This window comes from Arthrobacter sp. CG_A4, from assembly GCF_035985125.1.
In the GTDB taxonomy this organism is placed as follows: Bacteria; Actinomycetota; Actinomycetes; order Actinomycetales; family Micrococcaceae; genus Arthrobacter.
This window is the reverse complement of sequence record NZ_JAXCID010000005.1, coordinates 57,672-115,342: the sequence shown is the minus strand read 5'-3', so window position 1 is coordinate 115,342 and position 57,671 is coordinate 57,672. Positions and strand designations below refer to the sequence as shown.

53 protein-coding genes and 1 pseudogene (2 of these 54 cut by a window edge) are annotated in these 57,671 nt (G+C 67.4%); 39 read left to right on the top strand and 15 right to left on the bottom strand.

The features are described from left to right. From RCH07_RS03830 to RCH07_RS03820, 3 genes are all read right to left on the bottom strand, one after another. On the bottom strand, positions 1–1,073 hold the 5' portion of the coding sequence (locus RCH07_RS03830) for a glycosyltransferase family 4 protein (protein ID WP_326966144.1). The gene continues 28 nt to the left of window position 1, outside the view; 1,073 of the gene's 1,101 nt are visible here — the first part of the coding sequence; its start codon is at positions 1,071–1,073; its stop codon lies off the left edge, out of view. Positions 1,074–1,243: 170 nt separating this feature from the next. Further along, positions 1,244–2,092 (bottom strand): type 1 glutamine amidotransferase, encoded by an 849-nt coding sequence (locus RCH07_RS03825; RefSeq protein WP_326966143.1) that lies wholly within the window; start codon positions 2,090–2,092, stop codon positions 1,244–1,246. Continuing rightward, complete coding sequence (locus RCH07_RS03820; protein WP_326966142.1) at positions 2,089–3,393, bottom strand: Mur ligase family protein; 1,305 nt, start codon at positions 3,391–3,393, stop codon at positions 2,089–2,091. Before RCH07_RS03820 ends, RCH07_RS03825 begins: the two co-directional genes overlap by 4 nt. Before the next feature lie 81 nt (positions 3,394–3,474). Between RCH07_RS03820 and pdxT the strand changes: the two genes are divergently transcribed. From pdxT to RCH07_RS03775, 9 genes are all read left to right on the top strand, one after another. Next, positions 3,475–4,176 (top strand): pyridoxal 5'-phosphate synthase glutaminase subunit PdxT, encoded by a 702-nt coding sequence (pdxT, locus tag RCH07_RS03815; protein ID WP_326966141.1) that lies wholly within the window; start codon positions 3,475–3,477, stop codon positions 4,174–4,176. Between the two features lie 3 nt (positions 4,177–4,179). Then, the gene (locus tag RCH07_RS03810) at positions 4,180–4,935 is read left to right on the top strand and encodes a YebC/PmpR family DNA-binding transcriptional regulator (RefSeq protein ID WP_326966140.1); all 756 of its coding nucleotides are present in this window, start codon (positions 4,180–4,182) and stop codon (positions 4,933–4,935) included. Continuing rightward, entirely contained in the window at positions 4,932–5,519 is a 588-nt protein-coding gene (gene ruvC, locus RCH07_RS03805; protein ID WP_326966139.1) for a crossover junction endodeoxyribonuclease RuvC, read from the top strand. The genes RCH07_RS03810 and ruvC overlap by 4 nt, the downstream gene beginning before the upstream one ends. A 91-nt stretch (positions 5,520–5,610) precedes the next feature. After that, on the top strand, positions 5,611–6,261 hold the full coding sequence (gene ruvA / locus RCH07_RS03800; protein ID WP_326966138.1) for a Holliday junction branch migration protein RuvA: 651 nt from the start codon (positions 5,611–5,613) through the stop codon (positions 6,259–6,261). Then, the gene (gene ruvB / locus RCH07_RS03795; RefSeq protein WP_326966137.1) at positions 6,254–7,366 is read left to right on the top strand and encodes a Holliday junction branch migration DNA helicase RuvB; all 1,113 of its coding nucleotides are present in this window, start codon (positions 6,254–6,256) and stop codon (positions 7,364–7,366) included. Before ruvA ends, ruvB begins: the two co-directional genes overlap by 8 nt. Positions 7,367–7,610: 244 nt before the next feature. Further along, positions 7,611–8,048 (top strand): preprotein translocase subunit YajC, encoded by a 438-nt coding sequence (yajC, locus tag RCH07_RS03790; protein ID WP_326966168.1) that lies wholly within the window; start codon positions 7,611–7,613, stop codon positions 8,046–8,048. Between the two features lie 105 nt (positions 8,049–8,153). Continuing rightward, positions 8,154–9,914 carry a protein translocase subunit SecD gene (gene secD / locus RCH07_RS03785; RefSeq protein WP_326966136.1) on the top strand — a complete coding sequence of 587 codons (1,761 nt, stop codon included), beginning with the start codon at positions 8,154–8,156 and terminating at the stop codon, positions 9,912–9,914. Beyond that, the gene (gene secF / locus RCH07_RS03780) at positions 9,915–10,934 is read left to right on the top strand and encodes a protein translocase subunit SecF (protein WP_326966135.1); all 1,020 of its coding nucleotides are present in this window, start codon (positions 9,915–9,917) and stop codon (positions 10,932–10,934) included. A 163-nt stretch (positions 10,935–11,097) separates the two neighbouring features. Next, positions 11,098–13,491, top strand: coding sequence for a RelA/SpoT family protein (locus RCH07_RS03775; protein WP_442784767.1), 2,394 nt, complete (start codon positions 11,098–11,100; stop codon positions 13,489–13,491). A 12-nt stretch (positions 13,492–13,503) separates the two neighbouring features. Here RCH07_RS03775 and RCH07_RS03770 read toward each other — a convergent pair whose 3' ends face one another. From RCH07_RS03770 to RCH07_RS03760, 3 genes are all read right to left on the bottom strand, one after another. Then, complete coding sequence (locus tag RCH07_RS03770; protein WP_326966133.1) at positions 13,504–14,223, bottom strand: hypothetical protein; 720 nt, start codon at positions 14,221–14,223, stop codon at positions 13,504–13,506. 96 nt (positions 14,224–14,319) lie between these two features. Beyond that, positions 14,320–15,993, bottom strand: a complete 1,674-nt coding sequence (locus tag RCH07_RS03765; RefSeq protein WP_442784766.1) for a DUF349 domain-containing protein — start codon at positions 15,991–15,993, stop codon at positions 14,320–14,322. 61 nt (positions 15,994–16,054) lie between these two features. Further along, on the bottom strand, positions 16,055–16,867 hold the full coding sequence (locus RCH07_RS03760; RefSeq protein ID WP_326966132.1) for a peptidylprolyl isomerase: 813 nt from the start codon (positions 16,865–16,867) through the stop codon (positions 16,055–16,057). Between the two features lie 259 nt (positions 16,868–17,126). Here RCH07_RS03760 and hisS point away from each other — a divergent pair, with 259 nt between their 5' ends. The 3 genes from hisS to RCH07_RS03745 all read left to right on the top strand — a co-directional run bounded on the left by hisS (position 17,127) and on the right by RCH07_RS03745 (position 21,298). Beyond that, complete coding sequence (gene hisS, locus RCH07_RS03755; RefSeq protein WP_326966131.1) at positions 17,127–18,482, top strand: histidine--tRNA ligase; 1,356 nt, start codon at positions 17,127–17,129, stop codon at positions 18,480–18,482. A gap of 124 nt (positions 18,483–18,606) precedes the next feature. After that, positions 18,607–20,409: an aspartate--tRNA ligase gene (gene aspS, locus RCH07_RS03750; protein WP_326966130.1), complete on the top strand. Its 1,803-nt coding sequence runs from the start codon at positions 18,607–18,609 to the stop codon at positions 20,407–20,409. A gap of 70 nt (positions 20,410–20,479) precedes the next feature. Next, on the top strand, positions 20,480–21,298 hold the full coding sequence (locus tag RCH07_RS03745; RefSeq protein ID WP_326966129.1) for a GNAT family N-acetyltransferase: 819 nt from the start codon (positions 20,480–20,482) through the stop codon (positions 21,296–21,298). A 10-nt stretch (positions 21,299–21,308) separates the two neighbouring features. On the opposite strand, the gene RCH07_RS03740 is transcribed toward RCH07_RS03745, so the two are convergent. The 6 genes from RCH07_RS03740 to RCH07_RS03715 form a co-directional block, all read right to left on the bottom strand. Beyond that, the gene (locus RCH07_RS03740; RefSeq protein WP_326966128.1) at positions 21,309–21,806 is read right to left on the bottom strand and encodes a hypothetical protein; all 498 of its coding nucleotides are present in this window, start codon (positions 21,804–21,806) and stop codon (positions 21,309–21,311) included. Between the two features lie 52 nt (positions 21,807–21,858). Continuing rightward, on the bottom strand, positions 21,859–22,539 hold the full coding sequence (locus RCH07_RS03735) for a class I SAM-dependent DNA methyltransferase (RefSeq protein WP_326966127.1): 681 nt from the start codon (positions 22,537–22,539) through the stop codon (positions 21,859–21,861). Positions 22,540–22,576: 37 nt separating this feature from the next. Then, positions 22,577–23,155: an AAA family ATPase gene (locus RCH07_RS03730; protein WP_326966126.1), complete on the bottom strand. Its 579-nt coding sequence runs from the start codon at positions 23,153–23,155 to the stop codon at positions 22,577–22,579. A gap of 407 nt (positions 23,156–23,562) precedes the next feature. Beyond that, a complete protein-coding gene (locus RCH07_RS03725) occupies positions 23,563–24,327 on the bottom strand; it encodes a phosphotransferase (RefSeq protein ID WP_326966125.1) in 765 nt (254 codons plus the stop codon). 83 nt (positions 24,328–24,410) lie between these two features. Beyond that, positions 24,411–24,803, bottom strand: a complete 393-nt coding sequence (locus tag RCH07_RS03720; RefSeq protein ID WP_326966124.1) for a hypothetical protein — start codon at positions 24,801–24,803, stop codon at positions 24,411–24,413. A gap of 117 nt (positions 24,804–24,920) precedes the next feature. Continuing rightward, positions 24,921–25,835, bottom strand: coding sequence for an alpha/beta fold hydrolase (locus RCH07_RS03715; RefSeq protein ID WP_326966123.1), 915 nt, complete (start codon positions 25,833–25,835; stop codon positions 24,921–24,923). 197 nt (positions 25,836–26,032) lie between these two features. On the opposite strand from RCH07_RS03715, the pseudogene RCH07_RS03710 reads away from it, so the two are divergent. Continuing rightward, positions 26,033–26,518: pseudogene (locus tag RCH07_RS03710) on the top strand (AAA family ATPase). A gap of 65 nt (positions 26,519–26,583) precedes the next feature. Here RCH07_RS03710 and RCH07_RS03705 read toward each other — a convergent pair. Continuing rightward, the gene (locus tag RCH07_RS03705; RefSeq protein WP_326966122.1) at positions 26,584–27,231 is read right to left on the bottom strand and encodes an acVLRF1 family peptidyl-tRNA hydrolase; all 648 of its coding nucleotides are present in this window, start codon (positions 27,229–27,231) and stop codon (positions 26,584–26,586) included. 95 nt (positions 27,232–27,326) lie between these two features. Between RCH07_RS03705 and RCH07_RS03700 the strand changes: the two genes are divergently transcribed. From RCH07_RS03700 to nusB, 14 genes are all read left to right on the top strand, one after another. After that, positions 27,327–28,814 carry a replication-associated recombination protein A gene (locus tag RCH07_RS03700; RefSeq protein WP_326966121.1) on the top strand — a complete coding sequence of 496 codons (1,488 nt, stop codon included), beginning with the start codon at positions 27,327–27,329 and terminating at the stop codon, positions 28,812–28,814. Between the two features lie 194 nt (positions 28,815–29,008). Further along, positions 29,009–29,635 carry a 30S ribosomal protein S4 gene (rpsD, locus tag RCH07_RS03695; protein WP_326966120.1) on the top strand — a complete coding sequence of 209 codons (627 nt, stop codon included), beginning with the start codon at positions 29,009–29,011 and terminating at the stop codon, positions 29,633–29,635. Positions 29,636–29,779: 144 nt separating this feature from the next. Beyond that, positions 29,780–30,154, top strand: a complete 375-nt coding sequence (locus tag RCH07_RS03690) for a DUF948 domain-containing protein (protein WP_326966166.1) — start codon at positions 29,780–29,782, stop codon at positions 30,152–30,154. 21 nt (positions 30,155–30,175) lie between these two features. Further along, complete coding sequence (locus tag RCH07_RS03685; protein WP_326966119.1) at positions 30,176–30,430, top strand: DUF6167 family protein; 255 nt, start codon at positions 30,176–30,178, stop codon at positions 30,428–30,430. Positions 30,431–30,564: 134 nt separating this feature from the next. Continuing rightward, positions 30,565–33,243, top strand: coding sequence for an alanine--tRNA ligase (gene alaS / locus RCH07_RS03680; RefSeq protein ID WP_326966118.1), 2,679 nt, complete (start codon positions 30,565–30,567; stop codon positions 33,241–33,243). A 2-nt stretch (positions 33,244–33,245) separates the two neighbouring features. Continuing rightward, the gene (gene ruvX / locus RCH07_RS03675) at positions 33,246–33,860 is read left to right on the top strand and encodes a Holliday junction resolvase RuvX (protein WP_326966117.1); all 615 of its coding nucleotides are present in this window, start codon (positions 33,246–33,248) and stop codon (positions 33,858–33,860) included. Then, the gene (gene mltG / locus RCH07_RS03670; protein WP_326966116.1) at positions 33,841–35,436 is read left to right on the top strand and encodes an endolytic transglycosylase MltG; all 1,596 of its coding nucleotides are present in this window, start codon (positions 33,841–33,843) and stop codon (positions 35,434–35,436) included. The genes ruvX and mltG overlap by 20 nt, the downstream gene beginning before the upstream one ends. After that, the gene (locus RCH07_RS03665; protein WP_326966165.1) at positions 35,433–36,386 is read left to right on the top strand and encodes a shikimate dehydrogenase family protein; all 954 of its coding nucleotides are present in this window, start codon (positions 35,433–35,435) and stop codon (positions 36,384–36,386) included. Before mltG ends, RCH07_RS03665 begins: the two co-directional genes overlap by 4 nt. A gap of 26 nt (positions 36,387–36,412) precedes the next feature. Further along, positions 36,413–37,612, top strand: a complete 1,200-nt coding sequence (aroC, locus tag RCH07_RS03660) for a chorismate synthase (RefSeq protein ID WP_326966115.1) — start codon at positions 36,413–36,415, stop codon at positions 37,610–37,612. A gap of 47 nt (positions 37,613–37,659) precedes the next feature. Then, positions 37,660–38,199 (top strand): shikimate kinase, encoded by a 540-nt coding sequence (locus RCH07_RS03655; protein ID WP_326966164.1) that lies wholly within the window; start codon positions 37,660–37,662, stop codon positions 38,197–38,199. 12 nt (positions 38,200–38,211) lie between these two features. Continuing rightward, positions 38,212–39,303 carry a 3-dehydroquinate synthase gene (aroB, locus tag RCH07_RS03650; protein WP_326966114.1) on the top strand — a complete coding sequence of 364 codons (1,092 nt, stop codon included), beginning with the start codon at positions 38,212–38,214 and terminating at the stop codon, positions 39,301–39,303. Then, entirely contained in the window at positions 39,303–39,818 is a 516-nt protein-coding gene (locus RCH07_RS03645) for a tetratricopeptide repeat protein (RefSeq protein ID WP_326966113.1), read from the top strand. The genes aroB and RCH07_RS03645 overlap by 1 nt, the downstream gene beginning before the upstream one ends. Positions 39,819–39,983: 165 nt before the next feature. After that, the gene (gene efp / locus RCH07_RS03640; RefSeq protein ID WP_326966112.1) at positions 39,984–40,547 is read left to right on the top strand and encodes an elongation factor P; all 564 of its coding nucleotides are present in this window, start codon (positions 39,984–39,986) and stop codon (positions 40,545–40,547) included. Continuing rightward, on the top strand, positions 40,547–40,957 hold the full coding sequence (nusB, locus tag RCH07_RS03635; RefSeq protein WP_326966111.1) for a transcription antitermination factor NusB: 411 nt from the start codon (positions 40,547–40,549) through the stop codon (positions 40,955–40,957). Before efp ends, nusB begins: the two co-directional genes overlap by 1 nt. Positions 40,958–41,047: 90 nt before the next feature. On the opposite strand, the gene RCH07_RS03630 is transcribed toward nusB, so the two are convergent. Next, the gene (locus RCH07_RS03630) at positions 41,048–42,310 is read right to left on the bottom strand and encodes a PrsW family intramembrane metalloprotease (RefSeq protein WP_326966110.1); all 1,263 of its coding nucleotides are present in this window, start codon (positions 42,308–42,310) and stop codon (positions 41,048–41,050) included. Between the two features lie 141 nt (positions 42,311–42,451). After that, complete coding sequence (locus RCH07_RS03625) at positions 42,452–44,086, bottom strand: HNH endonuclease signature motif containing protein (RefSeq protein ID WP_326966109.1); 1,635 nt, start codon at positions 44,084–44,086, stop codon at positions 42,452–42,454. 319 nt (positions 44,087–44,405) lie between these two features. On the opposite strand from RCH07_RS03625, the gene pyrR reads away from it, so the two are divergent. The 12 genes from pyrR to metK form a co-directional block, all read left to right on the top strand. Next, entirely contained in the window at positions 44,406–45,005 is a 600-nt protein-coding gene (gene pyrR / locus RCH07_RS03620; protein WP_326966108.1) for a bifunctional pyr operon transcriptional regulator/uracil phosphoribosyltransferase PyrR, read from the top strand. Continuing rightward, complete coding sequence (locus RCH07_RS03615; protein WP_326966107.1) at positions 45,002–46,030, top strand: aspartate carbamoyltransferase catalytic subunit; 1,029 nt, start codon at positions 45,002–45,004, stop codon at positions 46,028–46,030. Before pyrR ends, RCH07_RS03615 begins: the two co-directional genes overlap by 4 nt. Beyond that, positions 46,030–47,397, top strand: coding sequence for a dihydroorotase (locus tag RCH07_RS03610; protein WP_326966106.1), 1,368 nt, complete (start codon positions 46,030–46,032; stop codon positions 47,395–47,397). The genes RCH07_RS03615 and RCH07_RS03610 overlap by 1 nt, the downstream gene beginning before the upstream one ends. Then, complete coding sequence (locus RCH07_RS03605) at positions 47,397–47,915, top strand: PH-like domain-containing protein (RefSeq protein ID WP_326966105.1); 519 nt, start codon at positions 47,397–47,399, stop codon at positions 47,913–47,915. The genes RCH07_RS03610 and RCH07_RS03605 overlap by 1 nt, the downstream gene beginning before the upstream one ends. Positions 47,916–47,970: 55 nt before the next feature. Next, entirely contained in the window at positions 47,971–49,215 is a 1,245-nt protein-coding gene (gene carA / locus RCH07_RS03600; RefSeq protein ID WP_326966163.1) for a glutamine-hydrolyzing carbamoyl-phosphate synthase small subunit, read from the top strand. Further along, on the top strand, positions 49,215–52,556 hold the full coding sequence (gene carB / locus RCH07_RS03595) for a carbamoyl-phosphate synthase large subunit (RefSeq protein ID WP_326966104.1): 3,342 nt from the start codon (positions 49,215–49,217) through the stop codon (positions 52,554–52,556). Before carA ends, carB begins: the two co-directional genes overlap by 1 nt. Next, a complete protein-coding gene (gene pyrF / locus RCH07_RS03590; protein ID WP_326966103.1) occupies positions 52,549–53,430 on the top strand; it encodes an orotidine-5'-phosphate decarboxylase in 882 nt (293 codons plus the stop codon). Before carB ends, pyrF begins: the two co-directional genes overlap by 8 nt. Before the next feature lie 524 nt (positions 53,431–53,954). Next, positions 53,955–54,272, top strand: a complete 318-nt coding sequence (gene mihF, locus RCH07_RS03585; RefSeq protein WP_326966102.1) for an integration host factor, actinobacterial type — start codon at positions 53,955–53,957, stop codon at positions 54,270–54,272. A gap of 41 nt (positions 54,273–54,313) precedes the next feature. Next, on the top strand, positions 54,314–54,886 hold the full coding sequence (gene gmk / locus RCH07_RS03580) for a guanylate kinase (protein ID WP_326966101.1): 573 nt from the start codon (positions 54,314–54,316) through the stop codon (positions 54,884–54,886). Between the two features lie 39 nt (positions 54,887–54,925). Next, positions 54,926–55,186, top strand: a complete 261-nt coding sequence (rpoZ, locus tag RCH07_RS03575) for a DNA-directed RNA polymerase subunit omega (RefSeq protein WP_011692102.1) — start codon at positions 54,926–54,928, stop codon at positions 55,184–55,186. 25 nt (positions 55,187–55,211) lie between these two features. Then, a complete protein-coding gene (locus RCH07_RS03570) occupies positions 55,212–56,588 on the top strand; it encodes a bifunctional phosphopantothenoylcysteine decarboxylase/phosphopantothenate synthase (RefSeq protein ID WP_326966100.1) in 1,377 nt (458 codons plus the stop codon). Between the two features lie 78 nt (positions 56,589–56,666). Continuing rightward, positions 56,667–57,671: the 5' portion of a methionine adenosyltransferase gene (gene metK / locus RCH07_RS03565; protein WP_326966099.1), read on the top strand. It continues 231 nt past the right edge of the window; 1,005 of the gene's 1,236 nt are visible here — the first part of the coding sequence; it begins with the start codon at positions 56,667–56,669; the stop codon falls past the right edge of the window.

Sequence of the window (57,671 nt, the reverse complement as noted above, 5' to 3'; positions counted from 1 at the left end):
GCCACGGACCGCACGAGGTCAGCGACTCGACCGGCCGTGTCAGCCCAGGGCGGCAGAGTTCGACCGGCGGCCCAGGAGCGCTCCCCAAGGCCGGCGAGGCGTTGCGGAGAGGTCAGGAGCAAACGGATGGCATTGCCGAGCGCGGGCGCGTCGCCGGGCGGGACCTTGATAGCCGCTCCGGGCGGCACCGTCTCGGCAGCGGCCCCGCCGGTGGTGCAGACGATCGGCAGGCCGTGGGACATGGCCTCCGCCAACGCCATGCCGTAGCCCTCATAGAGGGAGGGCATGACGAAGAGGTCGCTGGACTGGTAGGCGGCTTCGAGCTTATCTGCCGTCAGGACACCGGCGAAAGTGACCCTGCCAACAAGGCCGTGGGCCTCGACGACGGCGGCCACGCGGGCGTGCTCGCCCGGCACCCGGTCGGTCTCGCCAACGATAGTGACGTGCCAGTCCAGATCAGTCAGCCGGGAAAGTGCCGAGGCGAGGACGCCATAGGCCTTGCGCGGCGAGACCGACCCGACGCAGAGCAGTTCCGCCCCGCGCGTGCGGCCGGAGCCTTCTGCGCGGCGCGCTGGACGTGTCCCGGGACAGGCGGTGGTGATCTTCCCGGCCGGGACGCCGTAGTCGCGAGTCAGGGTCCGGGCCGTCAAGGCGCTGGTGGCAATCACGTGCGCGGCGCGCGCCAGGGCGTGGCGTTCGGTTCCCTCAAGCAGCCGGCGTTGGTCCTCCGCCAGCCCCGGTTCCAGTGCCAGCGGATGGTGAACAAGGGCCACGAGCGGATGGCCGGTCCTTTGCCCCAATGTCTCGAGCAGCGTGTCCGGGAACGCCCCGAACGCGAGTCCGTCCACCATGACCGTGGTCCGGTCCGGAAGCGATGCGAGCCGCTGCCTGGTTTCTTCAACGTCAGTTGAGGTGGGGGAGGGCCACGAGCCTGGCAGCTGAAGGTGCTGTACCCGGATGCCGGAACCCGGCAGGTAGGCCAGGAGGCTGCGGTCGTAGGCGTATCCGCCGGTGGGCGCCGAGAGGTCGCCCGGGATGGCGAAAACCAGTTCGGTATCCGGATCGGCAACCATGGCGGACTCCATTTCGGACAAAGGAGGAGCGGCAGGCCTCAGGACGCGGCCCGCGGGACCCATGCTACCCGGATACCTCGCACAGCGCCTTGGCCGCTGCGTGCAGCCCCCGCTGTGATGTGTGAGCAGCAGCGTGCCTACGCCGCGCCCGTCACTCCCAATCCTGGGCTTCAGCGTGGCCGGCGGGCCGCGTGTTCGCGGGCGAGGGCCGCGTAGGAGTCGTCCGGTGTCCCGGGGGAGAAGGTGCCGTACTTGCGTTCGACGGCGGTCCGGATGAGGAAGTCCGCCAGCGCCGGGTTTTTGGGCAGCAGGGAGCCGTGCAGGTAACTCGCCACGATGTTCCGGTAGCGGGCGCCTTCCTGGCCGTCGTTGCTGTTGTTGCCGGTGCCCTTGGCCGTGGTTCCCAGCGGCGAAACGCCGGGGCCCAGCGTGGTCTGGCCGCTGTGGTTCTCGTAGCCCAGGACGGTGCCGAACTCGGGGGAGGACACGGAGACGTTGCCGATCAACCGCTGGTCCGTGCCGTGGGTCTCCACGTCCAGGATGCCGATTCCCGGCAGGACCGAGCCCGTCCGGGTCCTGAAGAACTTCCCGAAGAGCTGGTACAGGCCGCAGATCACCAGCATGGGCGTGCCCTCTTCCGCCAGTTCCCTGAGGGCAGGCCCCCGGGAGCGCAGATCGTCCTGGATGACCAGCTGGCCGCTATCCTGCCCGCCGCCGCCGACAACCAGATCAACATCCGCCGGGAACGCGTCTCCCACGTTGTACTCGAGCAGTTCCGGGGTATAGCCGTGCCAGCGCAGGCGCTGCGCGAGCACCAGGGCGTTGCCCCAGTCGCCGTAAATGTTCATGTCCCGCGGGTACAGCTGAAGGACACGGATGCTGCCCTTGCCGGGCGCAGCGAAGTCCTCCGGCGGCAACTCGTGGCCGAAGGAGAGCCCGGGCCCGGGCGCACTGGACGCTGTCCGCTTGGATTCGGGCTGCCTGGAATCGGGCTGCTTGGATTCGGGCTGGGGGGTCATGAGACCACCTCCACTGTGGTGATTTTGGCCAGCTCGCGGCGGATAGCCAGCATGGCTGTGTAGGTGCAGAAGATCCGCTTTGGTTTGTCCTTGGCGCCGCGGATGAAAGCGGCCAGCGCGGGTGCGATCTCGGTAATGACCGCACCGATGGCGACGTCGTCGTACTGCAGCCGCAACGCCATGTCGTAGGCGCGGGAGCCGGTCAACCCGTCCACGCCGCCCGCACGGAGGGTATCGAATTCGACGTCCCACAGCCAGGACATGTCCCGGCCGTCCGCGTAGTTGTCATTGATGGCGATCATGGTGGCGTAGCCGGCGGCCGGGAAGGATTTCAGGCCCAGCCGGAAACCGCTGGGGTTCTTGACCAGCACCAGTTCCAGCGGCAGTCCATCGACCACGAGGCTTTCACCGCGGCCGAAGGCCGGCGCCACCTTGGACAGTGCGGTGAGCAGTCCGGCCTGGTCGGTGCCTGTGCCGCGGGCGCCTGAAATCGCCCGGGCCAGGGTCAACGCGGCGGCGGCGTTGAAGATGTTGTAGACGCCGCGCAGGTTCATCGCGGTGGTGACGGTGACGCCGTCATACTCGAAGTCCGCATCGTCCGGACCGACCCGGCGCAGCACGACGTCGGCGGACGGCTTAGCGGGGGACGGCGGCACCGTGCTGCCGGGGGCCGCGCGCATCTCGTCGTCGTTGGGGAAAGTGCCCAGCAGCGAATCATCGAGGCCGAAGTAGAGGACGCCGGGTCCGGCGAGGGTGTCCGTTTTCAGCGTTTCCGCGATTCGGGCGACGCGGGGGTCCTCCCGGTTCAGCACAACAGTTTCCGTGGTTTTGGCGGCAACGTGCTGCAGCAGCTGCGCGGTCTTGTCGATTTCCCCGAAGCGGTCCAGCTGGTCCCGCAGGACGTTCAGCAGGAGGCTGTAGCGCGGCGGCACCTGGTTGACGAAGTGCACGGCGTGCGCCTCATCCAGCTCCAGCACGGCGACGTCGGCGCTCAGCCGGCCCCGCCAGTCCACCTCGCCAAGCAGGGCGGCGGCCACGCCGCGGGTGAAATTGCTGCCGGTGCGGTTGGTGAAGACCGCCAGGCCCTGGCTCTCGAGCAGCTCCACCACCATTTTGGTGGTGGTCGTCTTCCCGTTCGTACCGCTGACGACGGCGACGCCCAGCGGCAGGGAGGACAGGGTCCTGCGCATAAAGCCGGGGTCGATTTTTTCGACGACCAGCCCGGGGAGGGCAGAGCCTCCGCCCCTGAGCCGGGAGACCCGGCGGACGAGCTTGCCGAGCGGAACGCTGAAGTAAAACATGCTTTGTAATATATCCCAGCGGCGGCATGGAAGCCTGCCGGGCCGGGGTGCCGGGGGTGTTCGGGCCACTATGCTGGACCGATGACCAACCCCTCTTCTGCGCTTCCTTCCCGCGCGGGTGCAGGCCTGCGGATCGGCGTGCTGGCACTCCAGGGCGATTTTCGCGAACACCTGCACGCGGTGGAAGCAGCCGGTGCCACCGGCGTCGGCGTCCGGCGTCCCGCCGAGCTCGACGGCCTCGACGGCCTCATCATTCCCGGCGGCGAATCGACCACCATTGACAAGCTCGCCGGGATCTTCGGGCTCCGGGACCCGCTGCGCGAACGCCTCCGTGCCGGGCTGCCGGCCTACGGTTCCTGCGCTGGCATGATCCTGCTCGCGGACGAGATCACCGACCCGGCGAGGGACCTCGCCGGCAACCCGCAGCAGACCTTCGGCGGCCTGGATATTACGGTGCGCCGCAACGCCTTTGGCCGGCAGCGCGAGTCCTTCGAAACGGACCTCGACTTCAAAGGCCTGGAGTTCAGCGCCACGGAGCACGGCGTGGCCCCTGTACATGCGGTTTTCATCCGCGGGCCCTGGGTGGAGCGCGTCGGGGACGGCGTGGAGATCCTCGCCACGGTGGAACCTTCCAGGGCGTCCCACCCCGAGGCCCTGGCCGGGACGGCTAGAATTGTGGCTGTGCGCTCCGGCAAGCTGCTGGCGACCTCCTTCCACCCGGAAGTTACGGGAGAGAAGCGCGTGCACGAACTGTTTATTCGGATGATCAGAGGAGAAGCGTAAAGTATGTCAGGCCACTCCAAATGGGCGACGACCAAGCACAAGAAGGCCATCCTCGACAGCCGCCGGGCCAAGTCGTTCGCCAAGCTGATCAAGAACATCGAAGTGGCCGCCCGGATGGGAGGCCCGGATCTTGCCGGCAACCCGGGCCTGGAACTGGCCGTCACGAAGGCCAAGAAGACCTCGGTTCCCGCTGACAACATCGACCGCGCCATCAAGCGCGGCGCCGGCCTCACCGGCGAAGTGGTGGACTACACCGAGATCATGTACGAGTGCCGCGGGCCGCAGGGCTCCGCGCTGCTGATCGAGTGCCTCACGGACAACAAGAACCGTGCCGCCTCGGAAGTCCGCCTCGCCATCTCCCGCAACGGCGGCACCATCGCCGATCCCGGGTCGGTCAGCTACCTCTTCTCCCGCAAGGGTGTTGTGTCGCTGCCGAAGAACGGCCTGACCGAGGACGATGTCCTGATGGCCGTGCTCGACGCCGGCGCCGAGGAAGTCAAGGACCACGGTGACAGCTTCGAGATCCACTCCGAACCGACCGACCTCCAGGCCCTCCGCGATGCGCTCAAGGACGCCGGCATCGAGTACGAGTCCGACGAAGCCGAGTTCGTGCCCTCCATGGAGGTTCCGCTGGACCTCGAGGGTGCCAAAAAATTCATGAAGCTCGTGGACGCGCTGGAAGAACTCGACGACGTCCAGAACGTCTACAGCAACGCCGACCTCAGCGACGATGTACAGGCTGCACTGGGCGCCGAGTGAGCCTTCGCGTCCTTGGCGTCGATCCGGGCCTCACCCGCTGCGGGATCGGCGTCGTGGACGTCGAGCGGAACCGCCGCGCCACCCTGGTGGCGTTCGGCGTCGTCGGCACCCCTCCCGGGGAAAGCCTGGACCAGCGGCTGCTGGTCATCGCAACCTCGATCGATGAGTGGCTGGACAACTACGAACCGCACGTCCTCGCCGTCGAACGCGTGTTCTCGCAACTTAATGTCAGCACCGTGATGGGGGTCGCGCAGGCATCCGGCGTTGTGATCGCCGCGGCTGCCCGCCGCGGCATCCCGGTGGCGTTGCACACGCCGTCGGAAGTCAAGGCCGCCGTCACCGGCAGCGGAAGGTCCAACAAGGACGCCGTCACCAAACTGGTCACCAAGATCCTGCGGCTCGACGCCCCGCCCCGCCCGGCCGACGCCGCCGACGCCCTGGCGCTTGCCATCACCCACGCGTGGCGTGCCGGCAGCGGGACTTCCAACGAGGGCGCCGTCAGCACCGGACCGGGCAGCCGGGCGCTGACCCCGGCCCAGCGTGCCTGGGCGGACGCCGAGGCCAAAGCGCGGCGTTCACGCTGAATGTCCGGCGGTACCGGCGCCGAGCTTGGTAGGGTATTCGTAGATATGTTCGATAACCGGCTTTTGCCGGCCGTATTTCAGGAGCCCGGCCTTGATCAGTTTTCTCCGCGGAACCGTAGCGCACATCGGTCTTTCCTCCGCCGTGATCGACCTCAATGGTGCCGGCATGAGCGTAAACGCCACTCCGCAGACGCTCAGCAGTCTCCGCATGGGCGAGGAGGGAAAGCTTTACACCTCGCTGATCGTGCGTGAGGACTCCCTGACCCTCTTCGGCTTCGGCAGCGACGACGAACGCGAGGTCTTTGATGTGCTCCTCAGCGTCAGTGGCGTCGGCCCGCGGCTGGCCCTGGCCGTGCTGGCCGTCCACGAACCCGAAGCCATCCGCGTCGCCGCGCACTCCGGCGACGGCAAGGCGTTCACCAAGGTGCCCGGGATCGGGCCCAAGGTCGCGGGCCGGATCGTGCTGGAACTGGCAGGAAAGCTCATTCCGCACGGGACCGCAGGCGCCGCTGCCCCCGCGGCATCGTCCTCCTCGGAAGCTGTCTGGAAGCCGCAGGTGGTCGCCGCCATGACGAGCCTTGGCTGGTCCGAAAAAGATGCGGTCACCAGCATTGACAAGTCCCTCGCCGACTCTCCCGAACTCGCAGGGAAGGGCAACGTGGCCGAAATTCTGCGCGCCACCCTGCGCTGGCTAGGCCAGGACGGCGCCCGCGCCGGGAACAGGGTAGGCACCCGTGGCTGAGCCGTCGCTCGTGGCCGGGGGAGAGGAGCCCGAGGAACGCGTCATTGAGGCCGCCCTCAGGCCCAAGAACCTGCACGACTTCGTCGGCCAGCACCGGGTCCGCAAGCAGCTCTCGCTCGTACTGGAGGCCTCCCGCATGCGCGGCCGCAGCGCGGACCACGTGCTGCTCTCCGGCCCGCCTGGCCTGGGCAAGACCACGCTGTCCATGATCATTGCCGCCGAGATGAACGCCCCGCTGCGGATCAGCAGCGGCCCGGCCATCCAGCACGCCGGAGACCTGGCCGCCATTCTCTCCTCGCTCTCCGAGGGCGAGGTCCTCTTCCTCGACGAGATCCACCGGATGTCCCGGCCGGCCGAGGAAATGCTGTACATGGCGATGGAAGATTTCCGCGTCGACATCATCGTGGGCAAAGGCGCCGGCGCCACCGCCATCCCGCTCGAACTGCCGCCCTTCACCCTGGTGGGTGCCACCACCCGGGCCGGACTCCTACCTGGGCCGCTCCGCGACCGCTTCGGCTTCACCGGGCACCTCGAGTTTTACTCTGTTTCCGAACTGGAACTCGTGCTCCGGCGCTCCGCCGGTCTGCTGGACCTCAAGGTCAACTCCGCCGGTTTCAGCGAGATCGCCGGACGCTCCCGCGGCACACCCCGGATCGCCAACCGTCTTCTGCGGCGCGTGCGCGACTGGGCCCTGGTGCACGGCATCGAGCAGATCGACGCCCGTGCCGCGTCCGCGGCGCTGGACATGTATGAAGTGGACAAGCGCGGCCTCGACCGGCTGGACCGGGCAGTCCTCGAGGCGCTTATCAAGAAATTCGGCGGCGGACCGGTGGGCCTGTCCACGCTCGCGATCGCCGTCGGCGAAGAGACCGAGACGGTGGAAACCGTTGCCGAGCCGTACCTGGTCCGCGAAGGGCTGCTGGGCCGCACCCCGCGCGGCCGGATTGCCCTGGCCCCGGCGTGGACCCACCTCGGATTTGCAGTGCCGCCCGGAATCTTCAGTCAGGACCCGCTTGAGTTGTTCCAGGCCGGGGAACTTGAGCCGGACATCGCGGACGGCCGGAGCGAAGAAGCCGATCCGGAATGGATCCGTAACAGTCAGTAGCACCACCCCGTGGCCTTTTCCCTTTAGACTGGAATGACGCTCGGCACGTTCGGGTCTTTGTTTCTGTGCGCGGCCCCCGTCTGGCCGCCGTTGGCTGGGCATGGTTTTTCCGGCAGTCCTTCCGACAGGTCCACTGCCCGGGGGGCTGTCCGGGGGCGCCGGCCGCCCGGTTGGCCCGGAGCGAAGCAGACGTTGCCGATGACCAGCTATGCAAGTACAGAATGGAATTTTTCCCGTGGATCCAATAAACATCCTGCTGTTCGTCATGCTCGGACTCTTCGTCTTCACGATGTTCCGCCGCAACAAAAAGACCAAGGAGCAGGCAGCCACGCTGCAGTCGCAGTTTGCTCCGGGCGTGGAGGTCATGACGAGCTTCGGCCTGTTTGGCCGCATCGTCGAGATCGACGACGACGAGAACAAGGTCCTGCTGGAACTCTCTCCCGGCAACACCGCGACGGTGCACCGCCAGGCCGTCACCAAGATCGTTGAGCCGGTTGTTGTGGACGAGGAGCCCGCCGTGGTACCCGACGACGCATCCTCGCTGACCATCGAGAAGACGGACGGCTCGGCCCCCGTCATCGAAGCTCCCGTCAACGGAGCTCCCGTCAACGGAACTCCCGTCAACGAAACTCCCGACGAAACCCTGCGCCGCCTCAATGACGAAGGCAAGAAAGGCAGCTAGTCTGCCCTGTGAGCTATCCCGCGCAGCAACTGCTGCGGGCATCCGCCGGTGCGGGTCTCACCGACCGCACCGGCGCTCCTTGCGTCAATAGAAGAAAGATCGACAATGGCACGAACTGGCCCCAAAAACACAGCCCTCAGGGTGCTTGTCTGGCTTGGCGTAATTCTCGCCGTCCTGACTGCAGTCCTGGCGGGCGGCACCATGGCCGGCCAGGCGAGCTGGGCTCCCAAGCTCGCCCTGGACCTTGAAGGCGGCACCCAGATGATCCTGGCGCCCAAGGTTGAGGGCGGTTCGGATATCAACGAAGAGCAGCTCAACCAGGCCGTGTCGATCATCCGCCAGCGCGTGGACGGCTCGGGCGTAGCGGAAGCTGAAATCAGCACGCAGTCCGGCCGGAACGTCGTCGTCAGCCTTCCCGGTACCCCATCGAGGGAAACCCGCTCGCTGATCCAGGCATCCGCGGACATGAACTTCCGGCCAGTCATCCAGGCCGGCCCCGGCGCAGCAGTCCCCGCGGAGTCACTGACCCCGGAAGATAAGCTGCCCAAGCCCGCCGCGGAGCCCGCCAACAGCAGCGATGAGAACTGGATCACCGCCGACGTCTACAAGAAGTTCGAGACGCTCAACTGTGACACCCCCTCGCAGGACAAGCAGGAACGCTCCGACCCGGCCAAGCCGATGGTCACCTGCGAACCGGCGTCCGACAACTCGCCCGCCATCAAGTACATCCTTGGTCCGGTCGAGGTCAAGGGCTCCAACATCAAAGGTTCCACGTTCCAGCTGCAGCGCGGCGCGCAGGGAGCTGTGACCAACGAGTGGGCGGTGAACATCCAGTTCGACGACACGGGAACGGCCAAGTTCAAGGAAGTCACTGAACGCCTCTACCAGTTCTACGTCGCCGCCGGCGGCCAGAGCGGCTCGGACCCGAAGGCCCAGTTCGCCATCGTCCTAGATGACCAGGTCATCTCGGCACCGCGTTCCCTCGCCGTCATCACCGACGGCCGTCCGCAGATCACCGGCGGGTTCACCGAGCAGTCCGCGAAGGCCCTCTCCGACCAGCTCCGTTTCGGTGCCCTGCCGATCAGCTTCGAGATCCAGAGCGAACAGCAGATCTCGGCCACCCTCGGCGGGGAGCAGCTCCGGATGGGCATGCTCGCCGGCCTGATCGGCCTGCTGCTGGTGGTGGTTTACTCGCTGTTCCAGTACCGGGCGCTGGGCTTCGTCACCGTAGCCTCCCTCCTGGTGGCCGGCGCGCTGACCTACCTGGCCATCGCGATCCTGGGCTGGACCGAAAATTACCGGCTCTCACTCGCCGGCGTTGCGGGCATCATTGTGGCCATCGGCCAGACGGCGGACTCGTTCATCGTCTACTTCGAACGAATCCGTGATGAGCTCCGTGAAGGCCGCGGTCTCGTCTCGGCTGTCGAGAACGGCTGGAAGCGTGCCAAGCGCACCGTCCTGGCGTCCAAGGCGGTGAACCTGCTGGCCGCCCTGGTGCTGTACTTCGTGGCAGTGGGCAACGTCCGCGGTTTCGCCTTCACCCTCGGCCTGACCGCGATCGCCGACCTCATCGTCGTCTTTATGTTCACCCACCCCACCCTGCAGATGCTGGCCCGCACCAAGTTCTTCGGTGAAGGCCACCCGCTGTCGGGTCTGGACCCGAAGCGTCTCGGCGTTGTTCCCCTGTACCGGGGTGCAGGCCGGCTCCGCGTGCCGGAGGACCGGCCTGCGGTTGCAGTGCGCGCCAAGAACACCGGCGCCACGGCTGAAGCCGAGCGCCGATTGACCATCGCAGAACGACGGCTCGCGGAACGACAGGAACAGCTCGCTGGTTCCGCCAAGAGCCCGTCCAAGGAGGGCAAGTAAATGGCCAGTTTCGCTAATTTCGGTAACGAGCTTTACAGCGGCAAGCGCTCTTACGCCTTCGTCGCCTCCAAAAAGATCTGGTTCCTGATTGCAGCCGTCGCCGTCGCGCTCTCGATCCTGCTCCCGGTCGTCAAAGGCGGCTTCAACCTGGGCATCGAGTTCCGCGGCGGCTCGGAGTTCACTGTCTCCAACGTCAAGACGACGGATACCGCCGTCGGCGAGAAGTCAGTCGAGGACGTTGTCCCCGGCAGCATCCCCCGCGTCGCAAACGTCGCGGGCAACACCATGCGGATCCAGACGGACAAGCTCACCGACGAGGAGACACTCCGGATCAAAGAGGGCCTGACCACTGCCTACGGTGTTACGGACAACGAGGTGACCTCGACCTTCGTCGGGCCTACGTGGGGGGCCGACGTCACCAAGCAGGCCCTGCTGGGACTCGTCATCTTCGTGGTGCTCGCCGCCATCCTGATGGCGCTGTACTTCCGGACCTGGAAGATGTCACTCTCGGCGATTGTCGGCATGCTGGTGACCATGTTCATCACCGCGGGGGTGTACTCCCTCAGCGACTTCGAGGTGACGCCGTCGGCCATCATCGGCTTCCTGACGGTGCTCAGCTACTCGCTGTACGACACCGTGGTGGTGTTCGACAAGATCCGCGAAAACACCGCAGACCTGCAGGTCTCCACGCGGCTCACCTTTGGTGAGGAAGTCAACCTCGCCGTCAACCAGACCCTGGTCCGCTCCATCAACACCATGATGGTGGCCATCCTTCCGGTGGGGGCCATTCTCTTCATCGGGGCGGGGCTGCTGGGCGCCGGGACACTGCGCGACCTCTCGCTGGCCCTGTTCGTGGGCATCCTGATCGGCACGGCGGCGACGATCTTCATCGCGGCCCCGCTCTATGCCTGGCTGCGCCAGAACGAGCCTGACCTTCTCAAGCAGGCCCATCGGGTGCAGCAGCGCCGCGCAGAGACGGCGGCCAGGAACGCCTCATCGGCGACGTCCGCCACGGCCTAGCCGGCGGCGGTGCCCCTGAACGGGTACCACCTGAACCGGATCCGCGGGCCGGAGAACGTCATCCCTGACGCTCTCCGGCCCGCCGCCGTATCCCCGCCGGTTATCGAAGTATCCTGCTGCGGGAATAGACTTGAATAATTAACGGGTTGTGAGAGGTGCTCCATTGGAAGAACGTTCGACGCCGGTGCCGGCAGCACCAGCGGAAAAGGGTCCCGGCCAGGGTTCACGGACTGGTGTAGTGGTTCCCGGACGCGCCGATTCACCGGTCCCCGTTGACAGCTCGGGAGCCCGGCCCACCTTCCCCGGCCGGCGTGAACGCACCCGGTCCCGGCTCGCCCGGCTGACAGGTCGAGGTGCCCCCGCGTACTCCCCGATCCTGGAGCCGCTGCTACGGACCGTCCGGGTCAACAACCCCAAGGAAGACTTCGACCTCATCCAGCGCGCCTTCGTCGTCGCCGAACGGTGCCACCGCGGCCAGAAGCGCAAGAGCGGCGATCCGTACATCACACACCCGGTGGCCGTAGCCACCATCCTCGCCGAGCTGGGCCTCAGCGGCACCACGCTCGCCGCGGCCCTGCTGCACGACACCGTCGAGGACACCTCATATACGCTAGCCGATCTCAAGGCTGAATTCGGGCCGGAAGTCGCCATGCTGGTGGACGGCGTCACCAAGCTGGACAAAGTCAGTTTCGGCGAGGCCGCCCAGTCCGAAACCGTCCGCAAAATGGTCGTGGCAATGGCCAAGGACATCCGCGTGCTGATGATCAAGCTCGCGGACCGGCTGCACAACGCCCGCACCTGGCGGTTCGTCTCCGCGGAGTCCTCGGCGCGCAAGGCCCGCGAAACCCTCGAGATCTTCGCCCCGCTGGCCCACCGGCTCGGCATGAACACGATCAAGTGGGAACTCGAAGACCTCTCGTTCGCGGCGCTGTACCCGAAGGTTTACGAGGAAATCGTGCGGATGGTAGGGGACCGGACCCCGGAGCGCGAGAAGAACCTTAGCGTTATCCGGAACCAGATCACGGACGATTTGCGCGACGCCAAAGTCAAAGCCACCATCACCGGGCGGCCGAAGCATTACTACTCGATCTACCAGAAGATGATCGTCCGCGACAAAGACTTCGATGACATCAACGACCTGATGGGTGTCCGTGTCCTGGTGGACTCCGTCCGGGACTGTTACGCGGCCCTCGGGGCCATGCACTCCCGCTGGAACCCGCTGCCCGGCCGGTTCAAGGACTACATCGCGATGCCAAAATTCAACATGTACCAGTCGCTGCACACAACGGTGATCGGCCCTGGCGGCAAGCCGGTGGAAATCCAGATACGCACCCACGAGATGCACCGCCGCGCAGAATACGGCGTCGCCGCGCACTGGAAGTACAAGGACCAGCCGAACCGCGCGGCCGCCGGACCCGGAAGCCCGCGTGACGGCGACATGGGCTGGCTGCGGTCCCTCGTCGACTGGCAGCAGGAAACCTCCGACCCCGGCGAGTTCCTCGACTCGCTACGGTTTGAAATCAACGCCCGGGAAGTGTTCGTCTTCACACCCAAGGGCGAGGTCATGGCACTGCCCGCGGGCTCCACACCGGTGGATTTTGCCTACGCGGTCCACACCGAGGTGGGCCACCGGACCATCGGTGCCCGCGTCAACGGCAAGCTCGTTCCGCTCAACAGCGAACTGAACCACGGCGACTGGGTGGAGATCTTCACCTCCAAAGCCGAAGGCGCGGGGCCCAGCCAGGACTGGCAGCACTTCGTCAAGAGCGCCCGCGCCCGCAACAAGATCAGGCAGTGGTTCAGCAAGGAGCGCCGCGAAGAGTCGATCGACCGCGGCAAGGATCTGCTGACCAAGGCCATGCGCAAGCAGAACCTTCCGCTGCAGCGGCTTATGACGCACGATGCCCTCGCCGCGATCGCCGAGGATTTCAAATACATCGACATTTCCGGACTCTACGCGGGGGTGGGTGACGGCCACACCTCCGCCCAGTCCGTGATGGAACGCCTCGTGGAGAGCCTCGGCGGAAAAGGCACTCCGGAAGACCACCTCACCGAGGTTTCCATCCCCACCCAGGTCACGAAGGCGCGGTATTCAGATTCCGGCGTGGTGGTCCGCGGTGTGGACGACGTCTGGGTCAAGCTGGCCCGCTGCTGCACTCCCGTGCCGCCGGATCCGATCCTCGGCTTCGTCACACGAGGCTCGGGCGTCTCCGTGCACCGGACCGACTGCACCAACGTCTCGGGCCTGCTGGAGCAGCCGGACCGGATCGTGGAGGTGGACTGGGCGCCCACCCAATCGAGTGTGTTCCTGGTGGAAATCCAGGTGGAGGCGCTGGACCGCAAATCCCTGCTCTCGGACGTCACCCGGATCCTCTCGGAGAACCACGTCAACATCCTGGCCGCCAGCGTGCATACGTCCACGGATCGTGTGGCAATCTCCAAGTTCGCCTTCGAGATGGGCGACCCCAAGTACCTCAGCCACGTACTCAGCGCCGTCCGCCGCATCGACGGTGTGTTCGACGTCTACCGCACAACCGGGAACCGGCGGCGCAGCTAAGGTGCACGCCAGCTAGGGCGGCTGCCCGGCCTGCGTCAGCCCGTGCTCCGTCAGCCCGTGCCGGACGGACGCGATCTTTGCCAGGGCTGCCCTCTTGTGCGGCATCCTCGGCGTGGCGTCTACGGCGAGGGTGAGCAGCCGCAGTCCCAGGCCAAGCTCCGGGCGGCCCAGAAGGGCGCCCAGCGCCGGCACGGCGCGTTCGGCGTCCACATGCAGCGCGATGTCCACGGCGGTCCGCAGCGGAGTGGAGACCATCAGCCCGCCCAGGCTCACGACGTCGAACGGTCCGAGCCGCACTTCGTGGAAGGAGCAGCCGCGCGTGGTTCTCAGGCCGGAGATTCTCCGGCTGGCATCGACCAGCAGGGCGAGACGGTCCGGCTCCGGAGCGCAGCCAAAAATCCAGGCCGCCGTCATCCTACCGGCCACCACCCGCTGGCGGATTCCCGGCCGGATCAGGACGGCGGCGGCGCGGGCCCGGAGATGCGGGGTGGGCAGGGTCCCGGGCGGCAGGTAGCCGTGCTGGTAGAGCTGCGTCAGCACGCCGTCGGACGCCATGGCCTGCAGCTCAGGCCAGGAGAACAACGCACCGGGGGAGTAGAGCTCGCCGGGCGGCGGATCTGGCGCAGCGGTAAGGGCCGGGCGGACAGCCGTGCCGCGTGGTGGCAAGGTGCCGGGAGCTCGATGGGCGCCAGAAGTGGCGGGAGGGGCGGGGGAACCGGGCGTGAGGGCCATTTAGCCATCGTGCCGCGCCCGGGGCCAACAAAACAGGCCCCGTCCCGGTCATGTGGATAACCGGATCGGAGCCTGCGGATGGTGAAGGAGAGGCTGTCAGGAGAGCTCGCTTGCGGACTTCTCGAGCTGCTCCAGCCATGCCTCGCGGGCTTCGAGTGCTTCCCTGGCGGCCTTGATCCTGCGCTGGTCCCCTGCCGTCTCGGCCTTGGCAAGGTCGTCCCGGAGTCCGGCGATTGCCGATTCCAGCTGGGTCAGCGCGCTGTTGGTGCGGGCCTTTGTCTCCGGGTTGGACCGCTTCCAGTTCTCATCCTCGGCGTGACGGACTGCGTCCTCGACTTTACGAAGCCCTGCCTCGGTCCGGCCCATCTCGGCGCGCGGCACCTTGCCGGCCTCTTCCCAGCGGTCGCGGATGGACTGCAGCGCCTTCTTCGCGGCTGCGAGGTCCTTGACGGGCAGCAGTTCAGCGGCTTCCACCAGCAGTGCTTCTTTCACCACGAGGTTCGCGCCGAATTCCTGGTCGATCTCGTCGTTGGCCGTCTGGCGGTGGGTGAAGAAGACGTCCTGCGCGGCGCGGAAGCGCGCCCAGAGCGCGTCATCGTCCTTGCGGCTGGCGCGGGGTGAGGCCTTCCACTGGTCCATCAGGCGGCGGTACTCGCCGGCCGCGAAGCCCCAGTCGGTCGAGGTGGAGAGGGCTTCCGCCTCGGTGATCAGCTTTTCCTTGGCGGCCTTGGCCACGGAGTTGTTGCTGTCCAGCTGGGAGAAGTAGGCGCGGCGGTGCCGGTCAAATACCGTGCGGGCTGCGCGGAACCGCTTCCAGAGGGCGTCCTCGTTGCTGCGGCCGAGCCGGACCCCGCTTTTCTGTGCGGTCTTCCAGCTTTCGAAGAGCTCATTCATCCGGGCGCTGGAGGTCTTCCACTGGATCTGCGCCGGATCGTGCCCGGCGATCTCCTCGGCCTCGGCCACGATTGCCTCGCGGGCCGCCAGTTCGGCGGCGCGGACAGCGTCATGTTCGGCCTTCTCAGCCTTTTCGAGCTCGTCAATCTGCGTGGCGAGTGCGTCCAGGCGGGTCTCGGCGGAGCGAAGATCGCCCACCATGTTCCGCTCGGCGAGCTGTTCGCGCAGGTGGGTGACGGTCTTCTGCATGTCAGTGCTGGGAGCCTTGGAGCTTACCCGCTGTTCGAGAAGGACGATTTGCGCGACGACGTCGTCGTACTTGCGCGCGAAGTAGCCGAGGGCTTCCTCATCGCTGACATCCGGGTACTGGCCAACGGGGTATTCGGTGCCGTCCACGGTCAGGAACACATGGCCGTCGCCTTCGACGCGGCCCCAGCGGGCGGCTTCGGCGAGCGAGGCAGCCGAGGACACGGGCGCCGGTGGGGCAGCGGCGGCGGCCGGCGCAGGCATTGCCTTGGGCCGGGCGGCGAACGCTGCCGGTGACGGGGCGGGGCGCGCGGGAGCGGCGGGTGCTGGTTGCCCGGCCGGCGGAGCCTCTTCGGTGCCGGGTGCTGCGCCCGTCGCGGGCCTGGCGGGAGCCACCGTCTCGGGAACGGCTTCCGCCACCGGAGCCGCGGGAGCCACCGTCTCGGGAACGGCCTCCGCCACCGGAGCCGCGGGAACCTCTGCCTGGGTGTCTGTGTCTGTGTCTGTGGGAGCGTCTGCCGCCGGTGCCTTCGCCTGTTCTGTGGCCTGTTCTAGGAACCCGGCATCGGCTTCGGTCTCGTGGGCAGCTGCTGCTGACACTGTTTCGTCGGATTTCTGACTGTCTGTCACCGCTAGAAGTCTTTCGCTTGGAGGGAAATACCGGGGCCGCCGCCACGAGGGCAATGGCTGGCTACTTCAGAGAGAACGAGTCTATCGTGACTGGTTCAACGGGTGCGCCGTCTGTGGCGTTATCGCCCGGTTTGAGGCCGGCAGCGGCAATGGTGCCCACCACGTCGAGGCCGGAGGTCACCTTGCCCACCACCGTGTACCCGCCGGCGGCGTCTGCCGGAATAACGGTGTCCTTGTACACGATGAAGAACTGGGTTCCGTTGCCGTAGGCGTTTCCCCCCGTGCGTGCGACGGCGATGGTTCCGGCCGGGTAGCTATTGTCCGCCGGTGTGTTCTCCAGCGGGCCCCAGGTGTACGCAGCGTCACTGCCGCCGTCGCCGCCCTTGGAGCCGCACTGCAGCACCCCGAACGACTCGGCCGTGGTGAGCCGGTGGCAGCTGAGGCCCGCGTAAAAGCCCTGGTCCGCGAGGGACTTGAAGACGGCTGTCGCCTGCGGGGCCTTCGTACCGTCCAGTTCGACGCCGAGCGCGCCGCTGCTGAGCTTGAGCTCGCCGGTGAGGGTCTTGCCGGCCGCGGTCTCCGGCTTGGGGATGTTCTCGCCGTTGCCCGGGCTGGCCGGGGGACTGGCCGACGGCGTGGCGGACGGGGAGGTCAGTCCGGCCTGCGTGGCCGCGTATTCATCCTCCGTGGGGTTGGAGGAGAAAACCGTCAGCTGGAGGACGAGGGCGGCCACGATGGCGGCCGTTCCCGCACCAACCGCGAGGACGTTGTCGCGCTTGCGGCGCTTGTCCTGCTCGCCGCGCAGCTCGCGCTTGGCTTCCATTTGCTGGACGCGCCGCTTGGCGTCGCGAGCGCTCCGTGAACTGGCCGCCAAAGATCCTCCTGGTTGTAGGGCCGACACCGGAACGGGCGCAGGGCGCCGTCGGAGGTTCAGCTGTAAATCTGCCGGCAATCCTGCAGTGCCCGGCCGCATTAGAGAAGCACGCGACGAAAGCATAAACTGACTGCCGCACACAGTTTATGCACGACTGGCCGGTCTGCCGCCTATCTGCTCACCGTTTCGGACAGCCTGTTTCGGAACAGCTTGCGGCGAAATTGCCCCGGCCGGCGTTACCTGAGGAGAGAATTCCACCATGGCACGCACCGCCTCCCTGTCCGGATTCCCCGAGTGGCTTCCCGAGGAACGGCTGGTGGAGCTGCATGTGCTGGACACCCTGCGCCGGATTTTTGAACTCCACGGCTTCTCCTCGATTGAAACCCGTGCCGTGGAAACGCTGGGCCAGCTGCTCCGCAAGGGCGAGGTCGACAAAGAGGTCTACGGGCTGCGCAGGCTCCAGGACGAGGAGGGCGACGGCGGCAACGCCGCGGCACCAGCCTCGGGCGATCCGCACGCCCTGGCCCTGCACTTCGACCTCACCGTGCCGTTCGCCCGCTACGTCGTGGAGAACGCCGGCTACCTTGCCTTCCCGTTCCGCCGCTACCAGATCCAGAAGGTCTGGCGCGGCGAGCGTCCGCAGGAGGGCCGCGCCCGCGAGTTCACCCAGGCGGACATCGACGTCGTGGGCGACGGCGAACTGCCGTTCCGCTACGACGTCGAGATTGCGCTGGTGATCGCCGAGGCCCTCAGCGCCCTGCCGATTCCCGACTTCCTGCTCCGGATCAACAACCGCAAGCTGGCCGAGGGCTTCTATAACGGCATCGGCCTGACCGACACCGCAGGCGTGCTGCGCAGCATCGACAAGCTCGAGAAGATCGGCCCCGCCAAGGTGGCCGAGCTGCTCAAGTCCGAGCTTGGCGCCACCGATGAACAGGCCCGGTCCGCGCTGGAGCTCGCCTCCATCCGGACCGGGGACACCTCGTTTGTGGCGGAGGTCCGGGCGCTGGGTGTCAGCAACGACCTGCTCGAGGAAGGCCTGGCCGAGCTGGAGCAGGTCATTGCGGCCGTGGTCCAGCGTGCCCCCGGCAAGGTCGTGGCGGACCTCAGCATCGCCCGCGGCCTGGACTATTACACCGGCACCGTGGTGGAAACCGTCCTGGTGGGCCACGAGCAGCTCGGCTCCATCTGCTCCGGCGGGCGCTACGACGCGCTGGCCAGCAAGGGCAGCCGCACGTTCCCCGGCGTCGGGCTCTCCATCGGAGTGACCAGGCTCGTCTCGAGGATCCTCAGCCAGAACCTCGCCAGGGCCACACGATCCGTGCCCACCGCGGTGCTGGTGGCGCTCACCACGGACGACAGCTGGGGCGGCGCGCAGGACGTCGCCGCGGCGCTGCGCAGCCGCGGCATCGCCACCGAGGTGGCCGCGAAGGCCGAGAAGTTCGGCAAGCAGATCAAGTTCGCCCACCGGCGCGGCATCCCCTTCGTCTGGTTTACCGACGAGGAAGGCAATCACCAGGTCAAGGACATCCGCTCCGGCGAGCAGGTCGACGCCGATCCAACCAGCTGGGCGCCGTCCGGGGAGGACCTGCACGTCCGCGTCCGCACGGCCTGAACCGGCCGCCACCCGGTGGCGGCCGGGCCGGCGCCACCGGGTAAACTCGAACGGGATCGTTCCCGCAGCGATCCCCTTGAACATGGGTAATGTTTTCCCTCTGTCTTCTTCAGAAAGGCGTGCTGTGCTGCGCACACATGACCTCGGATCCCTCCGCTCCGAGCACATTGGACAAACCGTAACCCTCGCCGGCTGGGTCGGCCGGCGTCGTGACCACGGTGGTGTCGCCTTCGTTGATCTCCGTGACGCATCGGGCGTCGCCCAGGTGGTGGTCCGCGAGGAAGAGATCTTCCACGGACTGCGCAACGAGTACGTGCTGCAGATCACCGGCACCGTCTCCCGGCGACCCGAGGGCAATCAGAACCCGGCGCTGGCCACCGGCGAGGTCGAGGTCATGGCCGAGAAGGTCACCATCCTCAACACCTCCGATCCGCTGCCGTTCCAGATCGACGAGCACGTCGAAGTGGGCGAGGAAGCACGCCTCAAGCACCGCTACCTGGACCTGCGCCGCCCCGGTCCCGCCCGCAACCTGCGCCTGCGCTCCGAGGCCAACCGCGTGGCCCGCGAGCTGCTCCACCGGGACGGTTTCGTCGAGATCGAAACCCCCACGCTCACGCGTTCGACGCCGGAAGGCGCCCGCGACTTCGTGGTCCCCGCCCGCCTGGCGCCGGGTTCCTGGTACGCGCTGCCGCAGTCCCCGCAGCTGTTCAAGCAGCTCCTGCAGGTGGGCGGTTTTGAAAAGTACTACCAGATCGCCCGCTGCTACCGCGATGAGGACTTCCGCGCGGACCGCCAGCCGGAGTTCACCCAGCTCGACATCGAAGCCAGCTTCGTCGAGCAGGATGACATCATCCGGCTCGGCGAGAACATCGTCAAGGCACTGTGGAAGCTGATCGACGTCGAAATCCCGACGCCCATCCAGCGCATCACGTACCACGACGCGATGGCCCGCTACGGCTCGGACAAGCCGGACCTGCGTTTCGGCGTGGAGCTCACCGAGCTCACCGGGTTCTTCAGGGACACCAACTTCGGCGTCTTCAAGGCCCCCTACGTCGGCGCCGTCGTTATGCCGGGCGGGGCCTCCCAGCCGCGCCGCACCCTGGATGGCTGGCAGGAGTTCGCCAAGCAGCGCGGGCACAAGGGACTGGCGTACGTCCTTTTCAAGGACGACGGCGAACTGGCCGGCCCCGTGGCCAAGAACCTCACCGACACTGAGCGGGCCGGACTGGCCGGCGCCGTCGGCGCCAAGCCGGGCGACTGCATCTTCTTCGCCGCGGGCGAGAAGTCCGCCGCCCGCGCCCTGCTGGGCGCCGCCCGCGTGGAGATCGGCCACCGCACCGGCCTGATCAACCCTGCGGACTGGGCCTTCGTGTGGGTTGTCGACGCCCCGATGTTCGAACCGGCTGCAGCGGCGGTCGCTTCCGGTGACGTCGCCGTCGGTGCCGGCCAGTGGACCGCCGTGCACCACGCGTTCACCTCGCCCAAGCCCGAGTTCATGGACAGCTTCGACAAGGATCCCGAATCGGCGCTGTCCTACGCCTACGACATCGTCTGCAACGGCAACGAAATTGGCGGGGGCTCCATCCGTATCCATCAGGCCGACGTCCAGGAACGGGTTTTCGAGCTGATGGGCCTGGCCAAGGAAGATGCCCAGACTAAGTTCGGTTTCCTGCTGGAGGGCTTCAAGTTCGGCGCGCCTCCGCACGGCGGCATCGCCTTCGGCTGGGACCGTGTGGTCGCCCTGATGGCCGGTGTTGAGTCCATCCGCGACGTCATCGCGTTCCCGAAGTCCGGCGGCGGTTTCGACCCGCTGACCCAGGCTCCCGCGCCGATCACGGCGCAGCAGCGCAAGGAAGCCGGCGTCGACTTCAAGCCCGAAGCCAAAGCGGCGGCGCCGAAGACAGAAGACGTCAAAAGAGCCGAGTAGGCCCAGAGGCTGCACACGAGAGGCTCCCCGGGAACCCGGGGAGCCTCTGCTGTTGGAAGGATGGCAGGACATGGCAGATCCGTTGCTACCGGATCTTGGGGCGCTGATGGATGCAGCCTGGCCTGCCGCCGAACGGAAGGAATCCGGCGGCTGGGTGCTCCGCGCCGCCGCCGGCGTGACGCAGCGCGCCAACTCGGTGTGGCCCCGCGAGCCTGGTGCAGACGCGCACCAACAGCTCGCCGCACTGCGGTCGGCACGGCTCTGGTACCGGGGCCGCCGGCTGCCGCTGATCTTCCAGATCGTCGATGGCCCACGCCATGCCGCGTTGAATGCACTCCTCGACCGGGAGGGCTTCACCCGACAGTCCGAAACTCTGGTCCTGGTCCGGGACGCTGGCGGGGATTCGTCGGAGCCCGCTGCCGGCGTCGAACCCGTACCCGCTGCCGGCGTCGAAATCTCCGCCGCTGAAATCAGCACAGCGCCCTCCGCCGAATGGCTGCGGCTCTGGTGGAGCGTAGATGGTCGCGGCGATGAGGCGGCGATGGCCGTCGCCCGGGAAATTCTGGTGGGCTGCCCCTCGCTGTACGCGCTCGTGCGGGACGACGACGGCGACGCTGCCGCCGTCGGACGTCTGGCAGTTCCTCCCGGCGGCACGGGCGGGCTCTATTGCCTGGCGACCCGGCCGGATGCCCGGCGGCAGGGCCACGCGTCCCGTCTCCTGCAGTCCCTGCTGCTCGAAGGATCCCTGCGCGGTTTGAGTGGCTACTGGCTGCTGGTGACGGCGTCCAATCCGGGCGCCCGCGGGCTGTACGCACGCGCCGGATTCCGCGAAGCCGGCCGCTACCTTTACCGGCAGGAACGGCCGAAGCGGCACCTGACCGGCTGCTGAAAAGGCGCCGTCAGTTTGCCCCGGTGTCTGCCGCTTCCCGGGATTCCAGGTGCCGAAGGAGCCGGGCGGTGATGGCAAACGCCAGCAGGAACGAGACAAGAGCATATGCCGTGCCCGCTGCAAGGATGGCCACCGGGTCAGCGCCCCTCCAGAGCAAGGCCCCGGCTGTCAGCAGGACCGACGCCGAGCAGGCACCCCAGGCTGCCGCCCGGGTTTGCTCCTTGACGGACGGGAATGGCGCGTTCCAGGCCTGCACGAACAAGGCCACAGCGGACCCTGCTGCGGGGGCCAAAGACATCATGGCACCGACCGGCAGGCCGGCCAGGAACGGGAAGATCCCGAACCCTCCGGGTCCCATCCTGAGCTCCGGCCGCACAGCCGACTGGACCGCCGAGATCACGCTCAGGACAGCGCCCGCACCCGCGCCGGTCACCGCGCCGGCAAGGATGGCCAGCAGGAAGAGCGGGACCAGCAACGATCCGAGTTTTTGTCCCGCTGTTTTCGGCATGGCCCCACCCTATCGGCCCCGTCACCCGGGTCCCCGGAACTGGCCGGCGGGACTATGCCTCCATGGCTGCCTCCAGGGCTGTCGCCATGGCTGGCCGGTGAGCGAGAAGTACTGCCTGGGGCGCCTTCTCGAGGGCACCGGGCCGGCGTGTCATTTGAGCGATCACGTCGAAACCGGCGACTGTCAGGTAATCGGTGATGACCTCTGGCGTGAAGAGGTGTGCTTCCATCGACACGTCGTGCCCATAGGCGCGCGAGAGGTGGCGACGTCCCTCGCCGACCTGGAAGCCGAGCATTGCATAGCCCCCGGGTGCCAGGACACGGAAGAACTCAGCGAATATCCGGGGCAGGTCCTTGGGGCGTGAATGGATGATCGAGTACCAGGCGAACACGCCACCCAGCTGCCTGTCCGCGTAGGGAAGATCCGACAGTTCGGCGACCTCAAAGCTGAGCTCAGGATAGGTGCGCCGGGCCACGGCAATCATTCCTGCGGACAAGTCAATCCCTGAAATGTCGAGTCCCAGGGACGACAGCAACCAGGTCATGCGGCCCGAACCGCAGCCGGCATCGACCGCTGACCGGATATTTCCCGCGTTCACGTACGCGGCGAACGCTTCAATCATGCCCCGGTCCGCCGGCGCCTCGAAGCCCGCATCAGGCAGCAACCTCGCGTAGCTCTCGGCGACCGTGTCGTACCCTGACCGGACAGTGGCAAGACGATCATCAGCACTCATCTGGAAAGGCTACCGGGCTGCTCCGGCGCCGTAGTTGTCAGGATCGGCACGCGTTGACCGAGCCGAGCAGCGGCCCGGCCAGCCACTTCTCCGCGTCCTGCTGCGAAACCAGCCGGACAACGATGAGGTGCGGGTAGTCATGGATGAGGCGGGGTACTGCGGCGGTGTACTTTCGCCTGATCCGAATGGCCCAGCGCAGGATGTGATCACGATCGGTGAAGACTGTCCAAAGCGGTGCTTCGCGGTTGCCGTTCCACAGCTCTTCGCGTCTCCACCGCCGTCGGATGGTTCGTCGGAGGAGGCGGGGAAAAGTGACGCGTACAAAGGGAAGGTCGAGCCAGACCAACAAGTCTGCGCTCTCCGCGAGCAGCGGTCGCGCGGCGTCATACTGCCATTCGGTGGTCCACGAGTCGGCCTTGACGAGTGAGCGCACGTCAGCGAGAAACTCCGGTCGGGGCGTCCAGCCCGGTCCATGGAAGATCGCATCGATTTCTGTGTGCGAACCTCCTGCTATGGCGGCGATTCGTCCGGCGAGCATTGTCTTTCCCACTCCCGATACCCCTGCCACGAGCACGCGCTTCGGGGGATGTGGAAGCGGGTCTTTATGGGAAAGCATGTGTAGAGCTTAGACAGAAGAGTCCTGGTCGCTGGTCCACGGTCCGTGCGTCAGCTCCTGCGAGCCGCGGACCATGCCACAGGCGCGAACCGACGCGAACGGGCGGGGCGGCCCCTGTTTGGGCCAGCGGTTCGCCAGAGATGACCGGTATGCGGGGGGCACCGGGCTCCGTGGCTCATGTATGACGCTCCTGCCCAGTTAGTTCCACGCGCGCCGGCCGGCACCCGCGGAACTCCGCGGTTCCCTGGGGCTGAAACGGGCTCCGGGGACCAGTAACGGGGCAGGAACGTCGGCACCCGGGAGTAAGGGGTTGCCGTCGCGGAAGAGGCTGGCCCCCCTGCCCAGCGCGACCCTGGCCAGAAGCGCCGGAGCCTTTTCCGGTGACGGGTTGCCCCTGGTCGCGTCAACTATGAAGCTTCGATGCACCCGTCCGGATTCCAGACTGCCTGCGCTGATACTTTGTCGCGATCGCGGCGGTACATGGCGGAGTGGTCGAGGAAATCCGTCCGTCCGGTAGCGGCAGCGCGATAGTCCGTGAAGTCAGCAAGTTCGTCCAGCCTGACCGCCAGGGTCTTGAAGACGTCCCGGTGGTCAAAGGGGAGGCCGTAGGCCGTGATCAGGGCATCAAGGCGGGCAACTCGATCACTCACGCCGGGGGCAGTAGCGCCGCCATTTTCTCCCAACGGCACCAGACGATATGCCAGGTAGGCGAAGTCCCAGATCCTTGGGCCCGGTGAGGCTGTATCGACGTCGATGAGCGCCGCCAGCCGCCCGTCCCGGAACACCATGTTGTACGGCGCGGTGTCGTTGTGGCATACGACCTCCGGCGGTTGATGGGTGGGTATTTGCCACTCCAGATCTGCCAGGGCAAGTCCTACGCCGGCGTCGTGGATACGTCGCAGCAAGGCCCCGGCGTCGTGCAGGATGGACGGTTCCCACACCCAGTCCGGCAGCGGATAGTGCGCGGCGTCACCGGGTATGAACGTGAGGACTTCACGGCCGTGAGCGTCCATACCGAGAACTTCCGGCACTTCGGTGATACCCGCGGCCCGGAGGGTATCGAGGAACGTATGCACGGCGGGCGTCCACGGCCCGGAACTCCGCCGCACTGTCTGGCCCAACCTGGTCACGAGGGTCGAATTGCCGCCGGCAAGGGTCTCTTCGTCATCCATCCGTCCAATCTATCCCTGCCCGGTGGCCCGACGCACAAGCACCGACAGGGGGTCAGGCGCGCGGCGCACCACGCCCGCGCGTGCTACCAGGGCGCCACGACTATCTGGACGTCGTCTTCATACAGAACGATCCCCGGATCATCAGAGCGCAGCATCCGGTACTCGACCCCGTAGCGCCGCAGGAGGTCTTCGTAGAAGTGCAGGTCGGCGGGCAAATTCGTTGCCGTGTTCTTGAACCACGATTGCGCAGTGGGGTTGATCGCACGATCGTAAACCGATGCATCAACGGTCATCGGGTCCAGGTACGCGGCATCAGCCCGATCGTTGGCACGCCGCCACGCGGTCCAATCCGGTGGGCCTAGCCGGCCGCTGTTCGCCAGACCATTCGCGAGGGCGAAGATGCCGGGGAAGAGGCCACGACGGTTGGGGGATACTGCCTGATAACGGACGTGCTTGGGCTGCTCGCATTGTTCCACGACGCCAAGCGTTCCACGGGGAGACCTCGTGCGAAAGCCGGCCGCAGCGCCGGGCCGCAGACGCCGGCCTCTGCCTCGGGATTTCCGGCGCCACGTTTTCCGGCGCCGGCGGACACCTCACCCGGACCACAGGTCATCCAGCAGCGATTGCACGTGCGCGGGCCGCTCGATGTTGGCGAAGTGGCCGCAATGCGGGATGGATACCAGCCGGGCGTGCGGCACGATCTCTGCCAACCGGACCAGGTCAGACGGAGGCGTGAACACATCCCTGTCCCCGCGGGTCGCCAGCACCGGACAGCGGATGCCGCGCCACTGGCGAAAATCGTAGTGCGCCGCGGCCCGGGCAGCAGCGCAGAAGCTGGCCGGCCGGGCGTCATCGCCGAGCCCGCGGATCACGCCCGCGGGAATGACTGCGGGGTCTGCGAAGAATGGGGACATCAGCGCTCCCATCACCGGTGTTGCGCCGACTGAACGGACCAGTGCGGACCCCGCCGGGCCGAGGGCCGCCATGGACCGCATAAGCAGCAGCATGCCGGCAAACGCCGGGAGCCTGGACAGGTTGCGCAGCGGCCTCCGCGCAACCTCGGACATTCCGAATGTGGTGGCCGATATGGCGGCGACGCTGACGGTCTGCTCCGGCCACGCCGCGGCAATGTGCAGTGCCAGGAAACCGCCCATGGAGTGGCCCACCAGGTTCCAGCGGCGGTAGCCAAGCGAGTTCAGTACCCCAATGACTGCGCGTGCCATCTCCTCGATACTGAAGTGTTCCGGCCGGGCGCCCTCCGTGGATTCACCCCAGCCCGGCAGATCAATCAGCACCCGGGCATGGGCCGGCGTCCCGGAAAGCAACGGGCCGAACGATGTCCAGGATCCCGCGGCGCCGTGAAGATAGACATCCGGTGTGCCCGACGCCGGGTTCCGGCCTCCGGCGCCCCGCTGCACCCGCACCGTGCAGGGACCCAGCTCCGTGCGAAGGACGTGCCGCCGCAACGTTACCGCTGCCGTGGGGGCGCTATTCTGCTGAACACTCATGGCCGCCTGCTCTCCTGCTCTTGGTCTCAGGAAATGATTCGGAGCCGCAGGACTACCGGACCGGAACGGAAGATTTCTCTCCGAAACCCGGGACGACATCGGGCGGTGCAACCAGGCAGCGGCTGTCGTTCCGGAACCCGAGCCGTGGCAGGGCCGGGGGGCCACAGGCCGGATGCCGTGCGTGCAAGAATGGGCGCATGCCCGTCCCCAACTACCCGATCAGACGGCTGGCTGAGGATCCCGCACATACGCTGGACCGCCGACGGTGGCCGGCAGTCCTGCCGCCCGTCGCCCAAGTCCTTGACCGCGGGCTCGATCTGACGCCGGCCACTGTCCTGGTCGGCGAAAAAGGATCAGGAAAATCGACGCTCGTAGAGGCCATCGCCTTGGCCTACGGTGTCTCCCGAAGGCGGGTCGACCGGCGCGCAGCACACCACCAGATCCACGGAATCCGTACTCGCCGAGCACTTGCAGCTTGTCCGCAACGCTGGTGCCACCCGGCGGGGCTACTTTCACAGGTGGTTATGTCAACGCACTCACCCGTCCTCGCAGCCCTGCCCGGCGCGCAAATTCTGGAAGTTGGCCCCTGGGGCCTGCGGTCCCGGCTGTGGGCAGATCTGGATCTGGTCACGCACTGGCGGTCGTTCCTGGACTCGCCCGAGAGGTACCTGCGACACATCTAGCGGCAATATTCGATAGCTCGTTCGGGCATGTCCCCGGGCCCGGCGCTGCCGGGCGTCCGGCGTACTTACGCCGGCGGGTCGGTCACCACGATCCGCACCGCGCACAAATCCGCGGCGGCCTTCTTCAGGACCGCCGCGCGCGGATCCGGGACGTCCAGGAACGCCAGCCTCGGCCGTGCGGCGTACTGCTTCAGCACTGGCTCGGCGAGGACCTCCCCGGCAAGGGTCCGGTCACCGCCCGGTGCGACGTACTCGATCCGGTGGTCCGCGAAAATCCGGGCGGCATGCTCCGCCACGGCCTCGACGAGGGCGTCGGCCTGGTTGGCGCGACGCCGGGCGAAGCGCTGCTGCGACCAGCCGCCGGCCGCCGTCCGGGACTGGACATGGCGCGTTCCGGTCTTGGAGGCGAGCACCGCGCCGCCGCTGACCACGGCCACCGAGTACCCGCCGCGGCGGACCAGGACGGCGCCGATGCTCCGCTGCTGGGACGCGAGGGACGCCAGCCGGGCTATGGCGTCGCCGCCGCGGCCGGGACGGCCGTCCACGGGCCACGGCGCCTGGAGCAGGGCCACGGCCCCGTCGGCGGCGAGCAGCTGCAGGCCGCCGTCGAGCTCTTCTTCGCCCAGCTCGCCGTGGCTCGCGGCGAAGCGCTCCAGCCAGCCGGGCAGCCGGGTGCCGGAGACGAACGCCACACGGGTCTCGGGGCTTGCCATGGGTGTGGGTCTCCGTTGTGAGGGTGAGGGTGAGAGTGAAGGTGTCGGGGTCAAAGGGTGTCCGGGCGGGAAGGAACTAGAAGTAGCCTATCTATGTGGATGATCTCTTTGGCGCAGGGCAGGATATCGCCGGCGGAAACGACGACGACGACGCCAGCGGCGCAGGCGCCGGCGCCTCAGCCGCGGGCCGGCCCGCCGGCCATCGGGCGTCGCCGCGCAGCCCGCTTGCCGTCCGGATGCGGCCGCGCACACTCGATGATGTGGTGGGCCAGCAGCACCTGCTGGGTCATGGGTCGCCGCTGCGGCAGCTCGCCGCCGGGACGGACGCCACGGGCCCCGCGGGCCCCAGCTCGCTGATCCTCTGGGGACCGCCCGGCACCGGCAAGACCACGCTCGCGCACGTCATCGCCAAGGGCCCGGGCCGGAAGTTCGTGGAGCTTTCCGCCATCACCGCCGGCGTCAAGGACGTCCGCCGCGTTATGGAGGAAGCCCTGACGGCCAGGGATCTCTTCAAGACCACCACCGTGCTGTTCCTCGATGAGATCCACCGCTTCAACAAGGCCCAGCAGGACGCCCTGCTGCCCGGTGTGGAGAACCGCTGGGTGGTGCTGGTGGCGGCGACCACCGAAAACCCGTCCTTCTCCGTGGTCTCCCCGCTGCTCTCACGGTCCCTGCTGCTGACCCTCAAACCCCTCACCGACGGCGACGTCGAGGGCCTGCTCCTGCGGGCCGCGTCGGACGTCCGCGGGCTCGGCGGCCAGGTGGAACTCGACGCCGAGGCCCTGGCGCACCTGGTCCGGCTCTCCGGCGGGGACGCCCGCAGGGCGCTGACCGCGCTCGAGGCGGCCGCCGGCGTCGCGTTCGGTGATGCGGGCGATGCGGGCGACTCCGACGACGCCGACGGCATCGCCGGTGCGGCCGGGGCCGGCATGTCAGAGCCAGCACCGGTGAGGATCGAACTGAAGCACACCGAGCGGGCACTCGACGTCGCCTCGGTCCGCTACGACCGGGCCGGTGACCAGCACTACGACGTCGCCAGTGCTTTTATCAAGTCCATCCGCGGGTCCGACGTCGACGCTGCCCTGCACTACCTGGCCCGGATGCTCGAGGCGGGGGAGGACCCGAAGTTTGTGGCCCGGCGCATCGTCATCTCCGCGGCCGAGGACGTGGGGATGGCCGATCCCACGGCGCTGCAGACAGCCGTCGCCGCTGCGCAGGCCGTGCAGCTGATCGGCATGCCGGAAGGCCGCATCATCCTGGCCGAGGCCGTAGTCCATCTCGCCACCGCGCCGAAGTCCAACGCGGCATACCTGGGCATCAACCAGGCGATCGCCGACGTCCGGGCCGGGCGCGGCAACGGTATCCCCGCGCACCTGCGCGACGCCCACTACCCGGGGTCCAAGCAGCTCGGCCACGGTCAGGGCTACAAATACGCCCACGACGCCCCGCACTCGGTGGCCACGCAGCAGTACCCGCCGGATGACCTGGTAGGCCGCAACTATTACGAGCCGACAGCCAACGGAGCCGAGCGGGACATCTCCACGCGGCTGGAGCGGCTGCGCAGGATCATCCGGGGCAAGTGAGCTTCTGGTAGGCTTGTTCGTTGTCTGGCAAGGCACGGACGCACAATCCACCGGTTCTCAGCAGTTCACGCTGTTCTGAGTTTATTCCGGTGGGCTGGCGCCCGGTGCCCAGTAGCAAAAGGCAGCGGTTGGCCGATGCTCTCCATGATGGAGGCCAGTAACACTGACACACCGCAGATATTGGAAGGACACAAGTGGCTAACAACACTCGTGCTCGCCGTACCGCACGCCTTTCGCGTGCACTCGGCATCGCTCTGACCCCCAAGGCCGCCAAGTACATGGAGCGCCGCCCGTACGGCCCCGGTGAGCATGGCCGTGCCCGCAAGAAGCAGGACTCCGACTATGCCGTACGTCTGCGCGAAAAGCAGCGTCTGCGCGCCCAGTACGGCATCCGCGAAGCCCAGATGACGCGTGCCTTCGAAGAAGCACGCCGCACCAAGGGCCTGACCGGTGAGAACCTGATCGAACTGCTCGAAATGCGTCTTGACGCCCTCGTGCTGCGTGCAGGCTTCGCCCGCACCATCGCCCAGGCCCGCCAGCTGGTTGTGCACCGCCACATCCTGGTTGACGGCATCCGCGTTGACCGCCCGTCGTTCCGCGTCGCCGCGGGCCAGCTGGTCCACGTCCACAGCCGCAGCGAGCCCATGCCCCCGTTCCAGGTTGCAGCAGCCGGCGCCCACCGCGACGTCCTGCCGATGGTTCCGGCGTACCTGGACGTCAAGCTTGACGCCCTGCAGGCCCGCCTGGTGCGCCGCCCCAAGCGCTCCGAGGTCCCCGTGACCTGCGAAGAGCAGCTTGTTGTGGAATTCTACGCACGCTAGATCCAACGCAACACCTGACAAAGAAGCCCGTGGCACGCGCCGCGGGCTTCTTTGTATGTAAGGTATTTGGGGGAGTTCTGCGGTTGCCGGCTGGATCAGCCGGTGGAAGCCGCAGCAAGACGACGTAACAAGGAGATGAAGACTATGTCTGGTGGCGATATTGCCGGCCTGCTCGCGGCCGGGGTGTTTGCACTGCTGGTCCTGCTGCTCGCCGTGCCGATTCTGAAGCTCGGGGGAGTGTTTGACGAAGTACGGACATCCATCCGTTCGATCAGTGACGGCGCCACCCCGCTGATGGACGAAGTCACCGCCACCGTCTCCACCACCAATCAGCAGCTGAAGAAGGTGGACGGGATCGCGAACAACGTCTCGGACGCCTCAGCCAACATCTCGGCGCTGTCCTCGCTCGTGGCCGCCACCGTTGGCTCGCCGCTGATCAAGGTGGCCGCCTTCAGCTACGGCGTGCGCTCCGCCTTCACCGCCCGCAAAAAGCCCGCCACCGGCCGCCGCAGCCGCTAAGCCCAGCTGGAGAACCTGACTATGAACAGAATCATCTGGATGGGCATCGGCGTCGCCATCGGCGTCATCGCTTTCCGCAAGATCACCGAGACCCGGTCCAACCTGGGCCCGGAGGGGCTGAACCGGGCCGTGGGACGGCTGGCCGACGGCTTTTACGACTTCGCCGACGCCGTTCGCGAAGGCATGCAGGAGCGCGAAACCGAACTTCGCAGTGCCTTGGGTATTGACGCTGGCGCAGATATTGCCGTCGGCGCCCGGGATGCAGTCCGGCGCTAGCCGGGGGAGAATTAATACGGTCGGCACCCGGAGAACGGGCAGCCGGCACGGCCGACGGCCGGGATCAGACTGTTCCGCGGACTACGCGCGTGGACCACGACCGCAATGAATAGTGAAGGGTACGTAATCAGCTCATGAAGTCGCAGGAGATCACCAAGCGCTGGATCGACTTTTTTGTCAGCAAGGGCCACACGGCGGTCCCCTCCGCCTCCCTGGTCTCCAGCGACCCTTCCCTGCTGTTCACGGTGGCCGGTATGGTCCCGTTCATCCCTTACCTGACCGCGCGTGAGGAAGCCCCCTTCAAGCGGGCCACCAGCGTGCAGAAGTGCATCCGGACCGGCGACATCGAGGAAGTCGGAAAGACGGCGAGGCACGGCACCTTCTTCCAGATGTGTGGGAATTTCTCCTTCGGCGACTACTTCAAGGAAGACGCCATCAGGTTCGCCTGGGAACTGCTCACCAGCAGCGTTGACGACGGCGGATACGGCCTTCCGCCCGAACAGTTGTGGGTCACCGTCTACGAGGAGGACGACGAGGCCGAGCAGCTCTGGCTGAAGAACACCGGCATGCCGGCCGGGCGGATCCAGCGGATGGGCAAGGCGGACAACTACTGGTCCACCGGCCAGCCGGGTCCGGCCGGACCCTGCTCCGAGATCTACTACGACCGCGGACCGTCCTACGGCGTCGAGGGCGGCCCGATCGCGGACGAGAACCGCTACGTCGAAATCTGGAACCTTGTGTTCATGCAGTACCAGATCGACAACGTCCGCTCAAAGGTGGACTTTGACATCACCGGCGAACTGCCGAAGAAGAACATCGATACCGGCCTCGGCATGGAACGCCTGGCCATGATCCTGCAGGGCGTCGAGAACATGTACGAGACGGACCAGGTCCGCCCCGTGATCGACCGGGCCGCAGCACTGTCCGGCCGGGAATACACCTCCGCCGAGTCCGCCGCGGACCCGCATCACACCGACGACGTCCGGATGCGCGTCGTCGCCGACCACATCCGCTCCTCGCTCATGCTGATCGCCGACGGCGTCACCCCGTCCAACGAAGGCCGCGGCTACGTGCTGCGCCGGCTTATCCGCCGCGCCGTGCGCTCCATGCGCCTGCTCGGCGTCGAAAAGGCCTGCCTGCCGGAGCTGCTGCCGGCATCACGCGACGCCATGAAAGGCGTCTACCCGATCGTCGAGACGGACTTCGACCGGATCAGCCGGATTGCCTACGCCGAAGAGAAGGCGTTCCTGCGCACCATCGCCTCGGGCACGGCCCGCCTCGAGGACGCCGTCAAGGAATCCCAGGCCGCCGGGCACCCGCTCTCCGGCGCCGACGCCTTCGCCCTGCACGACACGTACGGCTTCCCGATCGACCTTACGCTCGAAATGGCGGATGAGGCCGGGCTGAAGGTGGACGAACCCGAGTTCCGCAAGCTCATGCTGGAACAGCGCCAGCGCGCCCAGTCCGATGCCAAGGGCAAGAAAGGCGCCCACGCCGACCTCAGCGCCTTCCAGGAGCTGCTCACCGCCGGCGAGACCGTCTTCACCGGCTACACCGAACTCAGCGGCGAGTCCAGGGTCCGCGGCATCCTGGCCGGCGGAAGGAAGGTTGCCCAGGCCTCCACGGGCGAGGAAATCGAACTCGTCCTGGCCGAGACGCCGTTCTACGCCGAAGCCGGCGGCCAGGCGGCCGACACCGGGCTGATTACCGGCGACGGCTTCGTCGTCGAGGTCCTGGACGTCCAGCGCCCCATCAAGGGCCTGAGCGTGCACAAGGCAATCGTCCGCGAAGGCGAAATCGGTGCCGACTCGCAAGTTCAGGCAGCAGTGGACCGGGAACGCCGCCACGCCGCCGAGCAGGCGCACACCGGCACCCACATCGTGCACGCGGCCCTGCACCAGATCCTCGGCCCGGAGGCGCTGCAGCGCGGCTCCTTCAACAAGGCCGGCTACCTGCGCTTCGACTTCGCCTGGGGCGAAGGCCTCAGCGCCGCCACCCGGTCCGAGATCGAGGAAGTCTCCAACATCGCCATCCGGAACAACTATCCGGTGCAAACCAAAGTCATGGGGCTCGCGGAGGCCAAGGCCCTCGGCGCCATGGCGCTCTTCGGCGAGAACTACGGCAACGAGGTCCGCGTCGTGGAGATCGACGGCGCCTGGTCCCGTGAACTCTGCGGCGGCACCCACGTCGGGAATACCGCGCTGATCGGCAGCCTGTCCCTGCTGGGAGACCAGTCCGTGGGTTCAGGAAACCGCCGCGTCGAGGCCTTCGTGGGCATGGAGGCCTTCCGGCACCTTGCCGCCGAACGGGCCCTCGTCACTGAGCTCACCGAGCTGCTCAAGGTCCCGTCCGGGCTCCTCGCGGAGCGGATCGCCAGCACCCTCAGCAAGCTCAAGACGGCCGAGAAGGAGCTCGACCGGCTCCGCAAGGAGCAGCTCACGGCCGCCGCCGGCCGGCTCGCCGGAACTGCCCAGGACGCCGCCGGCGTCAAGGTCATCGCTCACGACGCCGGCCAGGTCAACGGCGCGGATGAGCTGCGCGGCCTGGCCCTGGACCTGCGGACCCGGCTCGGCTCCGAGCCCGCCGCCGTCGCGGTGACCGGCGTCAGCAACGACCGCCCGGTTATTCTGATCGCCGTCAACGACGCTGCCCGCGCGGCCGGCGTCAAAGCAGGCGCACTCGTGCGCCTGGCAGCCGGAATCCTCGGCGGCGGCGGCGGCGGCAAAGACGACGTCGCGCAGGGCGGCGGCACCGACACTTCAAAGGTGGGCGCGGCACTCACCGCCGTCGTCGATTCCATTGCCAAGCGCTAGACATGACTGAAGCTGCAGTGCCCGGCGACTACCCCCAGGGTGTCAAGCTTGGGGTCGACGTCGGCACGGTCCGGGTAGGCGTCGCGGTCTGCGACCGCGACGGTATCTTGGCGACCCCCCTGCGGACCCTGGATCGGAACACAAAGAAGAATACCGATGTGCGGATCCTCGCGGCCCTGGCCGTTGAGCTCAATGCGGTGGAGATCTTCGTGGGCCTTCCGCGGACGATGAAGGGCGAGGAGCATGCGTCCGCCCGGATGGCCACGGAGTACGCAAAGCTACTGGCCGGTAGACTGAGGGAGGGCGGTTCCGGGATGCCGGTACGGCTCGTGGACGAGCGGCTGAGCACGGTCACGGCGCACCGCAACCTGCACGAGGCTGGCATGAGCAGCCGGAATCACCGTAAAGTAGTTGATCAGGTTGCGGCCGCAGGTATCCTGCAACATGCGATCGATATGCAAAAGGCCAGGGGGACGGAGGTCGGAAGCCGCGTGTACGCGGAGTCCGCGCCGGGGCCAACCGGAGACGGCGCTCAGGCCGCTCCGGAAGTCAACATGCAATCTGCACACCGCGAACTGCACAAAATGGAAGGCTACAGTGAGCCCGGCCAACAATGACGACTCCTCTGGTGAAGCTTTCGGCACCGGTCTACCGCTGACGCGCAAAGAGACCAGGGCCCGCGAGAAGTTTTTCTCGCCGCAGGACCAGGACGCCATCCCGCCGCAGGCTTTCGAGACCGGCGAGGACGCCCCGGCGCCGCCCCCCGCCGTGCCGGCCGCTGCCCCGGAGCGTCCCGCAGCGGAACCCACAGTCCACGACGAGCCAGTCCACGATGAGCCCGTGCACCCCAAGCCCGTCCACGATGAGCCCGTGCACCCCGAGCCCGTCCACGATGAGCCTGTGCACCCCGAGCCCGTCCACGATGAGCCTGTCCACGATGTTGCCGGCGGCTCGCGTGAAGAATCCTTGCTCCACCCGGCCGACGCCGAGTTGCAGCACGGCTACGAACTCCACCACGAGGATGCTCTCCACCCGGACGACGCCGATGGGCAGCACCCGGACGAACCCCACGAGGAAGCCGGGCACGACCTGATGGCCGGAGCCTCCTCTGTCCGCACGCCCAAACGCCCGTCCAAGAAGGTCCGTCGTCGCCGCCGTTTCCTGGCGCTCTTCCTGACCCTGGCTGTTTTCGTCGTCGCGATCGTCGTCGGTGCGCAGTTCCTGAAGCCACTGCTCGGCGGTGACACACCGGCCGACTATCCTGGCCCCGGCACCGGCGAGGTGACAATTTCCGTCCCGGCTGGTGCCGGTCCCAGGTCCGTGGCCAGCCAGCTCCAGGAGAAGAAGGTCATCGCGAACGCGGACACCTTCCTCAGGGACTTTGCCGCCTCCGGCGGAGCCCTGAGCCCCGGCGACTTCATCATGCGCAACGAGATGAATAATTCGGACGCGGTGGACGTGCTGCTGAACAAGGATAAGGGCAAGGTTATGTACTTCGCCCTCAGCGCCGGACTCAGGGTCGGCGAATCCCTGCAGGCCATCGCCGAGGGTACCGGACTTCCGGCGTCGGAACTCAAGACCCTCGCCGATTCCCCCGCGCAGTTCGGCGTACCGGCCAAGTCGAAGAACCTCGAGGGCTTCCTCGCCCCGGGTGAATACCGGTTCCCGCTCGGCACCCCGGCCAAGGACATCCTCCAGAAGCTGGTCACCACCACATTGGACGAGCTCAAGTCCCAGGGCGTCACTGATCCGGCCAGGCAGTACGACGTCGTCACGATCGCCAGCATCGTCCAGGCCGAAGGCGGCCAGGCTGAATACGGCGATGTGGCCGGCGCTATCTACAACCGGCTCAAGGCCAACAACACCGAGACCAACGGACTGATCCAGTCCGATGCCACGGTGACCTATGGCCTGGGTATCCGGAGCTTCAACATCGATGAAGCGCAGAAGGCCGACAAGTCCAACCCCTACAACACCTATGCCAACACCGGCCTGCCGGCGGGACCCATCGGATCGCCCGGCAAGACGGCTATTGATTCCGCCGCCAAGCCCAAGACCAACGATTTCCTGTACTGGGTGACCATCAACCTGGACACCAAGGAGACGAAGTTCTCCAAGACCCTCGCGGAGCACAACACGCACGTTGACAAGTACAACTCCTGGTGCGAGGCCAATCCCGGACGCTGCGTGTGACGCTGCGGGCCGCCGTCCTTGGGCATCCGATCGGCCATTCGAAGTCCCCGGCCCTGCACCGGTCTGCCTACGCCTACCTCGGGGTGGCGATGGACTACTCGGCGATCGATGTGACCGAGGCGGACCTGCCGTCCCTGATGGTCCGGATCCGGGAAGCGGTGGGCCAGGGCGACAGCTGGCGGGGGCTGTCCGTCACCATGCCGCTGAAAACCGCGATGGTGGCGGAGGTGGACGAGGTCCGCGGCGTGGGCCGCGCTCTCGGCGTCATTAACACCGTCGCCTTTGAGCCCGATGATTCCGGACGAGGCCCTTCCGGTGCCAACAGCGGCACCACCCGACTCGTCGGGTACAACACCGACGTCGCCGGCATCGTCAACGCGCTGCGGCACGCGCGGGCGGCGTCCGCTCCCGTCGCCGTCATCCTCGGCGGCGGCGGGACCGCTGCCGCCGCCATCGCGGCCCTCACGGAACTCGGAGCCCTGTCGGCGGAGGTCTACGTGCGGGATATCGGCCGAGCGGCAGAGGCGCGCGCCGCCGCCGCCGCCGTCGGACTTCCCATAACAGTGCTTCCGATCGCCGGTGCGGCGGCCGCCGTGGCCGCGGCCGACGTCGTTATCTCCACCCTGCCGCCCCGCGCCGCGGACGCCCTGGCGGCGGACCTGGCGCAGGAATTTGAGCGGGACCTCACGCAGCATGTGACGGGGGAGGATATGCCGGCCGCCGCGCGGACGCACCCCGGAGTCCTGCTGGACGTTGCCTACGATCCCTGGCCCAGCCGGATTGCCTCCGTGTGGCAGGATGCGGGCGGAACCGTCGTTCCCGGCCTCGAGATGCTGATCTACCAGGCTGTGGAACAAGTCCGTCACTTCACCCGGCTCGGCGACGCCGTGCCGGCCGGGGTCATAGATGTGATGTGTGACGCAGTGGGGGCACCCCGGCGGGTGTTCTGAGCGCCTTACATGGCAGGATGGATTTTATGTTGCGTTGGTTGACTGCCGGAGAATCCCATGGTCCGGCACTGGTCGGAATTATTGAAGGCGTGCCCGCCGGTGTTGAACTCACCAGTGCCCGGATCGTCGATGCGCTGGCCCGCCGCCGGCTGGGCTACGGCCGCGGCGCGCGGATGAAATTTGAGCAGGACGCGGTCACTATCCTCGGCGGCGTCCGTCATGGCGTGACCCAGGGCGGCCCCGTCGCCATCCAGATCGGCAACACCGAATGGCCCAAATGGGAGCAGATTATGTCTGCCGACCCCGTGGCCCCGGAGATCCTCGCCGACCTGGCACGCAACGCCCCGCTGACCCGGCCGCGCCCCGGCCATGCCGACTTCACCGGCATGCAGAAGTACGGCTTCGACGAGGCCCGGCCTGTGCTGGAGCGCGCCAGCGCCCGTGAGACCGCCACCCGCGTGGCGCTGGGCGCCGTGGCCGCCGCGTTCCTCGGGCAGCTCGGCATCGAACTTGTCTCGCACACCGTGTCGATTGCCAGCACCGCCGTCCCGGAAGGCCGGCCGCTGCCGGTCCCGGACAATGTCCTGGCCCTCGACGCCGACCCCCTGCGCTGCTTCGACCGCGAAACCTCTGATGCGATGGTGGCCGAGGTGGACACCGCGCACAAAGAGGGTGAGACCCTCGGCGGTGTAGTGGAAGTCCTCGCCTACGGACTGCCGCCGGGACTCGGCAGCTACGTGCACTGGGACCGCCGCCTCGATTCGCGCCTGGCAGGCGCCCTGATGGGTATCCAGGCGATCAAGGGCGTCGAGGTGGGCGACGGGTTCCGCACCGCCTCCCGGCGCGGCTCCGCCGCCCACGATGAGATCGTCAAGGACGAAAACGGAAAGATCATCCGCACGTCCAACCGTGCCGGCGGTATAGAAGGCGGCATGAGTATCGGCGACGTACTGCGCGTCCGTGCAGCCATGAAGCCGATCGCCACGGTCCCGCGGGCGCTCAAGACCGTCGACGTCAGCACCGGGGAAGCCGCCAGGGCCCACCACCAGCGCTCCGACGTCTGCGCGGTGCCGGCCGCCGGCGTCGTCGCCGAGGCCATGGTGGCACTGGTCCTCGCCGAAGCGGTCACGGAAAAATTCGGCGGCGATTCGGTGCAGGAAACCGCCCGAAACCTCAAGGGTTATCTGGACAACATTCCGGCGTCCCTGGACTCGATCGGGCTGTAGTGCCGGCAGTGAACACAGTGCACAGGCCCACTGCCCTGATCGGGCCGATGGCGGCCGGCAAATCAGCCATCGGACAGCAGCTCGCGCTGCGGCTGGGGGCGGCCTTCGTGGACACCGACGCCGTGATTGTTGCCGCCCACGGGACCATAGCCGAGATTTTCACCGGCCGCGGCGAAATCGCTTTCCGTGAGCTGGAGGCGCGGGCAGTGGCACGGGCGATCGAGCACGGCCAGGGCACCAACACGGTCATCTCCCTTGGCGGCGGCGCCGTGCTGGACTCCGGCACGCAGCAGCTGCTGGCGCTGTGCACAGTGGTGTATCTCGAATGCGACGCGAGCACCGTGGCGGAACGCATCGCCAGGAATTCAGCCCGGCCGCTCCTGGCCGGGGATGCCATGGCACGCTGGAAGATACTGTTCGCCACCCGGCGGCCGGTCTACGAACGGCTCGCCGACCTGGTAGTCGATGTCCGGGTCGGAACCGTCCCGGACATCGCCCGCCGGCTGGAAGATGCGCTGCGGGAGCTGGCCGCCCGGAAGATGCCAGGCGGCCCCCATAACAGCGGCGACCACAACAGCGGCGACTAAGGAAGCTAATACGTGACTACCGAATCAACCGTCATCCCCGTCACCGGGCAGACACCCGGCGAGAAGTACGACGTCGTGGTGGGCCGCGGCCTGCTGTCCAGCCTCCCGGGCCTGCTGGGGGAGCGCGTCAAGCGGGTCCTGGTGATCCACCCGCGGGCGCTCCGGCTGACCGGCGACACTGTTCGGGAGGAGCTCGCCTCGGCCGGCTTCACGGCGCTGACCGCCGAAATCCCCGACGCCGAGGAAGGCAAGCACATAGAGGTGGCGTCTTTCTGCTGGCAGGTACTGGGCCAGAACGACTTCACCCGCTCCGATGCCGTCGTCGCCGTCGGCGGCGGGGCCGTGACCGACCTCGGCGGTTTCGTGGCGGCCACCTGGCTGCGCGGCGTCAAGGTCATCCACATGCCAACCAGCCTGCTCGGCATGGTTGACGCGGCCGTCGGCGGCAAGACCGGCATCAACACCGCGGAAGGCAAAAACCTCGTCGGAGCCTTCCACCCGCCGGCGGGTGTCCTCGCGGACCTCGACACCCTCGACACGCTGCCGAAGAACGAGATCATCTCCGGCATGGCCGAGGTCATCAAATGCGGCTTCATCGCCGATCCGGCCATCCTCGAACTGATCGAAAAGGACCCGGCCGCCGTCGCCGACCCCCGCTCGGGCACCCTGCGGGAATTGATCGAACGGGCCATCACGGTCAAGGCGCGGGTAGTGTCCGCGGACCTCAAGGAAACCGGCCAGCGCGAGATCCTCAACTACGGCCACACCTTGGGCCACGCGATCGAACTCGCCGAGCGCTACTCCTGGCGCCACGGCGCCGCTGTGTCCGTCGGCATGATGTTCGCCGCCGAACTTGCCCGCAGCGTCGGCCGCCTCAGCGACGCCGACGCGGACCGGCACCGCACCATCCTCGAAAGCCTCGGGCTGCCCCTCACCTACCGGCGGGACCGCTGGCAGGCCCTGCTGGACGGCATGCGGAGAGACAAGAAATCCCGCGGCGACCTGCTGCGCTTTGTTGTGCTCGACGGCATCGGACGCCCCGGCATCCTCGACGTCCCGGACACCTCCCTGCTGTTCGCCGCCTACCAGGAGATCGCCTCCTGATGCCGAACCTCGTAGGCACCAGCGACTGGCCGGACGGCGGATTCCCCGGGATCCGCATCAATCCGGAGAACCTGGTGCCCCAGATCGTCAACCAGGACACCGTCGCCGATGCCCTCGCGGCCTCGACGGATCCGGGAGGCCTGATCTTCGTGCGGCTCGTCGAAGGGCATGCCGCGGAAGCCGCGGAACTCCTCGCCGAAGCCCGCTACAAGGACCCGGATTCGCTGCGGTTGCGAATTTTCGAAGCCGACGTGCTGCGCGTTTCCCACCGGGCGGACCGGGCCGTGGACCTGTTCCGGCAGTTGCTGGCCGAAACCCGGGGCACCGCCGATGAAGCCGCCATCCTCGAGCACCTGGGCCGCTCCCACTTCGCCGGCGGCAACATCGCCGCCGCCGTCGACTCCTTTGCCAAAGCGCTGGACCTGCGTGTGGCCGGTTCCGCCGACGCTGCCATGATCTACGCCGCCACGGTGGAGCTGCAGCGCGCCCGCGAGGTCTTGGATCTTGCCTCCTGAGGATGCTTCCCGGCCCGGCCGGCGGCCCGTCCGGCGGCTGTCCGGCAAGACCGGTAGAATGGCTCTTGGATTTTTGATAAATACGCGCTGGCAGGCCGCCAGGCATGCTTGCCTGGCAAACCGGCTCGCAGCTCGAACCCGTCAGAGAAGAAACCAGAGGATACAGTGGCAACCACTAACGACATCAAGAACGGAACCGTCCTCAAGCTTGAGGGCCAGCTCTGGAACATCATTGAGTTCCAGCATGTGAAGCCCGGCAAGGGCGGCGCCTTCGTGCGCACCAAGATGCGCAACGTGATGTCCGGCAAGGTCGTCGACAAGACCTTCAACGCCGGACTCAAGATCGAGACCGCCACGGTTGACCGCCGCGACTACCAGTACCTGTACCAGGACGGCGTCGACTTCGTATTCATGGACACGTCCGACTTCGACCAGCTGACCGTCTCCGGCGCGACAGTGGGCGACGCCACCAACTTCATGCTCGAGAACCAGATGGTTAACATCGCCATTCACGAAGGCAACCCGCTCTACATCGAGCTGCCCCCGAGCGTCGTACTGGAAATTACATACACTGAGCCGGGCCTGCAGGGCGACCGCTCCTCGGCCGGCACCAAGCCCGCCACACTCGAAACCGGCTACGAGATCCAGGTGCCACTGTTCGTCGAGAACAACACCAAAGTCAAGGTGGACACCCGCGACGGCAGCTACCTCGGCCGGGTCAACGACTAGTGAGTGCACGCGGTAAGGCCCGCAACCGGGCCCTGGATGTTCTCTTCGAGGCGGAGCAGCGCGACGTCTCGGCGTTCGATGTATTGAAGGCCCGCCGCGAGCAGACGGACCAAATCGTCAACCCGTACACGCTTGAAATCGTTGAAGGCGTCGTCTCCCACCGGATTGCGATCGACGAGTTCCTGGAAACCTATTCGCAGGGCTGGACTTTGGAGCGGATGCCCGCGGTGGACCGCACCATCCTGCGGATCGGCACCTGGGAATTGCTCTACAACGATGACGTCCCCGACGGCGTTGCTGTCAGCGAGGCCGTGGCGCTGGCCAAGACACTTTCCACGGACGAGTCGCCGTCGTTCATCAACGGCCTGCTGGGCCGGCTGCAGCAGTTGAAGCCGTCGCTGCTGGCCTGAAGCCCCTTCCAGTGTCCAAGAGCCCCGTTCGGGTGATCCTGAACGGGGCTCTTGCTATGTCCGGGTCCTGTGTCCGGCCGGTCGGCGTACTTAGCGGATGACGGCGGCCCGGAGGACGGCGACGTCGGCCAGCTGGTGCTGTTCGTCGATTTGGTGGGCGCGCACGTCCGGGCCGCTGAGGATCCGCTGCCGGGTGAAGGCGAGCCGGGTGGCGGCATGGAGTAATGCCTTCATCTGCGGGCCCCGGCCGCCGGACCTGGCCCAGCGCAGGGCCGAGCGGCGGCCGGCGCCGGTGGCCAGCAGATCCACCTCGGCCGCGGTGAACCAGCCCGCCGCCGCGTACTCGCGGAGCCGCTGCCGGGTCAGTCTGTTCTCCGCGACCCGCAGCAGCACGATCACCAGCACGGCCAGCAGGAAGATTGGAACCTGGACCAGGACGTACTGCGCCAGAAAGTTCCGGCCCATGCTGTTCCAGCCGCTGTGCAGCAGCATCGCCGGAACCAGTCCGACGCCGAACGCCGCCACTGCCAGCCCCGTGTTCCCGCGCCGCGCGGCGAAGCCCATGATCAGCCCGGTGGTGCCAGTGAAGATGGCGTGGGCGAAGGGCGACATCACCCCGCGGAGGAAGAACACCATGGCCAGCTCCGTGCCAGGGTCGCTGGACTCGGCGATGGCGCGGCCGAAGTAGAGGATGTTCTCGGTGAAGGCGAAGCCGCCCGCGACTGTGAAGGCGAACACCACGCCGTCGACCGGCCCGTCGAAGTGCTTCCTCGCGAACAGCACCAGCAAAAGCAGTCCCAGCGACTTGGCGAATTCCTCCACCACCGGCGCCTGGACCGTGACGGCAAAGGTCTGCGCATCCAGCCCGGAGGCGGGTCCGGCTGCGAGAGAAAAGAACGGCTGGATCAGCATCGTCACAGAAATCGAGACACTGGCTCCCCAGATGAAAGCGAAGAGCAACAGCCGCCGGGGTTCGGGTTCCCAGCGGTCGATGACACGCACAGCGAAGAGGACAGCTCCCAGCGGCAGCAGCGAGGCGACGAATCCTACGACGAAACCCGTGACACCGGTGTTGACCAGGAGGAAGGGGAGGACCAAGAACAGGCTGACGAATCCGAGCACCACCCCGGCTGCCACGAGGCCGACCGCACCGGCGGAGCGCCTGCTTCCGGCGCCCGGAGGGGCAGGGGACAGGGCAGGCGGCAGAGCGGGCGGCAGATCGGCACGCAGCCGGCCCGCGGAGTTCACCGGTGCCGGGCGGTAGTTCTCCTCCGGGATATGCCCCATCCAGCTCGGGTTGGCTTGCTCCGACAGCGGCGCCCGGCGCCCGGACCGAGGATTGTGGCTCGTCATGCACAAGAGCCTATGGGATTCCCCAGGTATCGAGGGCGAGCTGACCCTCGAACTCCTGCAACAGACACGGGTAAACTACTGCTGCAGCGCCGGCCGGCCGGATCATCCAATCAACGAGACATTGACGCCGCAACTTTCGGGTCAGCTACTGCCCGGGGCCGTCAAGAAAAGGAGCCACTCCGGGGTGGTGCCCTCTGGGGGCTCTGGCCAGGTCGGGCGGTCCGTTTCTGCGGCGGCCCAGGGGTGCCCGGCCGTGAATTGTTGCCAGTCGGGGAAAGGGTCCGGGGGCAGTTTCAGGTCCGGGTCCGGGTCAGGAGCTGCGTCTGTGGTCAGGGTGTGGTCGGGCCAGTGGGGTGGTTCCCAGTCTTGGTGTTCGCTGGGGTAGTGCCTGTTTGTGGGTGAGGTCCATCCTGGCGGGCTGTCCTTGCCGGCCCCGGCAGGGGTCCAGGCGGTGTTGTGTTTGAGGCGGTGGTGGCGGGGGCAGGTTTGTCCGAGGTTGGAGATGCCGGTGGTGCCTTCGTCGGCCCAGGCCAGGAGGTGGTCCGCGTCGTTGTCCAGGGAGTGGTTGTTACAGCCCGGGAAGAGGCATCTGCCGTCGCGGAGCCGGAGCCATTGACGCTGGGCTTTGGTGAGGCGGTAGCTGGTCCTCCCGATTTCCAGGGGCGTACCGTCCCGGGGGTCGGTCAGGACCCGGTGGAAGGACTCGGCGCCCTCGGCGATCAGGCGGCGGGCCATGGACGGCGGGATCGGCCCGTACCCGTCCAACATGGCCGGTTCCCCGGTGACGCCCAGGAGGGACAGGACCGGGACGGTGATCAGGACCTGCGCCCGCGGGGACGGTATTCCGCTTTCGTCTGGTCCGCAGGTGACGCCGTTGGTGAGGAGCCAGGTGGCGGTGATGTCGGCGCGGAGCTGGGCGAGGGTCCGGGCCTCGTCAGGGTTTTGGAGGGCGCGGGCGGCGGCGGTGGCCCGGTCCCAGATCCCTGCGGCGGTGCCGGCCGGGAGGTACGCGGAGAGCCAGGCCATGCCGTCCCGGTCCGGGAGGTACTCGACCCGCCGGTCCGCAGCGCTGTTGCTGTGGCGGGTCTCGATGCTGACCGGGTGGTGGCGTTCGCGCCAGGTGCGGGCTTTGGCGCGGAACCGGGACGGCACGAGCTCCCCGGGCGGGGCCCCGCGGGCGGGGTTCGGCGCGCCGGGGTCCAGGAAGTGCGCTTCCAGCCCGGCCGCCCCGGACGCGTCCAGGGTGCTGGTTTCCTCGCAGATGATCCGGGCGTGGGCCCAGGAGATCGCCCCGGCCTGCAACGCTCCCAGGGTCAGCGGCAGCGCCGTCGTCAGGGCCTGGCAGTCGGCCAGGAGCGCCCGGGAGCTTCGTTCGCTGATAGTCAGGACACAGGCGACCTCTGCGGTCAGCGCCATTTCCTGCATGGTGCGTTCCTGCGGGGACGCTCCCGGGGCTACCACGGACAGGGTGGCCTGGACGTAGTCCGCGGCCAGCCGCACCTTCAGCGCCGCGGTCCGGGCCTCCAACCGGGCCACGTCCGCGAGGGCGTCCAGGCAATCATCGGCCAGATCCCGCACCGGATCCCCGTCCCCCAGAGTGTCGGCGCCTAGCACTGAATCGGCGCCGGACGGATCAGCGTCCCGCAGCGCGCCGGCACCGGACGGATCAGGGTGGTCCGCGCCAGCGCCGATGAGAGCAGCCAGCACAGCAGCGGACGCCGCGACCGCCGCCAGGGCCGCCCTGCTCTCCGCACTCCACGCTGCCCTGCTTTCCATACCTCAATTAGATCAGGGAGCACCGACAATTGGAGGTGGTGCTGAGGCGGGGGTCGTCGCCTTCGGTTTCGCGTTGGCCCGGGTACGGCAGGACGCGTCGACCCGGGTACAGCGCGAGTTTTCCGAACCGCGGCAGGTGCGGTGGCCTTTGTCCTGGTCGGCAAGGGTCCCCGGTCCGGAATCCGGCCTTGACCTCGGACTGGTGGCGGTCGCCGGTGAGGACTTCGGCGCCGGGCGCGGGCCCCGCTGTGGTAATTTGAGAGCGCAAACAATCCTTTTTTAATTCCGTCCCGTGAGGCGGGGAAAGGGGAGACGAGCGTTGACTTCTGTTCCAGAAGCACCGGTTCCGGCCAAGGTTGTACTCACCCGAGTAGTACTCAGCCAGGCGGATATCGACCGTGCACTCACTCGTATCGCCCACGAAATTCTCGAGTCCAACAAGGGCTCCCAGGACCTGGTCCTGCTGGGCATCCCGCGGCGGGGCTACCCGCTCGCCGTCAGGCTCGCCGCCAAGATTGCGGCCGCAGATCCCACCGTGGACCCGGCCGCTATTGTCGGCCAGCTCGATGTGACGATGTTCCGCGATGACCTTTCCCATCAGGCCATGCGCCCGCCGTATCCCACCCAGTTGCCGCGCACCGGCATCGACAACAAGGTGGTGGTGCTGATCGACGACGTCCTCTACTCCGGCAGGACCATCCGCGCCGCCCTCGACGCGATCATCGACCTCGGCCGGCCGCGCATCGTCCGCCTCGCCGTGCTGATCGACCGCGGCCATCGGGAACTGCCCATCCGTGCGGACCACGTCGGCAAGAACCTCCCCACCTCTTCGTCGGAGAAAGTCCGGGTCCGGCTCGAGGAAACCGACTCCGCCGACGGTGTGCCCGTCAACGAAGTGGTTATCGAGGCCACCGTATGAAGCACCTGCTCGCCACCGAAGACCTGAGCCTGTCCAACGCCATCCGGATCCTAGACACCGCCGAGGAAATGGCCGCCGTGGGGGAGCGCGAGGTCAAGAAACTCCCCACCCTCCGCGGCCGCACCGTGGTCAACCTGTTCTTCGAGGACTCAACCCGCACCCGGATCTCCTTCGAGGCCGCCGCCAAAAGGCTCTCCGCGGACGTCATCAATTTCGCCGCGAAGGGCTCCTCAGTCTCTAAGGGCGAATCCCTCAAGGACACGGCCCAGACGCTGGCAGCCATGGGGGCGGACGCCGTCGTCATCCGGCACTGGGCCTCCGGCGCCCCGCACCGGCTCGCCGCCACCGACTGGATCGACGCTGCCGTCATCAACGCCGGCGACGGCACGCACGAACACCCCACCCAGGCCCTTCTGGACGCGTTCACCATGCGCAGGCACTGGTCGAAGCTGGCCGGCACGCCGTCCTCCGGGGCGGACTTAAAGGGCATGCGCGTCGCGATGGCCGGGGACGTGCTGCATTCCCGGGTGGCCCGGTCCAACGTCTGGCTGCTGCGCACCCTGGGCGCCGAAGTCACCCTCGTGGCGCCGCCCACGCTGCTGCCCGTCGGCGTCGAAAAGTGGCCCTGCACCATCAGCTACGACCTCGACGAAACCCTCGCGGGGGGCGTTGACGCGATGATGATGCTCCGGGTGCAGGGGGAACGGATGAACGCGTCCTTCTTCCCCACCACGCGTGAATATTCACGCCGCTGGGGCTTCGACGACAACCGGCTCCGCACCCTCGACCGGCTTGGCCTGAAGGACACGATCATCATGCACCCGGGACCGATGAACCGGGGCCTGGAGATATCCTCCGCGGCCGCGGATTCGCCGCGCTCCACCGTGCTCGCCCAGGTCCGCAACGGCGTTTCCATCCGGATGGCCGTCCTGTACCTGCTGCTTTCCGGGGATACCCGCGGGCCGGCCGGGACCTCCAATGCTTCCCCCACCAACTCCGCCACCGTCACCAAGGAGAGCCACTGATGGCATCACAGCAACAGGACGCCGGCGCCGGCGCCTACCTGATCCGCGGCGCCGCCATCCTCGGCGGAGCCCCCGAAGACCTCCTGATCCGCGCGGGGATCATCGCCGGACGCGGACAGAACCTCAAAGCCGAGGGCGCCACCGTGATTGAGGCCGCAGGCCTCATTGCCCTGCCCGGCATGGTGGACATCCACACCCACCTGCGCGAACCCGGCCGCGAAGATGCCGAAACGGTCGAGACCGGCACCCGCGCCGCGGCCCTGGGCGGCTACACGGCCGTGCATGCGATGGCCAACAGCACCCCGGTGGCGGACACCGCCGGCGTCGTCGAACAGGTCCTGACCCTGGGCCGCGCCGCCGGCTGGGTGGACGTCCGCCCGGTTGGCGCGGTCACGGTGGGCCTCGCGGGGGAGCGGCTCGCGGAACTCGGCGCGATGGCCGATTCCCGCGCCCGGGTCCGGGTCTTTTCCGACGACGGCGTCTGCGTGCACGATCCCGTGCTCATGCGCCGCGCGCTCGAATACGTCAAGGCGTTCGACGGCGTGGTGGCCCAGCACGCGCAGGAACCCCGGCTCACGGCCGGTGCCCAGATGAACGAAGGCGTTGTCTCCGCCGTCCTTGGCCTCGCCGGCTGGCCCGCCGTCGCCGAGGAAAGCATCATCGCCCGCGACGTCCTGCTCGCCCAGCACGTCGGGTCCCGGCTACACGTCTGCCACGTCTCCACCGCAGGCTCGGTGGAAATCGTGCGCTGGGCCAAGTCCCGCGGCGTCAACGTCACGGCCGAGGTCACCCCGCACCATCTCTGGCTGACGGATGAACTGGCCCGCAGCTACGACCCCGTGTACAAGGTCAACCCGCCGTTGCGCACCGACGCGGACGTGCAGGCCCTGCGCGCCGCGCTGGCCGACGGCACCATCGACGTCGTCGGCACGGACCACGCCCCGCACCCGAGCGAACACAAGGAATGCGAGTGGGCGCAGGCCGCGATGGGCATGACCGGGCTGGAAACGGCGCTCTCCGTGGTGCAGCACACCATGATTGATTCCGGGCTGATGGGCTGGGCTGACTTCGCCCGCGTCACCTCCACCGCCCCGGCCGCCATCGGCCGGCTGGAAGATCAGGGCCGCCCGCTCGACGCCGGCGAACCCGCCAACGTCATACTGGTGGACCCGGCTGCGCGCTGGACCGTGGACCCTTCTAAGATGGCAACTATGGGCCGTAACTCTCCGTTTTCCGGCCGGGAACTGCCCGGCAAGGTGGTGGCAACGTTTTTCAAGGGCCACCCGACCGTCCTCGACGGCCGGCTCAACACCCCGTACCGGTATCCGGCCGATCTTCCCGACGCAGCACCGGCGGGCCGCAACTGATGGACAGGCTGCTCCCCGGGCTGTTGATGCTCTCGCTCGCCGTCATCGTCATTGCCCTGCTGGGCATCGGCTGGCGGAACCGCCTGCGCCGGCAGTCCGACGTCGGACCGCTGCCCGAGGTACCCGCCGGGCTCGGCGCCCCGCTGGCAGCCGCCGATGGCCAGTACGTCGCCTCCACCACCGCCGGCGACTGGCTGGACCGCATCGCCGTCCACAACTTAGGGCTCCGCACCAACGCCGAACTCAGCGTCCACCCCGAAGGTGTGCTCTTCGAGCGCTCCGGCGCGGGCCCGGTCTTCATCCCGGCCGCCCGGCTCACCGGCGTGCGCCAGGAAAGCGGTATGGCCGGCAAGTTCGTCGAAAGGAACGGACTGCTGGTGCTCAGCTGGATGCTCGGCACCCGCGAGCTGGACACCGGGTTCCGCACCCGGCACGCCGACGACAAGACAACCCTCCTCACCGCGCTGCAGGACTTGATCTCCGCAGCCCCTCAGGCCAACGCCGATAGTGGAAAGTAACGACGTGACGGACTCCAACGAAGTGACAGAAGTGACAGAAGTGACAAACACCGCAATGGCAGAATCCGCCGGGGCAGCAGCATCAACCCCCGCGGTCCTGGTCCTTGAGGACGGCCGGATCTTCCGCGGCACCAGCTACGGCGCCACCGGCACCGCCCTCGGCGAGGCGGTGTTCGCCACCGGCATGACCGGCTACCAGGAGACCATCACGGACCCCTCCTATGCCCGCCAGCTCGTGGTCCAGACGGCACCGCACATCGGCAACACCGGCGTGAACAAGGACGACGCCGAGTCCCGGCGGATCTGGGTGGCAGGCTACATCGTCCGTGACGCCGCCCGCCGCCCGTCCAACTGGCGCTCAGAACGCAGCCTGGATGATGAGCTCCTCGAGCAGGGCATCGTCGGCATCCAGGGCGTCGACACCCGAGCCATCACCCGCCACCTGCGTGAACACAAGACCATGCGCGCCGGGATCTTCTCCGGCGGCGCGGTCCGCGCCACGGACAAGGAACTCGTGGACACCGTCCTGGCCAGTGCGCCGATGGAAGGCGCCCGGCTTGCCGAGGAAGTCAGCGTGGACGCTGCGTACACGGTGGAGCCCAAAGACTTCGGCTGGGACGGCGAGCCGCGGTTCAGCATCACCGCTATTGACTTGGGGCTCAAGCGGATGACCCCCATCCGCTTCGCCGAACGCGGCGTCCGAGTGCACGTGCTGCCGGCCACCGCCACGATCGGGGACATCACCGCCCTCAGCCCGGACGGCGTCTTTATGTCCAACGGCCCCGGTGACCCCGCCACCGCCGACAACCAGGTCACGCTGCTCCGCTCGGTCCTCGAGCTGAAGATCCCGTACTTCGGCATCTGCTTTGGCAACCAGATCCTGGGACGGGCCCTGGGCTTCGGCACCTACAAGCTCCGCTACGGCCACCGCGGCATCAACCAGCCCGTCATGGACCGCCGCACCGGCAAGGTGGAAATCACCTCGCAGAACCACGGCTTCGCCGTCGATGCCCCGCTCGACGGCGCCACGCAGGCCCCCGAACAGCGCTTCGGCCGCGTCGAGGTCAGCCACGTGAGCCTCAACGACGACGTCGTCGAGGGCCTGTCCTGCCTCGACATCCCGGCCTTCTCGGTGCAGTACCACCCCGAGGCCGCCGCCGGCCCGCACGACGCCGCCTACCTCTTTGACCGCTTCATCGATCTGATGGCGGACACGAAGAGGGCTGGCTCCGGGGCCGCCACTGCAACCGCCACTGCGACCGACACTGGCACCGATTCCAAGACTGAGGACACGAAGTAATGCCCAAGAGAACTGACCTCAAAAGCGTCCTGGTCATCGGTTCCGGCCCGATCGTGATCGGCCAGGCGGCCGAATTCGACTACTCCGGCACCCAGGCACTGCGCGTCCTCAAGGAGGAAGGCCTGCGGGTCATCCTCGTCAACTCCAACCCGGCCACCATCATGACGGACCCCGAGTTCGCCGACGCCACCTACGTGGAGCCGATCACCCCCGAGGTGGTGGAGAAGATCATCGCCAAGGAACGGCCCGACGCGCTTCTGCCCACGCTGGGCGGCCAGACCGCACTCAACACCGCGATCGCCCTGGACAAAAACGGGGTGCTGGAAAAGTACAATGTGGAGCTTATCGGCGCCAACATCGCGGCGATCGAGCTCGGCGAGGACCGTGAAAAGTTCAAGGGCGTCGTCGCGCGCTGCGGCGCCGAATCGGCCCGCAGCCACATCATCCACAGCATTGACGACGCCCTGGCCGCGGCCGAGGACCTGGGCTACCCGATGGTGGTCCGGCCGTCCTTCACCATGGGCGGTCTCGGCTCCGGCCTGGCCTACGACGAAAACGACCTCCGCCGGATCGTCGGCCAAGGCCTGCAATACAGCCCCACGTCCGAAGTGCTGCTCGAAGAGAGCATCCTCGGCTGGAAGGAATACGAGCTCGAGATGATGCGCGACAAGAACGACAATGTCGTCGTCGTCTGCTCCATCGAAAACTTCGATCCCGTGGGCGTGCACACCGGCGACTCCATCACCGTCGCCCCGGCCCTGACCCTCACGGACCGCGAATACCAGCGCCTGCGCGACATTTCCATCGCCGTCATCCGCGAAGTCGGCGTCGACACCGGCGGCTGCAACATCCAATTCGCCGTCGAGCCCGACACCGGCCGCGTCGTCGTGATCGAGATGAACCCGCGCGTCTCCCGCTCCTCCGCCCTCGCCTCCAAGGCCACCGGCTTCGCGATCGCCAAGATCGCCACCAAGCTCTCCCTGGGCTACACCCTGGACGAGATCCCGAACGACATCACCCAGAAGACCCCGGCCTCGTTCGAGCCGACGCTGGACTACGTGGTGGTGAAGGTCCCGCGGTTCGCCTTCGAGAAATTCCCGGCGGCGGACCCCACCCTGACCACCACCATGAAGTCGGTGGGCGAGGCCATGGCGATGGGCCGCAACTTCACCGAGGCCCTGCAGAAGGCGCTGCGGTCCCTCGAGCAGAAGGGCTCCCAGCTGGACTTCAGCCACGTCCCGGAGTGGGAGGTCCCGGAGCTGATCGAGAAGTCAAAGCGGCCCACCACGGACCGCCTGCACCAGGTCCAGCGCGCCATGCTCGGCGGCGCCACGGTCGAACAGCTCTTCGAAGCCAGCAAGATCGACCCCTGGTACCTGGACCAGCTCCAGCTGCTGAACGAAATCTCCCGCGAAATCCGACAGGCCGCGGCCCTGACGCCGGAGATGCTCAAGCGTGCCAAGCGCCACGGCTTCTCCGACGAGCAGATCGGCGCCCTGACGCACAACTCAGAGGACGTCGTCCGCGGCGTCCGGCAGGCACTCGGCATCCGCCCGGTCTACAAGACCGTGGACACCTGCGCCGCCGAATTCGCCGCCTACACCCCGTACCACTACTCGTCCTACGACGAGGAGGACGAGGTGGCGCTGCACGCCAAACCGTCGATCATCATCCTCGGCTCCGGTCCCAACCGGATCGGCCAGGGCATCGAGTTCGACTACTCCTGCGTGCACGCCTCGATGGCGCTGCGCAAGGCCGGCTACGAGACCGTGATGGTCAACTGCAACCCGGAAACCGTCTCTACCGACTACGACGTCTCCACCCGGCTGTACTTCGAGCCGCTGACGCTCGAGGACGTCCTCGAGGTCATCGCGGCCGAGGAACGCACCGGCGGGGTGATGGGCGTCTTCGTCCAGCTCGGCGGCCAGACCCCACTCAAGCTCGCCCAGCAGCTCGCCGACGCCGGCGTGCCGATCCTCGGCACCTCCCCGGAAGCGATCGACCTTGCCGAGCACCGCGGCGCGTTCTCCCGGGTGCTCGATGCGGCCGGCCTCATCTCGCCGAAAAACGGCACCGCCGTGTCCTTCGAGGACGCCAAGAAGATTGCCGACGAAATCGGCTACCCCGTGCTGGTCCGCCCGTCCTACGTGCTCGGCGGCCGCGGCATGGAAATCGTCTACGACGAGCCGAACCTCTCCCGCTACATCGCCAACGCCACCGAGATCACCACCGAGCATCCGGTGCTGATTGACCGCTTCCTCGAGGACGCCGTCGAGATCGACGTCGACGCCCTCTACGACGGCACGGAAATGTACCTCGGCGGCATCATGGAGCACATCGAGGAGGCCGGCATCCACTCCGGCGACTCGGCCTGCGTGCTGCCGCCCATCACGCTCGGAAATAATGTGCTGGACCGGGTCCGGACCGCCACGTTGGCGATCGCCGAGGGCGTGGGTGTGCGCGGCCTGATCAACATCCAGTTCGCACTGGCCTCGGACGTGCTCTACGTGCTCGAAGCCAACCCGCGGGCCTCCCGCACCGTCCCGTTCGTCTCCAAGGCGACCGGCGTCCAGATGGCCAAGGCGGCGGCGCTGATCGGCACCGGCGTGACCATCAACCAACTCCGCACCGCTTACAAGATGCTGCCCGAAACCGGCGACGGCTCCACGCTGCCGCTGGACGCACCGGTCTCGGTTAAGGAGGCCGTGCTGCCGTTCAGCCGCTTCCGGACCCCGGAGGGCAAGGTGGTGGACTCGCTGCTCGGGCCGGAAATGCGCTCCACCGGCGAGGTCATGGGGATCGACAAGCACTTCGATACCGCCTTCGCCAAGAGCCAGGCCGCGGCCAACAACGCGCTGCCCACCGAAGGCAAAATCTTCGTCTCGGTGGCCAACCGGGACAAACGATCGGTCATCATGGGCGTCAAGCGGCTCTCCGACCTCGGCTTCGAGATTGTCTCCACCGGCGGGACCGCGGACGTGCTGCGCCGCAACGGCATCCAGGCCACCCCCGTCCGCAAGGTCGCCGAGGGTTCCAGCGCCGAAGGGGAAGGCACCATCGCCGACCTCATCATCGCCGGCGAGATCGACATGGTCTTCAACACCCCCTCCGGCGGCGAAGCCCGCAGCGACGGCTACGAACTGCGCGCCGCCGCGACGTCAATCGGGATCCCGTGCATCACGACGGTGGCCGAATTCAACGCCGCCGTCCAGGCGATCGAGGCGCTGCGCACCTACGAATGGACCGTCACGAGCCTGCAGGAGCACGCCGCCGCCCTGTTTGCCTCGCAGGAACGTGTTTCGCAGAACACAGCGCAGAACACAGCCGGCCAGCATGCCTGAGTCCGAGGCGTCGCGCACCCTGAGCCGGGAGTCATTCGGCTCCCGGCTCGGCCGGGCCATGGCGGACCGGGGTCCGCTGTGTGTGGGGATCGATCCGCACCCGGCGCTGTTGGCGGCCTGGGGGCTGAACGACGACGTCGAAGGGCTGGAGCGCTTTTCGCTCACCGTCCTGGAGGCCGTGGGTCCGCTTGCGGCCGCGGTGAAGCCGCAGGTGGCGCTGTACGAGCGGCACGGCTCCGCCGGGATTGCGGTGCTGGAACGCACCCTGGCCGCCGCCGCCGAGGCCTCGGTGCTGACCATCGCCGATGCCAAGCGCGGCGACATCGGATCCACCATGGCCGCCTACGCTGACGCCTGGCTCCGGGACGGCTCGGCCTTGGCCGCGGACTCGGTCACGCTGAGCCCGTACCTCGGTTTTGAGTCTCTCCGGCCCGCCCTGGACCTCGCGGCGCGGACCGGGCGCGGCGTGTTCGTGCTTGCCCTGACCTCCAACCCCGAGGGTGCCTCCGTGCAGCACGCCGGCGGCGCCGATTCCGTGGCCCGCCGCATCGTGCAGGCGGCCGCGGAGGAGAACCGCCGCTATGCAGTTGATCACGACGCCGGAGGGCTGGGGTCCGTCGGCCTCGTGATCGGCGCCACCGTCGGCTCCGCCCTGGCGGACCTCGGACTGGACCTCGCCGCGGTCCGCGGCCCGATCCTGGCTCCCGGGCTGGGCGCGCAGGGTGCCACGGCCGCGGACCTTCGCCGCACCTTCGGCAGCGCGTACGGCCAAGTGCTCGGCACCTCGAGCCGGGACATTCTCGGCGCAGGTCCGGGGATCCAAGCGCTGCGCGACGCGGCCCTGCGGACGCTCGAGGAACTGCGCGCGGCCTAGATGCCACGCACTGCATCCACTGGTTCCCCGGCCTCCGTCACGCAGCGTCGGGCGCACCGAGTTGACGCAAATGGCCGCTATGGGGGTCGTCTTACCGGCCATTTGTGGCGAACGGGCGCAGGAAGGCCGCCGTCACACCGCGTCGGGCGCACCGAGTTGACGGAAATGGCCCCTATGGGGGTTGTCTTACCGGCCATTCGGTCATTCCGGCCATTCGTGGCGTACGGGCGCAGGAAGGCCGCCACACCGCGTCGGGCGCACCGAGTTGACGCAAATGGCCGCTATGGGGATGGTCATTCCGGCCATTCGTGGCAAATGGGCGAGGCAGTGCCGCCGTGATCCGACGTCGGGAGTGCTGCGCCCGGCTTGACCTTCGAACATGCCGGGCCATGGCAATCATCCATTGATTTCTGCGGTAACAAGACGGTAGGTTCAGGACACGTCCGCGTACCGGTCCGGGCTTTGTTCGGCCCGTCCGGCCGGGCCGTTTCTGCGGTCCGGCTGACAATGCAGGGAGGACTTCAGTGAGCTTGCGACCCCTCACACCGCAGGAGCGTGCCGATGCCTTGGGCAAGGCCGCCGCCGCCAGAACCGTCAGGGCCACGGCCAAGGAGCGGCTGAAGTCGGGGGAGCTGACCATCGCGGAACTGCTTGGCTCCGGCGACTCCGATGACGCCATCGCCCGGATGCGGATCGTGGAGCTGCTGGAGGCGCTGCCCGGGATCGGGCGGGTGCGGGCTGCGGCCATCATGGAACAGCTCGGCATTGCGGCGTCGCGCCGGGTCCGCGGCCTGGGAATTCACCAGCGCCGGGCGCTGGTAGATTTTATAGACGACAAATAGCTCGGACCCCTGAGCTGATCCGAACACCGCCGAAGGAATATGTGAGCAACAAACCGGGATTGACAGTCCTCGCCGGCCCGACGGCTGTTGGCAAAGGCACCGTATCCACCTACATCCGGGACAACTATCCCGGCGTCTGGCTTTCGGTTTCGGCAACGACGCGTCCGCCGCGTCCGGGCGAGATTGACGGCGTTCACTACTTCTTCAAATCGGCCGAGGAATTCGGGTCCCTGGTGGACCACGGTGACCTCCTTGAGTGGGCCGTGGTCCACGGCCGCAACCGCTACGGCACGCTGCGCAGCACCGTGGACGCCGCGATCGCCGAGGGCCGGTCGGTGCTGCTGGAGATCGATCTGCAGGGCGCGCGGCAGGTCAAGCTGGCCGTCCCTGACGCCAAGTTCGTGTTCCTGGCCCCGCCCAGCTGGGACGAAATGGTGCGCCGCCTGGTGGGCCGCGGCACGGAAACACCCGAGGAACAGCAGCAACGGCTGGAAACCGCTAAACTAGAATTGGCCGCTGAGCCGGAGTTTGACCACACCGTCATCAATGATGACGTTCGACGTGCAGCGGACGAGCTTGTTTCACTCATGGGGCTGACCCCGAACCCACGCTAGGCGCCGGGACGTATCGGCCCGTTAGAATTTGGAGAATTCGTGTCCACGAACCTTGAAGGCATCATCAACCCGCCCATCGACGAGCTGCTGAAGGCTGCCGACTCGAAGTACGGACTGGTGATTTTCGGCGCCAAGCGCGCACGCCAGATCAACGCCTACTATGCGCAGCTGCACGAGGGCCTCTTCGAGTACGTTGGCCCGCTGGTCGACACCAAGCTGAACGAGAAGTCGCTCTCCATCGCCCTGCGCGAGATCAACGAAGGCAAGCTCGTTTCCACGCCGATCGAACCCGCAGAGTAATTACGCAGCCGTAGGCGGAGCTCACGTGCGCATAGTCCTCGGAGTCGGGGGAGGGATAGCCGCCTATAAGGTGGCGTCGCTCCTCCGGCTTTTTACTGAAGCCGGCCATGACGTCACCGTCATCCCCACGGAGGCCGCGACCCGCTTCGTCGGCGTCGCCACATGGGAAGCGCTGTCCGGGCACCCGGTCTGCAACAGCGTCTTCGACGAGGTGCACACCGTCAACCACGTCCGCCTCGGCCACGAGGCCGAGCTGATCGTGGTGGCCCCCGCCACCGCCGACCTGCTGGCACGCGCGGCCGCGGGCCAGGCCAACGACCTCCTCACCAACACGCTGCTGATGGCCGGCGGCTGCCCGGTGCTGATGGCCCCGGCCATGCACACCGAGATGTGGCAGCACCCGGCGACCCGGGCCAACGTCGAGACCCTGCGCAGCCGTGGGATCACCGTGCTCGAACCCGCTTCCGGACGCCTGACCGGCGCGGACTCCGGGCCCGGCCGGCTGCCCGAACCCGAGGCAATCTTCAAGGCGGCCATGGCTCTCGCTGGCACCGCACCCGGCACCGCACCCAGCACCGCACCGCCGCCGTCGGACCCGGCTGCAGACCCGCCGTCGTACCCGGCTGCAGACGCGGCGGCAGTCTCGGCACCGTCTTCCCCGCTCTCCGCCGGACCGTCTGCCACGCAGACGCAGACGCCGACGGCGGCGCGGCCGCTGGCCGGACTCACCGTCACCATCAGCGCCGGCGGCACCCGCGAACCGCTGGACCCGGTGCGTTTCCTCGGCAACAGGTCCTCCGGTAAACAGGGGGTGGCGCTGGCCGCCGCGGCCCGCGATGCCGGTGCCAGGGTCCGGCTGCTGGCGGCGCACATGGAAGTACCGGCACCCGACGGCGTCGAAGTGGTCAAGGTCGGAACGGCACTGGAGCTGCGAAAGGCCGCCCTGCACGCCGCCGCAGACTCCGACGTCGTGATCATGGCTGCTGCTGTCGCAGACTTCCGCCCGGCAAACGTCTCCGGCACCAAGATTAAGAAGCGCGACGACGTCGCGGACCCAGTGATCTCGCTGGTCCGCAACCCCGACATCCTGCGGGAACTCGTGGAGGTCCGCGACGCGGCCTCCCGCCGTCAGCTGATCGTCGGCTTCGCGGCCGAGACCGGGGACACCGACGGCGACGTCCTGGAGTATGCCCAGGCCAAGCTGGGCCGCAAGGCCTGCGACCTGCTCGTGGTCAACCACGTCGGGGACGGCAAGGTCTTCGGCGAGGACACCAACTCCGTAGTCATCCTTTCCCGCTCCGGCTCCGAAGCCCAAGAGGCGTCGGGATCCAAATCCGACGTTGCGGCTGCCGTGATTGACCGCGTCAGCGCCGAGCTGAGCCGGGTTGTTCCGCCGGCCTGAGCCTGGCGTAGTCAATGTCTCCTTCGCACGGGGACACACGCCGCCGGACGTCCGTTTTCCAACCAGTAAGGTAGTTGAGTGACTTTACCGCTGCATATCCCTGACTTTCACGGGGCCACGCCCGCCTCGCTCCGGCTGTTCACCTCCGAGTCGGTGACCGAAGGACACCCCGACAAGATCTGTGACCAGATCAGCGACGCGATCCTCGATGCCCTGCTGGCCAAGGACCCCGAGTCCCGGGTTGCTGTGGAGACGCTGGCCACCACCGGGCTGGTCCACGTGGCCGGGGAGGTCACCACTGACGCCTACGTCGAAATCCCGCAGATCGTCCGCGAGACCATCCTCGGCATCGGCTACGACTCCTCGGCCAACGGCTTCGACGGCGCCCGGTGCGGTGTGTCCGTCTCCATCGGCCAGCAGTCCAACGACATCGCCGGGGGCGTGTTCAATTCGCTCGAGGCACGCGAAGGGCGCCAGGAGGACGACTACGACCTCCAGGGCGCCGGCGACCAGGGCCTCATGTTCGGCTACGCCAGCGACGAGACCCCCTCCTACATGCCGGTCCCGATCTGGCTTGCGCACCGCCTCTCCGAGCGCCTCACCGAGGTCCGCAAAAGCGGCGAACTGTCCTATCTGCGCCCCGACGGCAAGACCCAGGTGACCGTGGGTTACGACGGCGACCGCCCGGTCTCGGTGGAGACGGTGGTCATCTCGAGCCAGCACGCCGAAGGCGCCAGCCTTGAGACGCTCCGCGCAGACCTCGCCGCCTACGTGGTCGATCCGGTCCTGGCACTGTCCAACCTGGATATCTCTCGGACCCACAACATCTTGAACCCCGCCGGCGCGTTCGTCATCGGCGGTCCGGTGGGCGACGCCGGCCTCACCGGACGCAAGATCATTGTGGACACCTACGGCGGCATGGCCCGCCACGGCGGCGGCGCTTTCTCCGGCAAGGACCCGTCCAAGGTGGACCGCTCAGCGGCCTACGCGATGCGCTGGGTTGCCAAGAACGTGGTGGCTGCGGGGCTCGCGAAGCGCGCCGAAATCCAGATCGCCTACGCGATCGGCCAGGCGCGCCCGATC

What these genes read in the sequence shown, in the direction of transcription:
- RCH07_RS03810 (WP_326966140.1), top strand. Translation starts at nt 4,180, where the DNA reads ATGTCAGGCCACTCCAAATGGGCGACGACCAAGCACAAGAAGGCCATC.
- carB (WP_326966104.1), top strand. Translation starts at nt 49,215, where the DNA reads ATGCCCAAGAGAACTGACCTCAAAAGCGTCCTGGTCATCGGTTCCGGC.
- secD (WP_326966136.1), top strand. Translation starts at nt 8,154, where the DNA reads ATGGCACGAACTGGCCCCAAAAACACAGCCCTCAGGGTGCTTGTCTGG.
- RCH07_RS03825 (WP_326966143.1), bottom strand. Translation starts at nt 2,092, where the DNA reads ATGACCCCCCAGCCCGAATCCAAGCAGCCCGATTCCAGGCAGCCCGAA.
- RCH07_RS03605 (WP_326966105.1), top strand. Translation starts at nt 47,397, where the DNA reads ATGGACAGGCTGCTCCCCGGGCTGTTGATGCTCTCGCTCGCCGTCATC.
- RCH07_RS03685 (WP_326966119.1), top strand. Translation starts at nt 30,176, where the DNA reads ATGAACAGAATCATCTGGATGGGCATCGGCGTCGCCATCGGCGTCATC.
- RCH07_RS03745 (WP_326966129.1), top strand. Translation starts at nt 20,480, where the DNA reads ATGGCAGATCCGTTGCTACCGGATCTTGGGGCGCTGATGGATGCAGCC.
- RCH07_RS03740 (WP_326966128.1), bottom strand. Translation starts at nt 21,806, where the DNA reads ATGCCGAAAACAGCGGGACAAAAACTCGGATCGTTGCTGGTCCCGCTC.
- RCH07_RS03705 (WP_326966122.1), bottom strand. Translation starts at nt 27,231, where the DNA reads ATGGCAAGCCCCGAGACCCGTGTGGCGTTCGTCTCCGGCACCCGGCTG.
- secF (WP_326966135.1), top strand. Translation starts at nt 9,915, where the DNA reads ATGGCCAGTTTCGCTAATTTCGGTAACGAGCTTTACAGCGGCAAGCGC.
- RCH07_RS03610 (WP_326966106.1), top strand. Translation starts at nt 46,030, where the DNA reads ATGGCATCACAGCAACAGGACGCCGGCGCCGGCGCCTACCTGATCCGC.
- ruvX (WP_326966117.1), top strand. Translation starts at nt 33,246, where the DNA reads ATGACTGAAGCTGCAGTGCCCGGCGACTACCCCCAGGGTGTCAAGCTT.
- RCH07_RS03735 (WP_326966127.1), bottom strand. Translation starts at nt 22,539, where the DNA reads ATGAGTGCTGATGATCGTCTTGCCACTGTCCGGTCAGGGTACGACACG.
- pdxT (WP_326966141.1), top strand. Translation starts at nt 3,475, where the DNA reads ATGACCAACCCCTCTTCTGCGCTTCCTTCCCGCGCGGGTGCAGGCCTG.
- hisS (WP_326966131.1), top strand. Translation starts at nt 17,127, where the DNA reads ATGGCACGCACCGCCTCCCTGTCCGGATTCCCCGAGTGGCTTCCCGAG.
- RCH07_RS03730 (WP_326966126.1), bottom strand. Translation starts at nt 23,155, where the DNA reads ATGCTTTCCCATAAAGACCCGCTTCCACATCCCCCGAAGCGCGTGCTC.
- aroC (WP_326966115.1), top strand. Translation starts at nt 36,413, where the DNA reads ATGTTGCGTTGGTTGACTGCCGGAGAATCCCATGGTCCGGCACTGGTC.
- RCH07_RS03630 (WP_326966110.1), bottom strand. Translation starts at nt 42,310, where the DNA reads ATGACGAGCCACAATCCTCGGTCCGGGCGCCGGGCGCCGCTGTCGGAG.
- RCH07_RS03645 (WP_326966113.1), top strand. Translation starts at nt 39,303, where the DNA reads ATGCCGAACCTCGTAGGCACCAGCGACTGGCCGGACGGCGGATTCCCC.
- pyrF (WP_326966103.1), top strand. Translation starts at nt 52,549, where the DNA reads ATGCCTGAGTCCGAGGCGTCGCGCACCCTGAGCCGGGAGTCATTCGGC.
- RCH07_RS03715 (WP_326966123.1), bottom strand. Translation starts at nt 25,835, where the DNA reads ATGAGTGTTCAGCAGAATAGCGCCCCCACGGCAGCGGTAACGTTGCGG.
- RCH07_RS03615 (WP_326966107.1), top strand. Translation starts at nt 45,002, where the DNA reads ATGAAGCACCTGCTCGCCACCGAAGACCTGAGCCTGTCCAACGCCATC.
- RCH07_RS03655 (WP_326966164.1), top strand. Translation starts at nt 37,660, where the DNA reads ATGGCGGCCGGCAAATCAGCCATCGGACAGCAGCTCGCGCTGCGGCTG.
- RCH07_RS03625 (WP_326966109.1), bottom strand. Translation starts at nt 44,086, where the DNA reads ATGGAAAGCAGGGCAGCGTGGAGTGCGGAGAGCAGGGCGGCCCTGGCG.
- RCH07_RS03690 (WP_326966166.1), top strand. Translation starts at nt 29,780, where the DNA reads ATGTCTGGTGGCGATATTGCCGGCCTGCTCGCGGCCGGGGTGTTTGCA.
- carA (WP_326966163.1), top strand. Translation starts at nt 47,971, where the DNA reads ATGGCAGAATCCGCCGGGGCAGCAGCATCAACCCCCGCGGTCCTGGTC.
- RCH07_RS03770 (WP_326966133.1), bottom strand. Translation starts at nt 14,223, where the DNA reads ATGGCCCTCACGCCCGGTTCCCCCGCCCCTCCCGCCACTTCTGGCGCC.
- alaS (WP_326966118.1), top strand. Translation starts at nt 30,565, where the DNA reads ATGAAGTCGCAGGAGATCACCAAGCGCTGGATCGACTTTTTTGTCAGC.
- RCH07_RS03725 (WP_326966125.1), bottom strand. Translation starts at nt 24,327, where the DNA reads ATGGATGACGAAGAGACCCTTGCCGGCGGCAATTCGACCCTCGTGACC.
- RCH07_RS03820 (WP_326966142.1), bottom strand. Translation starts at nt 3,393, where the DNA reads ATGTTTTACTTCAGCGTTCCGCTCGGCAAGCTCGTCCGCCGGGTCTCC.